Genomic DNA, 57671 nt, shown 5'->3' on the forward strand with positions numbered 1-57671 from the left:
CACCAAACCCCCGCATTTACCCCCACCACAAACCCGTGTCGGCCACCCAACCACGATCAAAAAAACAGGATCGCCGGTGCCGGATGCGTACCGTGTCTTCGTCGCTCGTTGGCAGCCGCAGGCGGGTGCGTCGCGGGCGCCGCTACCCCGCAGCAAACAGTCGGCGCGGTGAAATCCGGGTGCCGTTAGCAGCAGCCCTTGAGCCGGACCCCCAGATAATCGGCGACCTTGTCGATCGCGATCCGTTCTTGGGTCATGGCATCGCGCTCGCGCACCGTGACGGCGTTGTCCTCGAGCGAGTCGAAGTCGACCGTTACACAGAATGGAGTCCCGATCTCGTCCTGGCGCCGGTAGCGACGCCCGATGGCGCCCGCATCGTCGAAGTCGATGTTCCAGCAGGTGCGCAATTCGGCGGCGAGGTCGCGGGCCTTGGGGCTCAAATCCGCATGGCGGGACAGCGGTAGCACCGCGGCCTTGACCGGGGCCAGCCGCGGATCCAGTCGCAGTACCGTCCGCTTCTCCATCGCGCCCTTGGCATTCGGGGCCTCGTCCTCGCTGTACGCGTCGATCAAGAAGGCCATGAACGACCGGGTCAGGCCCGCTGCCGGTTCGATGACATACGGCGTATACCGAGTGTCGTTGACCTGGTCATAGAAGTTCAGATCGGTACCGGAATGGTTTGAATGCGTCGACAAGTCGAAGTCGGTGCGGTTGGCGACACCTTCCAGCTCACCCCATGGGTTGCCGAGGAAGCCGAATTTGTACTCGATGTCGACGGTGCGGTCGGAGTAGTGCGACAGCTTGTCCTTGGGGTGCTCCCACAGGCGCAGGTTCTGCGGATCGATGCCCAGGTCGACGTACCACTGCAGCCGGGTGTCGATCCAATACTGGTGCCATTCCTTGGCTGTCGACGGCTCGACGAAGAACTCCATCTCCATCTGCTCGAACTCGCGGGTGCGGAAGATGAAATTGCCGGGGGTGATCTCGTTGCGGAAGCTCTTGCCGATCTGGCCGATGCCGAACGGCGGCTTCTTGCGGGACGTCGTCATAACGTTGGCAAAGTTGATGAAGATGCCCTGTGCGGTTTCCGGCCGCAGATAGTGCAACCCCTCCTCGGTCTCGATTGGTCCGAGGTAGGTCTTGAGCATCATGTTGAATTCGCGCGGCTCCGTCCACTGGCCGGGCTCGCCGGTGTCCGGGTCGCGAATATCGGCCAGCCCGTTGGGCGGCGGATGCCCGTGTTTTGCCTCGTAGGCTTCGATCAGATGGTCGGCCCGGTAGCGCTTGTGGGTGATGAGCGACTCGACCAGCGGATCATGGAAGACATCCACATGGCCCGAGGCAACCCATACCTCGCGCGGCAAGATGATCGACGAATCGATACCCACCACGTCGTCGCGGCCGGTGACCACCGACCGCCACCATTGCCGTTTGATGTTCTCTTTGAGTTCCACCCCCAGCGGGCCGTAGTCCCACGCCGACTTTGTACCGCCGTAGATTTCACCGGACGGATAGACGAAGCCGCGCCGTTTGGCCAGGTTCACCACAGTGTCGATGACAGACGCCACGCGGTACCGCACTCCCTTCCCGAATTGGGCAACTACATGCAGCGGGCAATCACTGCGCACGAACCTCAGTCATGGTAACGATCTACCGGCGGTTCTTTGACATGCACCATCACGCATGTGACAGTGGAGGACAGCCGCAGGGGTTCGCGAGCTGTTCGCGACGAGCGGTCCCGATGCCACTACGTCTCGAGGTGGTTCAGATATGGCGACGCCCCCCGCTACGCCTGTCGCCGTCGACGACCTAGTCGGTCATCATGAGCACGGCGCCCGCAGCTCGTCGGGGCATCCTGCCCTCCCCGCACCCCCGCCACGGGAAATTCTCGACGCCGCCGGCGAGTTGCTGCGCGCGCTGGCCGCACCGGTACGCATCGCCATCGTGTTGCAATTGCGCGAATCGCAACGTTGTGTGCATGAACTCGTCGATGCGCTGGGTGTACCGCAACCACTGGTCAGTCAGCATTTGAAGATCCTCAAGGCAGCGGGAGTCGTCACCGGAGAGCGGTCGGGCCGTGAAGTGCTGTACCGGCTTGCCGACCATCACCTTGCGCATATCGTCGTCGACGCGGTCACCCACGCCAGTGAGGAGTCGCCATGACCGGACCCAGTGTCCGGTCCACCCGCCAGCGGGCGGCGATCTCGACGCTACTGGAGACGGTCGACGATTTCCGCTCGGCACAGGAATTGCACGACGAACTACGCCGCCGCGGCGAAAACATCGGTCTGACCACCGTCTATCGCACCCTGCAGTCGATGGCTGCCGCGGGCGTGGTTGACACGCTGCGCACCGACACCGGTGAGTCGGTCTACCGCCGCTGCTCGGAACATCACCACCATCATCTGGTGTGCCGCAGCTGTGGCTCCACCATCGAGGTGGCAGACCACGAAGTGGAGGCCTGGGCCGCGGAAGTGGCTGCTAGGCATGGGTTTTCCGACGTCAGCCACACCATCGAGATCTTCGGCACCTGCGCAGACTGCCGGTCCTGAAATTCGGCGCGCGCTGCCACACCGCGAAGTCCTCCTCGAACTTTTCCGCGTTGCCGTCGATCTCGGCGTCAGGGAACCGCGGCAATCAACGCGTCGCGTACCTGGACGCCGGTGTCGAGCACCAGCAGGATCAAGGTACGCAGCGCGTCGTCGCTCAGTCCGGCGCCGGGAAAGTTGTACCGCAGCATCACGTCCCCGGTTTTGGACGCTGTCTTGGCGGCCGCCTTGGCCGCACCCCTGGCCGCGGTCTTCTCCAGCACGGTGACCGCGCCGAAGTTGACGTCGCGCGCCTGCTTGGCCGCCCGATCGCGAATCTTCCTGGTCAGCGGCAGGTCCCAGGCCAATATCTGGGTGAGCGACACCAACTCGAGGCCCTCGGTGATGCTCACCACCCGCAACGAAGCGAACGTGCCGTTATGGCGGACCGTCAACGCGCCGTCGGGTTCCTGCTCGACGGAAAGGACGTCAGGCAGAATCGATGCCAGCCGCTGCTGCAGTGAGGGCACTAGGCGCTCCCGAACCGTCGATTGCGGGAAGCGTACTCCTCGCAGGCCGCCCACAAATCGCGGCGGTCATAGTCGGGCCACAACTTGTCCTGGAATATGTACTCGGCGTAAGCGGCCTGCCACAACATGAAATTGCTGGACCGCTGCTCCCCCGAGGTCCGCAGAAACAGGTCGACGTCGGGGATGTCGGGGCGCTGCATGTGACGGGAGATGGTGGACTCGCTGATCCGGTCCGGACTGAGCCGGCCGGCGGCCACCTCACGAGCGATTTCCCTTGTGGCTTCGGCGATTTCGGTGCGGCCACCGTAGTTGACACAGTAGTTGATGGTGATGACGTCGTTGTGCCTGGTCAGCTGCTCGGCTATGGCCAGTTCGTTGATGACGCTGCGCCACAGCCGGGTCCGGGAACCCACCCACCGGATCCGGACACCCATCTCGTTGAGGTTCTCCCGTCGTCGTCGCACCACGTCACGGTTGAATCCCATCAGGAAGCGGACCTCCTCGGCCGAACGCTTCCAATTCTCGGTGGAGAAGGCGTAAAGACTGAGCCACTTGATTCCCAGTTCCACCGCGCCGCAAGCGATGTCGATCACCACCGCCTCGCCCATCTTGTGGCCCTCGGTGCGACGCAGGCCACGCTGGGTAGCCCACCGGCCGTTACCGTCCATCACGATGGCGACATGATTGGGCAACCGGTCAGCCGGAATTCGGGGCGCAGCCGCCTTCGAAATGTGCTGCGGCGGCCGGCGCGGGCCGCCGTCGGGCGACGGCGGCAATGCCGGGAAGACAACCGGCCACGTCGAGGTGTCGGGGAAGGTCGGGTAGTCGTCCGGCGCGGGGGGCAGCTGCGGGAAGTCGGTGGACGTCAGCTTTTGTTCGGCCTTTCTAGCCACGTTCACCTACCTGCCCGATGGTAGGTCCGCTCCACCAGCGGCAACGTCTTGAGCTGACGTTCCAGGTGCCATTGCAGGTGCGCGGCCACCAACCCGCTGACGTAGCCGCGATGCGATTGCGGCGCCTGCTCGGCGGCCGCCCAATCGCCGTCGTGCAAGGCGGACATCAACTCCAGCACGCCCAGCGGCGGTGTCGTCGCACCGGCGGGGCGACAGTGCGCGCACACGCTGCCCCCGGCGGCGATGTGAAACGCCCGATGCGGCCCGGGTGTGGCGCAGCGAGCGCATTCGGTCAGTGCCGGCGCCCAGCCGGCGATACCCATGGCACGGAGCAGATAGGCGTCCAACAGCAGGTCGCGAGGACGACGTCCGTCCGCGACCGCCCGCAACGCGCCCACCGTGAGCCGGTGCAGGGCCGGGGCGGGCGCCCGCTCTTCACCGGCGAGGCGTTCGGCGGTTTCCAGCATCGCGCACCCGCAGGTGTACCGGCCGTAGTCGCTGACGATGTCGGTGGCGAAGGCATCGATGGCGACGACCTGGGTGACGATGTCGAGGTTACGGCCGGGGTGCAGTTGCGCGTCGATATGAGCGAACGGCTCCAGCCGGGCACCGAATTTGCTGCGGGTGCGACGTACTCCTTTGGCCACCGCACGAACCAGCCCGTGGTCGCGGGTCAGCAGGGTGACGATCCGGTCGGCTTCGCCGAGCTTGTGCTGGCGCAGCACAACAGCCCGGTCTCGATATAGCCGCATCCCCATAGTTTCGCACCCCGCCGCGACATCGCGGGTATCCGCGCCGATAGTCTCGTACCCCGTGGTTGGCGCTTCTGGGTCCGCTTCCGGGGCCGTTTCCGGGTCCGGTAACCAGCGCTTGCCCACCTTGACCGATCTTCTCTATCAGCTGGCCAACGGCTCGGTGACCTCCGTCGAGCTGGTAGGCCGATCCCTGCGCGAGATCCAGGCGAGCCAGTCCACGTTGAACGCATTCCGGGTGGTACTCACCGAGTCGGCCCTGGCCGACGCGGCCGCGGCAGACCGGCGACGGGCGGCTGGCGACACCGGACCGCTGCTGGGCATCCCGATCGCGGTCAAAGACGACGTCGACGTTGCTGGAGTGCCCACCGCCTACGGCACCCAGGGGTATGTCGCTCCCGCCACCGCGGATTCGGAGGTCGTCCGGCGGCTCAAGGCGGCCGGGGCGGTGATCGTCGGCAAGACCAACACCTGTGAGCTGGGCCAGTGGCCATTCACCAGCGGGCCCGGGTTCGGACACACCCGCAACCCGTGGGCGCGCCGGCATACACCGGGCGGATCGTCGGGCGGCAGTGCGGCCGCAGTGGCCGCGGGCCTGGTCACCGCGGCGATCGGCTCCGACGGGGCCGGCAGCATCCGGGTTCCCGCGGCGTGGACCAACTTGGTGGGCATCAAACCGCAGCGCGGCCGCATCTCCACCTGGCCGCTGCCGGAGGCGTTCAATGGCATCACGGTCAACGGTGTGCTGGCCCGCACGGTGGCCGATGCGGCGCTGGTGCTGGATGCGGCGTCGGGCAATGTCGAGGGCGATCTGCACCGGCCGCCGCCGGTGACCGCATCCGACTACGTCGGCATCGCCCCCGGTCCGCTGAAGATCGCCCTGTCGACCCGGGCTCCTTTCAACGGTTTTCGGGCAAAGTTGCATCCGGAGATCCTGGCCGCGACGCGTCAGGTGGGCGAACAGCTGCAGCTGCTCGGCCACACCGTGGTACGCGGCAACCCCGACTACAGCGTGCAGATGTCGTGGGACTTTCTTGCCCGGTCCACCGCCGGATTGTGGGAGTGGGCGCAGCGGCTGGGCGACGGCGTCACGCTGGACCCCCGCACGGTTTCCAACCTGCGCACCGGGCACATGCTTTCCCAGGCCATCCTGCGCAGCGCGCGCCGCCACGAAGCCGCCGCGCAGCGGCGAGTGGGCTCGATCTTCAACATCGTCGACGTGGTGCTGGCACCGACCACCGCGCAGCCCCCGCCGCTGGCGCACGCGTTCGACCAGATGGGCGGGCTGGCCACCGACCGCGCCATCATCGCGGCATGCCCTTACACCTGGCCGTGGAATCTGCTGGGCTGGCCGGCCATCAACGTGCCCGCGGGGTTCACCGCCGAGGGCCTGCCGATCGGTGTTCAACTCATGGGACCGGCCAACAGCGAAGGCATGCTGATCTCGCTGGCCGCCGAGCTGGAAGCCGTCAGCGGCTGGGCGGCCAAGCAGCCGACCGTCTGGTGGGACGACGGCACCGACACTCCCGCCCCGCACAGCGTCTACCCGCCACAGCATTAGCAGCGCTGACCCGTTCGCCGTTCAAAATCCCAGCCGGCCAAGCTGTTTGGGGTCGCGCTGCCAGTTCTTTGCCACCTTGACCCGCAGGTCGAGATAAACCTTGGTCCCCAGCAGTTTCTCGATCTGACCGCGGGCCGCGGTGCCCACTTGTCGCAGCCGGGCGCCGCCCTTGCCGATGACGATCCCCTTCTGGCTGTCCCGCTCGACGTACAACACAGCGTGCACGTCGATCAGGTCGTCCCGTCCGTCGCGCGGGCTGACGTCGTCGATCACCACGGCCAGCGAATGGGGCAGTTCGTCATGGACGCCCTCCAAGGCGGCCTCGCGGATGAACTCCGCCATCAGGACCTCTTCGGGCTCGTCGGTCAGCTCGCCGTCGGGGTAGTACGCCGGGCCGGGCGGCAAAGCCCCGGCCAGCACATCGATCAGCACCTCGACCTGCGCTCCGGTCACGGCCGACACCGGGACGATTTCGGTTGCGCCGGGCAGGTTTCCGATCAGCTCACCGACCGCCGAGAGTTGTACGGCCACCCGGTCTTTGGGCACCTTGTCGATCTTGGTGACGATGACAACCAGTGCTGTGCCGGGTGCCACGGAGCGAATCTGCTCGAGGATCCACCGGTCACCCGGGCCGATCGCTTCATCAGCCGGAATGCACAGTCCGATCACGTCGACCTCGGCGTAGGTGGCCCGGACCAGGTCGTTGAGTCGCTTGCCCAGCAGCGTCCGCGGCCGGTGCAGGCCCGGCGTGTCGACCAGGATCATCTGGAAGTTCTCTCGATGCACGATCCCGCGAATGGTGTGCCGAGTGGTCTGCGGCCGCATCGACGTGATCGCGACTTTGGCACCCACCAGCGCATTGGTCAGCGTCGACTTTCCGGTGTTCGGCCGGCCGACCAAACAGACGAAGCCGGAACGGAATTCAGCCGTCATAACGGGATTCCGGTGCCGTCGGTGACGATTACCACCGCCATCGGCGACAGCTCCCGTAAGGCCGCGATGCCCGGATCGTCGACGGATCCGGCGACCAGCGCGGCAGCGTCGAGACCGATCGGCTCAGCCATCGGAATCGCCTTCGTCTGGGCGGTCCGCGGAGCCGTCGGTTGCTGCAACTTCTACCGGGCTCACCAAAACGGTGCCGATCCGCATCCGGCCCCGGTGGTCGCGGCCCTCCTCAGCCTGCAGTCGCAGGCCATGGGATACGACCTCGGCGCCGGGCAGTGGGACGCGGCCCAATTCCAATGCCAGCAAACCGCCGACGGTGTCGACGTCGAGATCGCCGTCGAATTCCATGCCGTACAATTCGCCAACATCCTCGATGGGCAGCCGCGCCGACACACGAAATCGTTTGTCGCCCAGGTCTTCTACCGGCGCCGTCTCGGCCTCGTCGTACTCGTCGGCGATCTCACCGACGATTTCCTCCAGCACGTCTTCGATACTGACCAGGCCGGCGATGGCGCCGTATTCGTCGACCAGCAGCGCCATGTGGTTACGGTCGCGCTGCATTTCCCGCAGCAACGCGTCCAGCGGCTTGGAGTCCGGCACGAACACCGCCGGTCGCATGGCGTCGGCCACGGTGCTTTCCCGGTCGCTGTCGGGCGAGAAGAACGTTTGGCGCACAAGGTCTTTCAGGTAAACCACGCCGAGAATGTCGTCGACATTCTCGCCGATCACCGGAATGCGGGAATGGCCGCTGCGCACGGCCAGGTTCATCGCCTGAGCCGGTGATTTGTCCCCTTCGATCCAGATCATCTCGGTGCGCGGCACCATCACCTCGCGGGCTGGCGTGTCGCCGAGTTCGAAGACCGACTCGATCATCTTGCGCTCGTCGGCGGCAACCACGCCGCGCTGCTGAGCCAGGTCGACGACTTCGCGCAGTTCGACCTCGGAGGCGAACGGCCCGTTGCGAAAGCCCCGGCCCGGGGTGAGCGCGTTTCCCAGCAGCACCAGCAACCGGCTGATCGGCATCAACAGCCATGAAATCACCTGCAACGGAACGGCGGTGGCCAGCGCGATGGAATAGGCATGCTGGCGGCCGAGCGTGCGCGGACCCACACCGATGATGACGAAGCTGGTCACCACCATGACGGCCGCGGCCACGAACAACCCGCCGTTGATGTTCAGGTTGTGCCGGAAGAACACCACCAGCAACGCGGTGGCGGTGATCTCACACACGATCCGCAGCAGCACCACCAAATTGATGTAGCGCGGCCGTTCGACCATCACCTTGAGCAGTGCCACCGCCCCCGGCCGGGCCTCACGCACCAGCTCCTGCACCCGGGCCAGTGACACGGTGCTGAAAGCGGCATCCAGCGCCGCGAATATTCCGCCCAGTCCGATCAACAGGATCGCACCGAGCAGCTGAGCAAGACCGGTCACGACTCGTCGAAGTACCTGGACTTGTCCAACAGCCGGCGGTCTCGTTCGTGCTGGCGGTCGTGCTGGTAAGCCTCGACCTGGGCGGCCACCCACTCTTCCAGCAACCGCTCCTGCAGGGCGAACATCTCCCGCTCCTCATCCGGCTCGCCGTGGTCGTAGCCGAGCAGATGCAGCACGCCGTGGATGGTCAACAGCGCCAGCTCATGTCCGAGGCTGTGGCCCGCCGCGGCCGCCTGCTCCGCCGCGAATTCCGGGCACAGCACGATGTCGCCGAGCATCGCCGGGCCGGGCTCGGGCGCGTCGGGGCGCCCCCCGGGCTCCAGCTCGTCCATCGGAAAGCTCATCACGTCCGTCGGCCCGGGCAGATCCATCCAGCGCATGTGCAGGTCGGCCATCGCGGCGGTGTCCAGCAGTACCATCGACAACTCCGCGCCCGGGTTGACGTCCATCTTGTCGATGACAAATCGCGCGACGCTGACCAGCTCGGCTTCGGAGACGTCGATGCCCGACTCGTTGGATACTTCAATGCTCATAAGATGCTCATAAGATGCTCACGAGAGTTCTCACGCACTCATCATCGACGACCACGCGCGCCGGAGGCGCGCCGAGCCGCCCGGTTCATCCCGGAGCCGGGCTCCTCGGACCGGGCGTAGGCTTCGACGATCTCCGAGACCAGGCGGTGGCGCACCACGTCCACACTGGTCAGCTCCGCGATGTGAATGTCGTCGATGTCCTCGAGGATGTCGACCGCCGCCCGCAGGCCGGACTTGGCGCCGCCCGGCAGGTCAATCTGGGTGACATCCCCGGTGACCACGACTTTCGACCCGAACCCCAATCGGGTGAGGAACATTTTCATCTGCTCGGCGGTGGTGTTCTGCGCCTCGTCGAGGACGATGAAGGCGTCATTCAAGGTGCGGCCGCGCATGTACGCCAGCGGCGCCACCTCGATGACCCCGGCGGTCATCAGCTTCGGAATCAGCTCGGGATCCATCATGTCGTACAGCGCGTCGTACAGCGGCCGCAGGTACGGGTCGATCTTCTCGCTCAGTGTGCCGGGCAGAAAGCCAAGGCGCTCACCGGCTTCCACCGCCGGACGGGTCAAGATGATGCGGGTGACCTGCTTGGTCTGCAATGCATGCACCGCCTTGGCCATCGCCAGATAGGTCTTCCCGGTGCCGGCCGGGCCGATCCCGAACACGATGGTGTTGGCATCGATCGCGTCGACATAACGTTTCTGGTTCAGCGTCTTGGGCCGGATCGTCTTGCCGCGTCGCGACAAGATGTCAAGGGTGAGCACCTCTGCCGGCGACTCGTTGCCCGCGCCGAGCAACATGGCAACGCTGTGGCGCACCACCTCCGGCGTCAACGACTGCCCCCCGGCAACAATCGCGACCAACTCGGAAATCGCCCGTTCGGCCAGCGCGACATCGGCCGGTTCGCCGGACAGAGTCACCGAGTTGCCACGCACATGCAGGCCGGCGGCCAGGATGCGTTCCAGCGCGCGCAGGTTCTCGTCTGCCGATCCGAGTAAGCCCACGACCAAATCAGGCGGAACATCGATGCTGCTGCGAACCTGAGATGAGGCCGATAATGCGTCAGCAGCCTTGGTTTCGCGGGGCGTCACGTGGTTTCTGATGCCTACTTTCTGTGTTCTCGGGCGACGACAGCCGGTAGTCAAGTCTAGCGCCGCATGCGCTCCGCAGGCCTGCTCCGCGGGAAATGCCGCCCGGGAACCGACGCCCGCGAACCCCAGGGGGCGCCCGGGCGCTAGATCCGTTGCGCGGCGACGGGCACCTTGGTGACAACCGCCGGCACGCCACCTTTGACCGGCCACGGTAGCGCAGGGTCGTGTTCGGGAGCCCAGCCGACGGGGATCTGTATCCGGAACCGCTGATGAAGCTGGGCGAGGAACAATTGGGCCTCCAGGTAACCCATGGCCGCACCGAAGCAGCGGTGCGGGCCGGCGCCGAAGGGCAGGAAAACCAGGTTGGGCCGGGCAGCGACGATGTCCTTGTCGTAGAACCGGATCGGCTCATAAGTTTCGGCGTCGGGGCCCCACCAGCGTGGATCGCGCTGCAGCGCGTAGATCGGCAAGCCGACCAGGGTGCCGCGGCGGATCCGGTAGCCACCGATGACGTCGTCGATCATGGCGAACCGCGGCTGCAACAGCAGGCCCTGCAGGCGCTGTCCCTCGTCGAAACACGCCTTGGCCCACTCGAGCCGGTCCAGGTCGGCGTAGCTGGGCAAAGCTCCGCCGAGTTGGTCGACCTCGTCGTACAGTCGCTGCTGCGCCTGCGGATTCTGCGGAAGCAGCGCCAGTGTCCAGGCCAATGCGGCGACCACGGTTTCATACCCGCCGCCGATCAACATGATCGCTTCGGTGATCACGTCGCGCCGGCTGATGGGCGTGCCGTCCTCGTAGCGCGCGTCCAGAAGTATCTGCAGCAGGTCGTCGTAGGAGCGCGAGTCGGCCAGCCGTTCCTCTACTCGCCGCTTCACCCAGCGCCGCATCCGCAACCACGCCTGCACGGGGTTACCGTCTCCCGGCAGCATTCGCGGCGGGGCGCCGAGCAGCAGCGGCGACGACGCGCTCTGCATCAGCGTGCGGACGTCGACGTCGAGCCGATGCAACTCGGCATCGGAGAGCCCCATCGTGAACATCGCGCGCATGAACGCCGGAATCACCACGCCGTTGATCTCGTGCTGCAGATCGATCGATTCGCCGGTCTGCGCGAACCGCTCCCATCCGGTCAGGCGGTTGGCGAATTCGTCGGCGACGGTGGCGGCGACCCGGCTCAGCTGTTGGCGGCCCATCATCGGTGTCAGCGGCTTGCGCCGGCGACGAAACTCGCGGCCCTCCATCATCTGCATGGACGCGCCCAGCACCTTCCTCGCCGCACCCGCGGCGGCCCCGATCAGGCTGTACTCGCCGTCGCGGTGGCTCATGACGTGGCGCACGTGGTCGGGATGATTCAGCACCACCACGTCGTACAGCGGCAACGGCAGTCGGTAGACGTCGCCATAAGTCTTTCCCAGCTGCTGCAGGTATCCGAACGGGTCGGACTTCAGTTCCGGAACGACCCCGAGGAAGGGCCGCCCGCGCGGGCCGGGCGGGCGCGGCGCGGCTCGAGGGCCCCGAGATCCTTGAGGGCCTCGCCGCGATCGCAGCGCCTGCCGCGCACACCCGACCGGATTACGGGTCAGCCAATAGACGTCTCGTTGCGCCGCCGCTGTCATGGGATACATCTCCACAGTGTTGAGTCGCCGGCGGGTGTCGCCGGCACGGATATCGAAAGATGGGACGACTCACTCGTTTTCGAAGCAATACATCCGATACGAGCTCTCGCCGTTCTGCAGCCCGCGGCAGATCTTGGAGTTCGACGCGGCTACGGCGTCGCGGACCAGGCCGCGGAACAGAGCCGGGGTACGCCGAGTGAACATGTTCTGCGAGCGCGGCAGGCTCTTTTCCAGCCCGCGCACCACCTGCTCGCTGATGATCTCTTTGGAACGCATCCGCAGCGGCGCGTCGGCCAGCTCGGCCTCCCATTCGGCGACGTGGTCGCTGTGCCGGACGTCGGCGTAAAGCAGCTGCCCGCCCGGGCGCAACACCCGCGCGACTTCGGCGAAAAATCGGGGCACCGACGGATAACAGTGCGAGGCTTCGATATTGACGACGACATCGAAGGAATTGTCGGGGAACGGCAGGTTCTGGGCGTCCCCCTGGACGAAGTCCAGCCCTGGCAGCCGATGGGTGCTGCGGCAGACCTCGATGCCGGCCGGGTTGAGGTCCAGGCCGGTGTAGGAGGCCGGGTGCAGGGTGCGCATCAGGTAGGAGGCTCCGCCGCCGTGGCCGCAGCTCACCTCCAGCACCCGCTTTCCGGCGATATCGGCCTGGGTTGCCGTGCGGTGGTAGAGCTGAATGCAATACCGGTCCGGCTCGTCCGACTCCGACAGCGGGATGGCCATCGGCGGGTCTTCCTCGTAGCCAAGATTCAGCAACGCCACGTCGTCGGCGCCGTGGCGGGTGATGAAGGGGTAGTAGTACTTGGCGAAGACTCTCCAGGCGGGGGTCGACACCAGTCTGGTTGCAAGGCCCATGGTTCTGGTATGCCCACTAGCCGGGGGAATACACACCCGCTGGTGCCCAGTGGGGCGCCTCATCGGCGGGTCAATTCCTGGCGCGCCGCCGGTTCAAGCGGGGCGTAGCAGCGTGTTGGCCGGCAGGTCCTTGTCCAGGACCTTGTGCGCTTGGGCCACGCCGGTGACCGGCAGCAGGTCCTCGTGCAGCAGTTCGACCTGCACCAGCAGCGAGGCCTGATCCCAGTAGATCCGTTCGTAGGCGACTTTTGGTTCCCCGGAGTCCGGGTCTGCCTCGAATCCCATCACGACGACGACGGGCAGCAGCACCGCGCGGCCGGTGGGCGCCACGTTGGGCAGGAAGGTCGGCATCGCAATGTCGTGGGTGAACGACATGACCATTTCGTCGACGACGCGATCGGCGCCGACGGTACGACAGACCGGGATGATCCTGGTGTCGTCGGGCCAGTGCCCGATGAAGTACCGGCCGTAAAACTGGGCTACCCCGGCAGCGCCGACGCCGCCCATCATGGTGGGCACATGGTTGACGTAGGGATCGGCGGTCATCGTCGCCATGGTCGCGGCGAGATCCTTGGCGACGAACTCGCGCGCGACGTGTTCGTCGAAGATCGCCCCCAGCTCGCGGGTGGTATCGGTCATGGGGCACGCTCCTTTCGCACCCGAGGGTCCCACACAAGCAACGGTGGTGCGGGAAAATCGCCGGCTCGACGCCCTGTCAGCTCTGAATCTGGTGGAGTTCCCCGATCACGCCGACGTCCTCACCGCGCGCAATCGCCGTGGCGGGTGCTCGAAGTCGTCGACTTCGGGTTGCTCGACGCCGCGGTTGCGCGGCCGCAGACCACCGTGTACGGAATAGACACCTATCCCGGTCTCTCTACCAAGGCGGCGGTACTACTGCAGTTGGCTGGCCCGTAATCATGCTCTGGTGCGCGGCAATAGCCGACGGCGTGAATATTATTGGGTTGCAACAGCATTGAACTTGAGCCCAGGTTCGATGTAGACACCGCCGAGAAGCTGATATACGAGGTAGCGGAGCGCAGTGAGCTGGCCGTCGACGAAATCGCCCTAAAGCTTTGCCTTTTCGCCGCCTGCTGAGGGCGCTGGTGTGTAACGGGCTTTGTGGGTTGCTGTTTCCGCTGGGTCGGCATGCCAGTTCAATGGGTTGATGCGTTTGCTCGTTGAGCAGATTGTCGGGACTGCCGCGTAAGTGGTTGTGCGGACTAGGTTTCGGCGATCATGCGGCTGAAAGCCGCCAGCCTGGGCCGGTGGCTGCGCGCAGTCCGAGTCCAGCGAGGCGCGGCGATCGCCCATGCCAGTGCTACGCCGGCATCCCGCTTCCGGCCCGAATCGCCGACCTGGGGCCGGAATCTTCGTCAGTGACCGCCCGTCCCCGCGGTCACGCTAAACAATGTTGCCGTTGGAGCCGGGTGAGCCCGGGTTGCCGCCGGGTCCGGGGCCCCCACCGGAACCCCCGGTACCGGGAGTGGGAGTGCCGGAAACTGCATGTGCGTCACCCCCGTTGCCGCCGCCCCCACCATCGGTGAACGCTGCGGAGCTGTCGCCGCCATTGCCGCCATTGCCGGCTTTAGCAAATCCGGTCCCGGTGTTGGATGCGAAACCGCCCAAACCGCCGGCGCCACCCGTACCGCCGTCACCGCCGTTGCCGGCGTCACCGGCGGTGGCGTTACCAGGAGAAGCGGGATTCGTGACGTACGCGGAGCCGCCGTTGCCGCCGGCGCCGCCGCTGGCACCACCGGCGGTGCCGTCGACGCCGGCGGACCCGAAGGCGTCTCCGGTTCCGCGGTTCTCCGCATTGCCGCCGCTGCCGCCGTTGCCGCCGGCCCCGTTAGCGCCCCCGATGCCGCCGGCCGTGGCCACGCCGCCGGTGGCGCTCCCGCTTCCGTAGGTGATCGCGGTGCCGCCGGCCCCGCCGCCCCCGCCGTTGCCATTGACGTCGGTAGCGTTGCCGGCCACACCGCCGGTGCCGCCGACAACGTTGAGCGTAGAGCTGGCAATGCCGATTTCCACGCTGCCGCCGCCCCCGGCGTTCCCGCCGTTGAAGCCGTTACCGCCGTTGCCGCCGGTGGCGCCGACCGGGGCAAAGGTAGAGGTGCTGGCGCTGCCGATGACCAGGCTGCCCCCGTTGCCGCCGTTCCCGCCGCGGAAGGTGCCGCCGGTGCCGCCATTGCCGCCGGCGCCGGCCGTGATCGGGCCCTTTCCGTCGGTGAATGCGAAACCGCCGGTGCCGCCGTTCCCACCTTGGATGGAGCCGTTCCCGCCGTTCCCGCCCATACCGGCGGTGACGGTGCCCGTAGAGGCCGTGTTGTGGATGGCCGCGACGCCGCCGACGCCGCCACTCCCGCCGATGTTGCCGCCGTCGACGCCGTTCGCACCGGCGCTGCCGGTGGCGTTTCCGGTTCCCCAGTTCTCCGCATTGCCGCCGCTGCCGCCGTTTCCGCCGCCCCCGAGGCCGCCGGTGTTGCCGGCTCCGGGGGCGCCGCCAAAGGCGTTTCCATGTCCGTAGGTGATCCCCAAACCGCCTTGCCCGCCGCTTCCGCCGATTCCGGTGATGCCGGTGCCGACGCCACCCATCCCGCCTTGGCCGCCGGTAGCGTTTTGCGCAGAGGTAGTGCCGTCGATCTGCACCGTGCCGCCGACCCCGCCGGACCCGCCGTTGAAGCCGCTGCCGCCGTTGCCGCCGGTAGCGCCGACGGGGACGAAGGTAGAGGCGCTGGTGTCTATTTCCAGGCTGCCGCCGTTGCCGCCGTTCCCGCCGCGGAAACTGCCACCGTTGCCGCCATCGCCGCCGGTGCCGGCGGTGATGGCGCCCGTTCCCTTGGTGTAAGCAAAACCGCCATTCCCGCCGTTCCCGCTTTGGGTGCTGCCGCTTCCGCCGGCCCCGCCTTGGCCTCCGGTGGCCGTAGCCGTAGCGGCAGGGTTGCGGATAAACGCGCCGCCACCGGTGCCGCCGTCCCCGCCGGTAACACCGGTGCCGCCCTGGCCGCCGACACCGCCGGTAGCGTTTGCGGTAGAGATGGGGTTGTGGTCGGAGATGCCGCCGCTGCCGCCGTTGCCGCCGTTGCCGGTGCCGGCGCCATTGCCTCCGTCGCCGCCGTTACCGCCGGCCCCGGCCATAGCACCGGAGTTGCCGCCGACACCGCCGCCGCCGCCGTTGCCATTGCCAGCGCCATCACCGCCGTGTCCGCCGCCGCCGCCGTTGCCGTACAGGCCACCAATTCCACCATTCCCGCCGGTACCGCCGTTGCCGCTGACGGTTTGGGTGTAGCCGGCCCCGCCGAGGCCGCCGTTGCCGCCGTTGCCTGGCGTGATGGTGCCTGCGGCGCCGGTTGCGCCGGGAACGGCGCCAGCGCCACCGATACCACCAATGCCCACAAGGCCCGGGTCGCCCCCGTTACCGCCCGTGCCACCGTTGGGAGTGCCGGCGTCGCCGGCCCCGCCCATACCGCCGTCGCCGGGTGCACCGGGATTGCCGCCGGCTCCCCCGGCCCCGCCGTTGCCGGTCGCACCCGTACCGCCGAACAAGGCCGAACCGCGCCCACCGGCCCCGCCCGCGCCCCCCATTCCACCCTGGCCACCAGCGCCGCTGTCGCCGCCGTCGCCGCCGGTTACCCCGGCGCCGACAGCATTCCAGCCCGCGCCGCCGACGCCGCCGACCCCGCCGGCCCCGCCTACACCGCCCTGGCCGCCTGCCCCGCCGGCACCGAACAACAGCCCTCCGTTACCGCCGACCCCGCCGTTACCCGCGTTACCGAGCAGCAGCCCGCTGTTGCCGCCGGGAATCACCGTGGCGGCACCTTGGGCGCCGGTAGCGCCCGAACCACCGGCCCCGCCGGCGCCGCCACTGCCGAACAGCAGCGCGCCGTTGCCGCCGGCCCCACCGGTCCCGCCGTCGCCGCCGGCCATGGCGGCGGCCCCGCCATTACCTCCGGCCCCCCCGTCGCCGTGCAGCAGCCCGCCGCTGCCACCGTCACCGCCGGTGCCGGCAAATCTGGCCGCTCCACCGTCACCGCCGCTGCCATGGAGCCACCCGCCCCTGCCGCCATTGCCGCCGTTGCCGCCGTTGTCGCCGCCGACCCCGCCGGCTCCGCCGCTACCGATCAACCCGGCGGTTCCGCCGTTACCGGCGTTGCCGCTGTCACCGCCATAGCCGCCGGCTCCACCCGCGCCGTAGAGCCATCCGCCATTGCCGCCGTCGCCCCCGTGGCCGCCGGCAGCGCCGATGCCGCCGGCGCCACCACTACCGATCAACCCGGCAGCGCCGCCGTTACCGGCGATGCCGCCGGCACCTGCGTTGCCGCCGGCCCCGCCCGAGCCGTAGAGCCATCCGCCACGGCCGCCGGCACCACCGAGGCCGCCGGTGCCGCCGTTTCCGCCGGCACCGCCGGTGCCGATCAATCCGGCAGCGCCGCCGTTACCAGCGGAAGTGCCGGCTCCCGCTTGGGAATAGCCGTTGCCGCCGTTGCCGTAGAGCAGCCCACCGGCCGCACCGTCGGGATGGGCGGCCGTCCCGTCAGCGCCGTTGCCGATCATCGGGCGGCCCAGCAGTGCCTCGGTGCGGGCATTGATCGCGACAAGCGTGTCCTGCCCCAGGGTCTGCAATCGCGAGGCGTTGGCGGCCTCGACTGCCGCATACGCCCGCGCACCTGCATTCAGCGCCTGCACAAACTGGGCATGAAACGTCGCCGCCTGACTACTCAGCGCCTGATACTCGTGGCCGTAGATGCCAAACAACCTCGCGATCGCCGCGGACACCTCATCGCCGGCCGCCGCCAGCAGCTGCGTCGTCGAGCCGGCCGCCGCCGCGTTGGCCGCCTCAACCGCCTGCTCAAGCCCGGCTAAATCGGCCGCTGCCGCCGCCAAGAATCCAGGGCTCGCGATCACAAAGGACGACATCTGCGGCCTCCATTACTGACGAGGCCGAACACGACCCCCGTAGAAACTTCCGACTGTCCGAATCGTCGAGCAAAAAGCGCACGCAGGACCACGTAGCCGACTACCTAATCGCCACCCCTCGACACCCATCGCGCTACCCCACTCAGACCAGCCGAAGTGCAGTCGGCGGGGCGCGGTAATGCCGTGGGATCAGCCGAAGGGGTTTGACCGACGTCGAGGTGCGAGTAAACGGCCGCAAAAAGATCGCACACCTAAGAATGCGCAGAAATGTCGGCCGAACGACAACCGTGGATTGACACTAGAACCTACATTCGTCATGTGATGATCCGCTGCCCCTTAATAGGCCGGGGCAAGGAACTTCTGGTGATTGCCGACGCCCTCGCCGCGGACGACTGTCGCGGCGTGCTGGTGGTCGGCGATGCGGGGGTCGGCAAGACGCGGCTTGCCGAGGACGCGGCCGCGGCAGCCGAGGCATTGGGCTGGGTTGTCCACCGTGTCACTGCTAGCGTCACCGCGCAGTCAATTCCGTTGGGCGCCTTCACCAAATGGTCAAACGGGAGCCACGAGAACCCGCACAATGCCGCCCACCAGGTGGTTGCGGCAATGACCGACGCCGACGCGTCGGACCGGATTCTGATCAGCATCGATGACGCGCATCTGCTCGATAACCTGTCGGCTTTCGTCGTGTACAGCCTCCTGCAGCATCCCGGAACCAAATTGCTCGTCACGGTCCGCAGCGGCGCTCCCGCGCCCGACGCGGTAATGAAGCCGTGGAAAGAGGGGATCCTTCGCCGCGTCGACTTACCGCCACTATCCCAGTCCGAAAGCGATGAGCTACTGCGCAGCGAATTGCGCGGACAGGTTAGCGGCGATTGTGCCGAGCAGCTCTGGGATTTGACACGCGGTAACCCCGCCTACCTGACACACATCATCGGTGCGGAACGCGCCGCTGGAAATCTTGTCGAGGACGACGGGATGTGGAGTCTGCGTGCTGCTCCGATGGTGTCACCGTCCTTGCGGGACTTGGTGCAAATGCAATTCGGTGCGCTCACCGAGTCCGTGCAGGAGGTCGTCGATCTGGTCGCGGTCGCCGGTTCGATTGGCCGATCCTTGCTCAATTCGCTCTCCGACGGTGAGGCGTCCGCGGAGGCCGAGCGGCTCGGACTGATCCGCGCCGACGAATCAACGCCCGACGTCATCCGGGTCGCACACCCGCTGTATTCCGCTATCACGCTGGCACAGTGCGGTCAGCTGCGGCAGAGTCGTCTGCGCGGTCGTCTCGCCGCGGCGATGGCCAGCCCACACAACACCGCCGCGGTTGATCCCGCCCAGCTGGGCTTGCTCTGGCTGGAATCGGATCTGCCGCCCGACGCGGACATCTTGTTGGGGGCCGCGGCGGCCGCCCTGGCGCAACTCGATATCGAGTTCGCCGAGCGTTGCGCGCGCGCCGCTGTCGACGCCGGAGGCGGCGTCGGGGCGAAACTCCAGCACGCCTACTGCCTGTTTCTCCTCGGTATGGCCAACGACGCGCAGGCCGAACTGAGCCGCATTCGCCCGGATGAACTGCGCGGCAACGATTTCCTCAACGAATTCAATCTGATGGTGATGAACCTCCTGTTCGGGTTCGCTCAGCCGACGGAAGCTTTATGCCTGGTCGAGCGAGCATTGCAGGGTTCGACCGGCATCCGCGCGCATCAGCTCAATACGTTGCTCGGATTCCACTTCGGGTTCACCGCCAACCCGGTCCGCGCCATCGATGCGTTATACGCCGCCGATCCTGAGCAACTCGACAATTACGGTGCCGTCGTTTGCCTGGGGATGCGGGCATTTGCCCATGGGGAGCGCGGGCACCTCAGCCGGGTACGCCGCGAGGCGGCGAGCGCGTGGGGAATCCTGGATGACGCCCCTGACGCATTCAACGCGGCCAACCTCGCCAAGCTGCACACCCACGTGCTGGTGCTCGCCGGAGACCTCGCCGGGGCGACCGAGGTGGCCCAGCAGGCCTACCGCCGGTACGCCAGGATGGCGCCGGTAGCTCGCACGCTGTGCTCCGCCACCATCGGAATGGTGGCCCTGGCCTCCGGCGACCTCGCGGTGGCTCGCCGACGCTTGCATCCCGGCCAGCGGGAGTTGGGGCAATTCGGGCTGATCATGGGTCACACGTATCGGTACCAGGTGCACTACGCGACGGCGCTGGCGCGATCGGGAAACGTCGACGGCGCGGTGCGCGCACTCGAGCGGGCCGCCGAAGTGCGCCGCCCCCATCTCTTGTATCTCGAAGTCACCTACCTGCTGGCCCAGGCCTGGGTGGCAGCCGCGCAAGGGCAGATCGAACGCGCCCGCGACACGGCCGCGCAGGCCGCAACCTTCGCACGCCGGCGCGGCCTGTTGGCCAGCGAAGTCCTGTGTCTGCAGACCTCGGTTCAGTTCTGCGACACCACCGCCGCGGACCGACTAGCCGAGCTGGCCACCCTCGTCGAGGGGCCACGCGCGCCGATCGCGGCGCGCTACGCGAAAGCGCTGGCCGACGACGCCGCGCCCGAACTCGAAGCGGTATCCGCCGACTTCGAAGCGATGGGCGATCTCCTTGCCGCCGCGGACGCGGCCGCCCATTCGTCATCGGCCTACCGAGTGGCCAACCGAAACGGCAGCGCTTTGACTGCCGGCGCTCGCGCCGAGAGCCTGTCCAAGCGTTGTGGCGGCGCGACCAGTCCGGCGCTAGTAGGGGCCAAGATCGCTTTTCCGTTCAGCCACCGTCAACGCGAGATCGCACTTCTGGTGTCGAAGGGCCTCACCAACCGGGAGATCGCCGACGCCTTGTCACTGTCCGTTCGCACAGTCGAGGGGCATATCTACCGCGCCACCTTCAAGGCCGGAATCGCTACTCGCGCCGAATTGGCGAAGATTGTCCAGGAGTTCGATCCGTGATGTTCCGGCTCCGACACAGCGTTAGCCTCCGCCTTAAATTAATCCCGAACCGCGGCCAGCACACCATCACCCAGCGGCACCAGCGCCGGGGTGAGCCGTTCGTCCTCGGCGATCAGTCGGGCCGCCTCCCGGACCGCGGTCACCTCGGCGTCGCGCGCCGCCGGATCACCGGCCCGTCCGCCCAGCGCTGCCCGGTGCACCACGATGACCCCGCCGGATCGCAGCAACCGGACCCCCTCGACCACGTAGTCCGGTTGATCGACCGGGTCGGCGTCGATGAACACCAAGTCGTAGGCTTCGTCGGCGAGCCGGGTCAGCACCTCTTGGGCACGCCCGCCGATCAGTCTGGTGCGCGACGGTCCGATTCCGGCCTCGTGGAAAGCCTGCTTGGCGAGTCGCAGGTGCTCGGGCTCGATATCGATCGTGGTCAGCACGCCGTCATTGCTCATTCCGGACAGCAGCCACAGTCCGCTGACACCCGCTCCGGTACCCACCTCGGCGACCGCCTTGCCGCCGCTGAGCTTGGCCAGCAGGCTCAGCAGGGCGCCGACGGCGGGGGTCACCGCTCCGGCGCCGATGTCCATGGCCCGCTCACGGGCGCTGGTCAGGATCGCGTCTTCCGATATCGACCCCTCGGCGTGCGCAGACATCAGTTCGGCTCGACTGGGGGCCTGCGGGCCGCGGGCGACCGAGTTATCACCGGTGCCGTCCATGTCGGCAGCGTATGCCGGATCGGCGACGCCGTCGGGCAGGCGCGCCCGATGGCCGGACCTGAGCCCGCGCCGCGCAGCCGCTGCCGACACACCCGGGACGCACCGCGCGACCAAGGTCACCCCGCACCCGAAAAGCCCAGGAAAATCAAGGTAACGGAATGGTTTCTCAGCTAAAGCTCAGTTTGCTCATATACCGCCCACACGCCGGTACGCGACGGTATCGGTATGGAACGAGGCGGACGCTGGGCGGGGAATACCGAGTGGCAACTTCGCGTTGCCGGTAACGAGCTGCCAACTCTTGACGGCAGGGATGGCAGGGGAGTTCCGGAGGGACCCGAAATCACCACTTTGAGCACGACAATCATGTCTCACCCCCAACAGGTTCGCGACGACGAGTGGGTCGAACCGTCCGACGGGTTGCTTGGTACTGCGGTATTCGACGCGACCGGGGACAAGGCCACAATGCCGTCGTGGGACGAGTTGGTGCGTCAGCACGCCGACCGGGTGTACCGGCTGGCCTATCGCCTCTCCGGCAATCGGCACGATGCCGAGGACCTGACGCAAGAAACGTTCATCAGGGTTTTTCGGTCCGTGCAGAATTACCAGCCGGGAACCTTCGAGGGCTGGTTGCACCGCATCACTACCAACCTGTTTCTCGACATGGTCCGCCGCCGGACCCGCATCCGGATGGAGGCGTTGCCCGAGGATTACGACCGGGTGCCTGCCGACGACCCCAACCCCGAGCAGATCTATCACGACGCACGGCTGGGGCCCGATTTGCAGGCTGCCCTCGATTCGCTGCCGCCGGAGTTTCGTGCCGCAGTCGTGTTGTGCGATATCGAAGGTCTGTCCTACGAGGAGATCGGTGCCACCCTCGGTGTCAAGCTCGGCACCGTGCGGAGCCGGATCCACCGCGGACGCCAGGCGTTGCGCGACTATCTTGCCGCCCATCCCGAACACGGCGAGGCCTACGCGCGATCGGTGAGGACAGGCGGTTAAGACAAGCGCCAGGAGCCGAACCATCGGTTTGGCTGCTGCATGGTTGCCAACTGGTCCCAAATCCTCTGGTTTTGCTCGCTGATGATGGTTATCCGGCACCGGGCCGCGCTACATTCGAAATACCAGGGCGAGAAAAGACTCGATAACGCCTGGAAATGGCTCGAAAGCGCGGAAGGAGCTGGTGATGGCCGACCGGGGACATGTGTTTCGGCGCGCGTTCTCCTGGCTTCCTACCCAATTCGCTTCCCAAAGTGATGCGCCGGTCGGTGCGCCGCGCCGGTTCCGGTCCACCGAGCACCTCTCCATCGAGGCCATTGCCGCGTTTGTCGATGGTGAGCTGACAATGAACGCCCACCTGCGCGCGGCGCATCACCTGTCGCTGTGCCCGCAGTGCGCGGCCGAGGTAGACGACCACAGCCGTGCTCGCGCCGCGCTACGCGACTCGCGCCCGATCCGCATCCCCAGCACGCTGCTCGGGTTGCTGTCGGAAATCCCGCATCAGCCGTCCGACGACGCGACGCCGCTGCCGGATCCCTTCGCTCAGCGCGATATCCGTGGCCAGCGCAAGCGTCGCTAGCTTGGTTGGCTGCACCCCGAAATGAAGGCCGGCCGGCTGCTGGCTTCAGCCATCAGAAATGTCACGGATACTAGTGTGGACACCGATAACGCCGCGTCCGGCAGGGCGGGCCGTCGTGGTCCGTGTCGCCAACGCTCAGCCGAGAACCAGAAGAGGATCACGTGACCTCCGACCAAGGCAAAAACAGTGGCAGTACCGGTGTCGGGGACGGCGGACCCCGCCTGGCGCCGCGCCCCGTCTTTCGGCCACCGGTCGATTCCGCATCGCGTCAAGCGTTCGGGCGACCATCGGGGGTGCGGGGTTCGTTTGTGGCGGAGCGGGTGCGTCCGCCGAAGTACCAGGACCAGGCCGAGTTCCGGTCACACGAGCAACCGCCCGATCCGGTGCTGGAGGAAGCCTTCAGCCGGCCACCCGGCGGCGTCGACTCGCTGCAACGCCACCCCATCGACGCCGGGGCGCTGGCCGCCGAAAAGGACGGCCAACAGGACGAGCCCGACGATCCGTGGCGCGATCCCGCCGCGGCGGCCGCTCTGGGAACTCCGGCGCTGACCCCGCCGCCACCGCACAGCGCGCTGGGCCAGCGGGGCAAGCTCGGCGTGCGCGACGTGCTGTTCGGCGGCAAGGTGTCCTATCTGGCGCTGGTCGTCCTGGCCATCATCGCGCTGGTGATCGGCGTGACCGGCGGTGTGATCGGCCGCAAGACCGCCGAAGTCGTCGAGGCGTTCACGACATCGAAGGTGACGTTGTCGACCAGCGGCAACGCCGAGGAGCCGGCCGGCAGGTTCACCAAGGTGGCCGCGGCGGTCGCCGACTCGGTCGTGACCATCGAATCGAAGAGCGACCAGGAGGGCATGCAGGGTTCCGGTGTCATCATCGACGGTCGCGGCTACATCGTCACCAACAACCACGTGATCTCCGAAGCCGCGAACAACCCCAGCCAGTTCAAGACGACCGTGGTGTTCAATGACGGCAAGGAGGTGCCCGCCAGCCTGGTGGGGCGTGACCCCAAGACCGACCTGGCCGTGCTGAAGGTCGACAATGTCGACAACCTGACCGTGGCCCGGCTCGGTGATTCCGGCAAGGTGCGAGTCGGCGACGAGGTGCTGGCCGCCGGTGCGCCGCTAGGACTGCGCAGCACCGTGACGCATGGCATCATCAGCGCGCTGCACCGTCCCGTTCCGTTGTCGGGGGAGGGTTCGGACACCGATACGGTGATCGACGCCCTGCAGACCGACGCCTCGATCAACCACGGCAACTCCGGCGGTCCGCTGATCGACATGGATTCGCAGGTGATCGGCATCAACACCGCCGGCAAGTCGCTCTCGGACAGCGCCAGCGGCCTGGGCTTCGCCATTCCGGTCAACGAGATGAAGGTGGTCGCCCAAACGCTGATCAAAGACGGAAAGATCGTCCACCCGACGCTGGGTATCAGCACCCGTTCGGTGAGCAACGCGATCGCATCGGGTGCGCAGGTGGCCAACGTGAAGGCCGGTAGTCCCGCCCAGAAGGGCGGAATCCTGGAAAACGATGTGATCGTCAAAATCGGCGACCGTAAGGTGGCCGACTCCGATGAGTTCGTCGTCGCCGTGCGGCAGCTGACAATCGGGCAGGACGCGCCGGTGGAGGTGGTCCGCGAGGGTCGCCACGTCACGCTGACGGTCAAACCCGAACCCGATACCAGCTCGTGATGATCGCAAGCGCGGCGCAGCCGGGCGCAGCGGGTCATCACCGTCCGATCTGATGTTCGCCAACATCGGCTGGGGGGAGATGCTCGTACTCGTTGTGGTCGGGCTGGTGGTGCTTGGCCCCGAACGGCTCCCCGGCGCGATCCGCTGGACCGCGGGCGCGCTGCGTCAGGCGCGGGAATACCTCAGCGGTGTGACCAATCAGCTGCGCGAGGACATGGGGCCCGAATTCGACGACCTTCGCGGGCACCTCAGCGAGCTGCAGAAGCTGCGGGGCATGACGCCCCGCGCGGCGCTGACCAAACACCTGCTCGACGGCGACGATTCCCTCTTCACCGGCAACTTCGACCAGCCGGCCGCCGCGACTCCCGCGCAGCCGGCACCCCCGCCGCCCGGGACGGAACGGCCCGTTCCCGACGAGCCCGCCCGTCCTCCGTTCGATTCCGACGCGACCTGAACAGCCGCTCAGCGCCCGGTTGGGTCGAGCCCTAGCGACATGCCGGCCAGCCCGCGGCGCCGTGCCGCCAAGCTCTCGGCAATGTTGAGCAGCTCTTTACCCACCGCCGAATCGGGCGCACTCAAGACCAGCGGCACGCCCGAGTCGCCGGCGGCCACCAGCGCGGGGTCCAGCGGGATCCGGCCCAGCAGCGGCACGTCGGCGCCGACCGCACGGGTCAGCCGCTCAGCCACCTGCTGACCTCCGCCCTCACCGAACACCTGCAGCGTGGTGCCGTCCGGCAGCGTGAGCCCCGACATGTTTTCGACGACGCCGACGATCCGCTGCCGGGTCTGCAGGGCAATGCTGCCGGCCCGTTCGGCCACTTCGGCGGCGGCCAGCTGCGGCGTGGTCACCACCAGGATCTCGGCGTTGGGAATCAGCTGAGCCACCGAAATGGCGACGTCGCCCGTTCCGGGCGGCAGGTCGAGCAGCAGCACGTCCAGATCACCCCAGTACACGTCGGCCAGGAACTGCTGCAGCGCCCGGTGCAGCATCGGCCCGCGCCACACCACCGGCGTGTTGCCCTCGGTGAATTGCGCGATCGAGATGACCCGCACCTCGTGCGCGATGGGCGGCAGGATCATCGACTCCACCTGGGTGGGCCGGTCGGTGGTGCCCATCATCCGGGGAATGGAATGGCCGTGAATGTCGGCGTCGAGCACGCCGACCGACAACCCGCGGGCCGCCATCGCCACGGCCAGATTGACCGTGACGGTGGACTTGCCGACGCCGCCCTTGCCGGAAGCGACGGCATAGACCCGGGTCAAGGAGCTGGGTTGGGCGAACGGGATGACCGGTTCCCGGGCGTCACCGCGCAGCTGTTTGCGCAATTCGGTGCGCTGCTCGTCGCTCATGACATCCAGGCTCACCCGCACGGCACCGGCGCCTGGAACGTCGGACACCGCCCGGGCGACACGCTCGGTGATCTCAGTCTTCTTCGGGCAGGCGGCGGTGGTCAGGTAGATCCCGACGTCCACCTGGCCGTGCGCACCGATGTCGATGCTCTTGACCATTCCGAGTTCGGTGATGGGTCGCCGAAGTTCCGGGTCGATCACTTTGGCCAGTGCGCTGCGCACAGCGGCCGTGAGGTTGGCGGCGGGGTCTCGAGTTCCGGACATCACCGCCGAGTGTATGCGGCCCGGACGTCGATCGGCCGGCCGAGTGGTCAGCTGACCGGAGTGAGCACCGGCCCGCCGGGAACGGGCGTGGTGGGCGCCGGGGCATGCGAGGGCCCGGCCGGTTTCGGCGACGCCGAGCCGTTGGGTGCGGGGCTGGCCGGTGCCGGGGCAGCCGGTGGTGCCGGCTGGCCCGGATCGCCTGGGGGTGGCAGCTCGGCTGGCGGGGGAGCGGCGGGCGCAGCCGGCGGTGCAATCACGATGCCCCCGAACGGCATCGGCGGACCTCCGGGCGGAACTGCCTCAGGCGGGTTCTGCGAGGTAATGCAGATCAGCGTGCACCCGGGTTGCGGCGCCTGGGGCTGCGGGGTGGGTTGTTGCAGCCACGGCCACAGCGGCGGCGGCGTGTTGGCCAGCTGCGGCGGGCCGAAGTCGATCAGCGGAAGGTGGCCCATCGGGTCGTAGACGCCCAGGCCGTTGACGTTCATCGGCAGGTTGGGCCCAAGCCCCTCCGGATGCTCCAGGTGCGCGTCCCCGATGGGCGGCGGCGGCCCGGTGATCGGCGGCAGGTCGACCGGCACCACGCCGGTGGCGTACGCCGCCGCCCAGCCCAGCACGTTCTGGGCATAGGGCATCGAGTTGTTGTAGCGCAGGATGGCGGCCATGACCTGCGCGGGATCCCGCAGGTTCAGTCCGCCGCTGCACAGGTAGCGAGCGGCCGCCAGGGTGGAGTCGAACAGGTTCTGCGGATCGGGTACGCCGTCGTTGTCGCCGTCGACGGCGTAGCGCGCCCAGGTGCCGGGCAGGAACTGCATCGGGCCCATGGCACGGGCGTAGGTGACGCGGTTGCCGATCATGCTTTGGATGATGACCTCGTTACCGGGCAGCGTGCCGTCGAGGGCGGGCCCGTAGATCGGGCTGACCGCGGTGCCGCGCGAGTCGACGGCGCCGCCGTTGGCATGCATCGACTCGATCCGCCCGATCCCGGCCAGCAGGTTCCAGCTGATGCCGCACGCCGGCGCGGCAACGGCCATCTTCTGCTCGGCGTTGCGATAGGCCGTCAGCGCCATGATTGGAATGCCAAGCGCGCCAGGCGAATTCACGATCATAGGCGGCGGTGGGGCGGAGGTGGTGGCCGCGGCGACGTGGAAGCCGGTCGGCGGACGGTGGACGGCGATGACGGTCGGTCCGGACAGGTCGACGAGGCGGGACGGGGCGACCGCGGCCACCGGCGTGATGGCAGTGCGCACCGGTGGCGTCCTTCCGTGGGATACGGGTGCCGCGCCGCTGACCGCCCCGGCGAACACCAGGGGAGTGATCATGGCTATGCCGAATGCCGGTGACTTCGTGACGCGCAGTGCCCGCTGGCACATTGAATCCCACAACTGGGTGGCGCCTTCAGCAACGGCCGGGTGAACACCCCAGCGGCTCCCTATGCGCACCTCGACCGTCCTCAATTATGCGAGCCGTCGAATAACTATGCTTCTTAGCCTCGTGAACTAGATCACCATACATAACTCTTGTGACGGGAGTGGCGCAATGGGGGCGATGGTTCTCACAGCGTTTTCCTCGCTCCACGTTCCACCCCGTCAATCGCCCGCGCCGGGTCGGCGTCCGGACGGGCAGACTGCAAATCGGCCATCAGAGTACGCAGGCTCTCCAGTTCATGCCGCAGGTAGTCGCGCGTCGGGACCTCGCCGATGGCCAGCCGCAGGGCAGCCAGCTCCCGCGCCAGGTATTCGGTGTCGGCCTTGGTCTGCGCGGCGCGGCGGCGGTCCTCTTCCAGGGCGACGCGGTCACGGTTTTCCTGACGGTTCTGGGCCAGCAGGATCAGCGGCGCCGCGTAGGCGGCCTGGGTGGAAAAGGCCAGATTGAGCAGGATGAACGGGTAGGGATCCCAGCGCCAGTGAGCCGCGAACAGATTTAACGCGATCCAGGTCAGCACCATCAGCGTTTGCAGCAACAGGTAACGGCCGGTGCCGAAAAACCGTGCGATGCGTTCGGTGACTTGCCCAAGAGCCTCAGGGTCCAGCCGCGGCGTGAACCTGCGCGACGTCCGCGGTGTATACAGCCGCCGAGGTGCTGAGGGTTTGCTCACAGGTCTCCTCCGGATCGGGCGGGTCGGCCGGCGGGATCGAGCTGCTGCACGTCCACGCGCCAGTCAGGCGGCAGCAAATGATCGAGCAGGTCGTCGACCGTCACCGCGCCCAACAGGTGGTTCTGGTCGTCGACCACCGGCCCGCACACGAGGTTGTACGCGGCGAAATAACGGGTTACGGCGGCCAGCGGGGTCTCCGGTGTCAGGGTCAGCAGGTCGGTGTCGACGAGTCCCCCCACCAGGTCGGCCGGCGGTTCGCGAAGCAGTCGCTGCAGCTGCACGCAACCCAGGTAGTGGCCGGTGGGGGTGGCCGTCGGCGGGCGCGCCACAAAGACCATGGACGACAGCGCGGGGGTCAGGTCGGGGTCGCGGACCCGCGCCAGCGCCTCGGCAACCGAGGTGTCCGGGGTCAGCACCACCGGATCGGAGGTCATCAAGCCGCCCGCGGTGTCGGGCGAGTGTTTCAGCAGCCGTCGCACCGAGTTGGAGTCGTCGGGGTCCATTCGCGTCAGCAACGTCTCGGCATCGGTCGGATTCAGCACCCCGAGCAGGTCGGCGGCGTCGTCGGGATCCATCTCCTCGAGGACATCGGCAGCGCGATCGGTCCCGAGTTGGGATAAGACTTCGGCCTGATCCGATTCGGGCAGCTCCTGCAGGACGTCGGCCAGCCGTTCGTTGTCGAGCGCCCGGAACACCTCGTAGCGGCGTTTGGACGGGAGGCCGCGGATGGCGTCGGCGACGTCGACGGCGCGCCGCCCTTCGAACTGGTCCAGCAGTTGTGCCACGGCCTGACCGGGCATGGCCAGGGCAGACGGCGTCAATCCGCGTACGTATTGCCAGTCCACGACATGTACCGGCCCGCGCCGCCTCAGGCGTCGCTGGGTGCGGACGGCGACTCTGGTGACCAGCCAGTCGCGGGTTCGGGTTTGCTCGATGCCCAGGTCGGTCACCACCAGGTCGGCGCTGGCCAGCTCCGGCAGGGCGGGGTCGTTGACCTTGACGGGCGTGTCGAGTACTTGGCCGATGGCCAGGACCTCGCCCGGCCGTTGTTCGAAGTGGCGCAACGACACGTTGCCGGTGGTCAGCGTCACCGCGTCCGGCTCGATCGCGGCGACTCGCAGGATCGGTATGAAGATGCTGCGGCGGGTTGCCAGGTCGACCACCAATCCCAGTACACGGGGTTGCTGGCGGACAATGCTGATGCTGATCACGACGTCGCGAACCCGGCCGAAGGATTCGCCGAGCGGACCCAGCACCATCATCCGCGACAGCCGCGCCACATACACCCTGTTGACCGAGCCCATGACTGAGAGCGTAGGCAGCCCGACGGCGGTTGCTAACGGGTGCTAATGGGTTCTCGTGGGTTCTAGTGGGTTCTAACGGGACGGAAGGCTGAAGATCGCGACGATCAGATAGACCAGCAGCGTCGCAACGCTGATCACGATGCCGGCCACCGCCAGGCCATAGCCGTCTTCTCGGGTTTGCTTGATCTGGTTGAGCGCGATCGTGCCCATCACGATGGACACGATCGAGCCGATGCAGCAGAACACGCCCACGAACGACGACACCAGCGAGACGATCGCCATGGTGTTGGTGCCCGGCATCGCCGGGCCCGGCGCGGAGTAATAACCGCCCATGTAGTCCGGCGGCGGGTACGGCGGCGAGAAATTGCCGTCCGGGTAGGAGGGCGGCGGGTATGCGGATCCACCGTACGGCGATGCCATGGGTGCGGGATACGGGCCCGCGTAGTCTGCCGGCTGCGCGCCGTACGGCGAATATCCCGGCGGGGCATAGGTGGGCGGCGAAATCGGCGGCGGGTAGCCGGCCGCGTAGCCGGACGGATACCCCGCCGGGCCAAACGGGCCGGGCGGATAAACGGGCGGATAACCGGGCGGCGGATACGCGGACGGGTAGTCGGCGGCTGGCGACGATGTTCCCGGCGCCGCCCACGGCGCGCCGGACACGGGGGAACCGGGCTGCTCACCGGCCGCGGTAGGCGAGGTCGTGCCGTCGCCCTCGTCGGGGGAGCCGCCGGAAGCTGTCATGGTGATCAACCTAGCCGACGGGACCGGGCCGACGCCCGGGTGCGGGCGGCGCCGAGTGCTCCGCGAAATGACGGCAAACTCCTGCGTCGGGAAGGCCCTCGCCAGGAGAACTATGGGTAACAGCCGGTGCGAGCGGGCCGTTCGCGGTCGCCCTGATAATGCGCGGGCATCCCGAAGATGAAACGATGGCCAGGGCATAGCAGGGCAGAGGAGAATGAAGACCGATGACTAGCCCATTCCAACCGGGACAGGTTCCCGGTGCAACACCGCCCACTGGGCCTGCTGGTCGGCGGGTTGTGCCCGGATTGCCCACCCCGCCCAAAGGCTGGCCGGTCGGGTCCTATCCCACCTACGCCGAGGCGCAGCGCGCTGTCGACTACCTGTCGGAGCAGCAATTCCCAGTCCAGCAGGTGACCATCGTCGGCGTCGACCTGATGCAGGTGGAACGGGTGACGGGCCGGCTGACCTGGCCTAAAGTGCTCGGCGGCGGTGTGCTCAGCGGCGCTTGGCTCGGTCTGTTCATCGGCTTGGTGCTCGGCTTCTTCAGCCCCAACCCGTGGGCAGCGTTGGTCACCGGGTTGGTCGCCGGGGTCTTCTTCGGGCTGATCACCTCCGCGGTTCCGTATGCGATGGCGCGCGGCACCAGGGATTTCAGCTCCACCATGCAATTGGTGGCCGGCCGCTACGACGTACTCTGCGATCCGCAAAACGCGGAGAAGGCACGCGATCTGCTGGCGCGTTTGGCGATCTGACGCCGGTGCCGGTGGCAAAGGTGAGACGGCGGCTGGGCTCGGCCGCGCTGGCGGCGCTGACGGTCGCGTCCGCGGTCTCGGCCTGCGGGTCGCGCGGCCACGGACTGGTGCTCAGCTTCTACACCCCGGCCACCGACGGGGCAACGTTCACCGCTATTGCGCAGCGCTGCACCGAGCAGGCCGGCGGCCGATACATCGTCGAGCACGTGAGCCTGCCCCGATCACCCGACCAGCAGCGGCTACAACTGGCCCGGCGGCTGACCGGAAACGACCACACCCTGGACGTGATGGCGATGGACGTCGTTTGGACGGCCGAATTCGCCGAGGCCGGATGGACGCTGCCGCTGTCGGCGGATCCCGCCGGGCTGACCGAGGGCGACGCGGTCTCCGACACACTTCCGGGCCCGATCAGGACGGCCACCTGGAAGCACCGGCTGTACGCCGCGCCCGTGACGACCAATACCCAATTGCTTTGGTATCGGCCGGATTTGGTGCCTCAGCCGCCGGACAACTGGAACGCCATGGTGGCCGAGGCGGCCCGATTGCGCGCCGCCGGCCAGCCGAGTTGGATTGCGGCGCAGGCCAGCCAGGGCGAGGGTCTGGTGGTGTGGTTCAACACCGTGCTGACCAGCGTCGGCGGTCAGGTGCTTGACGAGGACGGCAAACGGGTCACTCTGACCGACACCCCCGCTCATCGGGCCGCCACCGTCGCCGCACTGCGGGTCCTGAAATCGGTGGCCACCGCGCCCGGAGCCGACCCGTCGATCAGCCGCGCGGAGGAGGGCACCGCCCGGCTGGCGTTCGAACAAGGGAAGGCGGCCCTGGAGGTTAACTGGCCGTACGTGTTTGCCTCCATGCTGGAGAATGCGGTCAAGGGTGGGGTGCCGTTTCTGCCGCTCAACCGCCTTCCCGAATTGGCCGGCGCCGTCAACAGCGTCGGCACCTTCGAGCCCAGCGACGAACAGTTCCGCGTCGCCTACCAAGCCAGCCAGCAGGTGCTCGGCTTCGCGCCCTATCCCGGAGTCTTGCCGGGCCGGCCGGCCAAGGTGACGATCGGCGGGCTGAACCTGGCGGTGGCGAGCACGACCCGCCATAAAGCCGAGGCATTCGAGGCGGTCCGGTGCCTGCGTAACCTGCAGAACCAGAAGTACGTCTCGATCCAGGGCGGTCTTCCCGCGGTACGCGCCTCGCTGTACTCCGACCCGCAGTTTCAGGCGAAGTATCCGATGTACGAGATCATCCGCCAGCAGCTCACCAACGCCGCCGTGCGGCCGGCGACGCCGGCCTACCAAGCGGTGTCGTTGCGGCTGGCGGCGGCGCTGAGTCCGGTCACCAAGATCGACCCGGAACGCACCGCCGACGACATCACCGCGCAGGTGCAAAAGGCCGTCGACGGCACGGGCCTGCTGCCGTGACGGCCGCTTTCGTGCGCTCGGGGAACCGCCGGGCCGAACAGCGGCTGGCGTTCATCCTGGTGGCACCGGCGGCGCTGTTGATGCTGGCGGTGACGGCCTATCCGATCGGTTACGCGGTGTGGCTCAGCCTGCAGCGCAACAACCTGGCTACCCCCAACGACACGGCGTTCATCGGATTGGCGAACTACCGAACCGTTCTGACCGACCGGTATTGGTGGACGGCGCTGACGGTGACGCTGGCGATCACGGTGGTGTCAGTGACGCTCGAGTTAGTGCTGGGCCTGGCGCTGGCGCTGGTGATGCACCGCACGCTGATCGGCAAGGGGCTGGTGCGCACCGCGGTGCTGATCCCGTACGGGATTGTCACGGTGGTCGCGTCGTACAGCTGGTACTACGCCTGGACCCCGGGCACCGGATACCTGGCCAACCTGCTGCCGCACGGTAGTGCCCCGCTGACCCACCAGGTCCCGTCGCTGGGGGTCGTGGTGATTGCCGAGGTGTGGAAGACGACGCCGTTCATGTCGCTGCTGCTGCTGGCCGGGCTGGCGCTGGTGCCCGAGGATCTGTTGAAGGCCGCACAAGTCGACGGGGCCGGCGCTTGGCGACGGTTGACCAAAGTCACCCTGCCGATCATCAAGCCGGCAATGGTGGTGGCACTGCTGTTTCGGACTCTGGATGCCTTCCGCATTTTCGACAACATCTATGTGCTGACCGCCGGCGAGAACAACACCGAGTCGGTGTCAATCCTGGGCTACGACAACCTGTTCAAAGGCTTCAACGTTGGTCTCGGCTCGGCGATCAGCGTGCTGATCTTCGGCTGCGTGGGTATCATCGCGCTGCTGTTCATCAAGCTGTTCGGCGCCCAACGACCAACAGAAGCTTCGGGGAGTGACGTGGATGGCCGCTGAGCCGTTGGGAGCGCGTCGGGCCACGTTCTGGGCAGTCATCGACTCGGTGGTCGTGGTGTATGCGTTGCTCCCGGTGCTCTGGATTTTCAGCTTGTCGCTCAAGCCGACGTCAACGGTCAAGGACGGCAAGTTGATTCCGTCATCGGTGACGCTGGACAACTATCGCGGCGTCTTCCGGGGCGAATTCTTCAGCTCGGCGCTGATCAACTCCATCGGGGTCGGGCTGATCACCACCGTGATAGCGGTGGCACTCGGTGCCATGGCGGCGTATGCTATTGCGCGACTGGACTTTCCGGGCAAGCGGGTGCTGATCGGCGTCACCCTGCTGATCACCATGTTCCCGGCGATCTCGTTGGTGACACCGCTGTTCAACATCGAGCGCGCTGTCGGCCTGTTCGACACCTGGCCGGGCTTGATCCTGCCGTACATCACTTTTGCCCTGCCGCTTGCCATTTACACGCTGTCGGCGTTCTTCCGGGAGGTACCCTGGGATCTGGAGAAAGCGGCCAAGATGGACGGCGCGACGCCTGGGCAGGCCTTCCGCAAAGTGATCGCGCCGCTGGCGGCTCCGGGGCTGGTGACCGCCGCGATCCTGGTGTTCATCTTCGCCTGGAACGACCTGCTGCTCGCGCTGTCGCTGACCGCGACCAAGGCGGCGATTACCGCGCCGGTGGCGATCGCCAACTTCACCGGCAGTTCGCAGTTCGAGGAGCCGACGGGATCGATTGCGGCCGGAGCTATGGTGATCACGGTTCCGATCATCGTCTTCGTTCTCGTCTTCCAACGACGGATTGTCGCCGGCTTGACGTCCGGGGCTGTGAAGGGATAGCGCAATGGCCGAAATCGTGCTCGAGCACGTCAGCAAGAGTTACCCCAACGGCGCGACGGCGGTAGCCGACCTCAGCCTCACCATCGCCGACGGCGAATTCCTGATTCTGGTGGGGCCGTCCGGCTGCGGCAAGACCACTACCCTGAACATGATTGCCGGACTTGAGGATATCTCGTCGGGAGAACTGCGCATCGATGGTCAACGGGTCAACGAGAAGGCGCCCAAAGACCGCGATATTGCGATGGTGTTCCAGTCGTATGCGCTCTATCCGCATATGACCGTGCGGCAGAATATCGCGTTTCCGCTGACCCTGGCCAAGATGAAGAAGGCCGACATCGCGCAGAAGGTCTCCGAGACGGCCAAAATCCTTGACCTGACCGACCTTCTGGATCGCAAGCCCTCACAGTTGTCGGGTGGGCAGCGCCAGCGGGTCGCGATGGGCAGGGCGATCGTGCGCCATCCGAAGGCCTTTCTGATGGACGAGCCGCTGTCCAACCTGGACGCCAAACTACGGGTGCAGATGCGCGGTGAGATCGCCCGGCTGCAGAAGAGGCTGGGCGCCACCACCGTCTACGTCACCCACGACCAGACCGAGGCCATGACGCTGGGCGATCGGGTGGTAGTGATGCACGGCGGTATTGCGCAGCAGATCGGCACTCCGACAGAGCTTTACGAGCATCCGGCCAATTTGTTCGTTGCGGGCTTCATTGGCTCGCCGACGATGAATTTCTTCCCCGCGACGCTGACGTCGATCGGGCTGGCCCTGCCCTTCGGTGAGGTGACGCTGGCACCGGACGTGCACGAGCTGATCGCCGCCCGCGCGAAAACCGAGAAGGTCATCGTCGGCGTGCGGCCCGAGCATATTCAGGACGCCGCACTGATCGATGCCTACCAACGCATCAAGGCACTGACCTTCCAGGTCGGTGTCGATTTGGTCGAATCGTTGGGGGCGGACAAATATGTCTACTTCACCACCTCGGCTCCGGCCGTGCACTCGGCGCAGCTGGATGAACTGGAGGCTCAGGGGGAAATGCGCGAAAACCAGTTTGCGGCAAGGGTTTCCGCGGAATCGAAGGCGGCGATCGGGCAGCCGATCGAGTTGGCTTTCGACACCACCAAGCTGGCCGTTTTCGACGCCGACTCCGGTGTCAACCTGACAGTTCCCGTCGCCCCGTGATTCCGACGGCTGGCGGCGTGGTCGAGTGTGCGTCCTCGGCGTCCAACGTGCATCCAGGGCGGCAGAATCGCGAGAATGCCGCCGTCAGTGCACGCTCGACGCCGTCAGTGCACGCTCGATCGCGTCAGAGCCAGTTCCGGTTGCGGAAACTGAGGTAAAGGACCAGGCAGACGACGACCATGCTGCTGATCACCGCCGGGTAACCCCACCTTGAGTCCAATTCGGGCATGAAGTGGAAGTTCATACCGTAGATGCCGGCGATCATGGTCGGCACCGCAATGATGCCGGCCCAGGCCGAGATCTTGCGCATGTCCATGTTCTGTTGCATACCGACACGGGCCAGCGCAGCCTGCACCAGCGAGTTGAGCATGTCGTCATAGCTGGCGATCTGCTCGGCGGCCTCGGTCTGGTGGTCGGCGACGTCGCGCAGGTAACGCCGGACTTCCTTGGAGATCACGTCCTTGTTCTCGGTCTGCATTCGCTGGAACGCCGTCGACAGCGGGCTGACGCAGCGGCGGAGTTCGAGAACCTCCCGCTTGAGCAGATAAATCGGCTCGACGTCGAGCTTGCGGCCGGGCGCGAAGGCCACTTCCTCGATGCTGTCGATATCTGTTTCGATCAGCGACGTGACCGCCAGGTAATGGTCGACCACGTAGTCGGCGATGGCGTGCATCACCGCGTAAGGTCCCAGCCGCAGATGCTCGGGGCCGGCGTCCATCCGCTTGCGCACCTCCGACAATCCGCCGTGTTCGCCATGCCGGACCGTGATCACGAAGTCGTTGCCGACGAAGATCATGATCTCGCCGGTTTCGACGATCTCGCGGGCGAGCACCACCGAGTCGTGCGGCACGTAGTTGACGGTCTTGAGGACCAGAACGAGCGTGTCGTCGTAGCGCTCCAGCTTGGGCCGTTGATGGGCGTGCACGGCGTCCTCGACTGCCAGCGGGTGCAGCCCGAAAACGTCGGCCACGTCCTGCATTTGCTGTTGGTCGGGCTCGTGCAGCCCGACCCACACGAACGCCTGCTCACCCGACTGGTCCCGCTCCCGCACCTCGCGCGATGCGTCGCTGTAGGCGTACTTGCCTGGCATCCGCCGGCCGTCGACGTAGACACCGCAATCAACCAACGCCTGCGCCGTCGCAGTGCGTGTGGGATGGACGTGCTGCGGCCGCGATCGAGCGACCGTCCGCAGCGATTCGGGCAGCGCGTCAAATCCTTGAAACATCCTCAGTCTCCGATCGCAGCGCAGGTCTGACCGGGCGGTGGTCCATGCTACGCCGTTTTGCCACGTCAACGTGGCAGCAGCGGTGTCGGCGCGGGTCCGCAGATTTCCGGTGGGGCCGGTGCGCTAGTTTCGACCCGACACATCACCCCCCTGTGAAACCCTGTTACGCAGATTTCTCCACAAGGAGCGAACCGACGTGAGCGCAAGTCCCCTCAAGGTCGCCGTCACCGGTGCTGCCGGCCAGATCGGCTACAGCCTGTTGTTCCGCCTGGCCAGCGGCTCGCTGCTGGGTTCCGACCGCCCGATCGAGCTACGGCTGCTCGAGATCGAGCCGGCGCTCAAGGCGCTCGAGGGTGTGGTGATGGAACTCGACGACTGTGCGTTCCCGCTGCTGGCCGGCGTCGAAATCGGCGCGGACGCCAACAAGATCTTCGACGGCGTGAACCTGGCCCTGCTCGTCGGTGCCCGCCCGCGCACCAAGGGCATGGAGCGCGGCGACCTGCTCGAGGCCAACGGCGCCATCTTCACCGCGCAGGGCAAGGCTCTCAACGACGTCGCCGCCGCCGACGTCCGGATCGGCGTGACCGGCAACCCGGCCAACACCAACGCCCTGATCGCGATGAGCAATGCCCCCGACATTCCGCGCGAGCGCTTCACCGCGCTGACCCGTCTGGACCACAACCGGGCGATCTCGCAGCTCGCTAAGAGGACCGGCGCGAAAGTCGCCGACATCAAGAAGATGACGATCTGGGGTAACCACTCGGCCACCCAGTACCCCGACGTGTTCCACGCCGAAATCGGCGGCAAGAACGCGGCCGAGGTGGTGGGAGACCAGGCCTGGATCGAGAACGACTTCATCCCGACCGTCGCCAAGCGCGGCGCGGCGGTCATCGAAGCGCGCGGGGCGTCCTCGGCCGCCTCGGCCGCCTCGGCCACCATCGACGCTGCCCGGGACTGGCTGCTGGGCAGCCCCGAGGGCGACTGGGTGTCGATGGCGGTCTTCTCTGACGGTTCCTACGGCGTGCCGGAGGGCCTGATCTCGTCGTTCCCGGTGACCACCAAGGACGGCGACTGGACGATCGTCCCAGGGCTGGAGATCGACGACTTCTCCCGCGTCAAGATCGACGCGTCCACCGCCGAGCTGGCCGACGAACGCAGCGCGGTCACCGGGCTCGGCCTGATCTGAGCCGTGCCGCAGTCGGGAGCAGTCGCGGGCACAGTACCCTGATGCGGTGCCAAGAATCGTGCCGCCACAGATCGTCATCGGAACCGACGAGATCTTCGAGGCCCACGTAGCGGGGAAGCTTTCCGTAGCGCTGAAGGCGCCGCTGGACACCCAGCGGGCTCTGTCGATCGCCTATACCCCGGGCGTGGCGCAGGTCAGCCGCGCGATCGCCGCCAACCAGACGCTGGCCGCGCGCTACACCTGGGCGAACCGGCTGGTGGCCGTGGTCAGCGACGGCAGCGCGGTACTCGGCCTCGGTGACATCGGACCCGCGGCCTCGCTGCCGGTGATGGAGGGCAAGTGCGCCCTGTTCCAGGCATATGGCGGCCTGAACGCGATCCCGCTCGTGCTGGGCACCAAGGATCCCGACGAGATCGTCGAGACCCTGGTGCGGCTGCGGCCGACGTTCGGCGCCGTCAACCTCGAGGACATCTCCGCGCCCCGCTGCTTCGAAATCGAGCGACGGCTCATCGAGGCGCTGGACTGTCCGGTGATGCACGACGACCAACACGGCACGGCGATCGTTGTGCTGGCCGCGCTGATGGGTGCCACCAAGTTGCTGGGCCGCGATATGTCCTCGCTGCGGGTGGTAGTGTCGGGCGCCGGGGCCGCGGGTGTGGCGTGCACGAATCTCCTTCTGGCCATGGGTGTTTCGGATATCACGGTGCTCGACTCGCGTGGCATCCTGCACACCGGGCGTGACGACATGAATAGCGTCAAGGTCGATCTGGCGCAACGTACCAATCCCGACGGTGTCGCCGGCGGCCTGGCCGAGGCGATCGTGGGCGCCGACGTGTTCCTCGGGGTGTCGGCGGGCGTGGTCCCCGAGGAGTTGATCGCCACCATGGCGCCGGGCGGGATCGTCTTCGCGCTGTCCAACCCGGACCCGGAAATACACCCGCAGGTGGCGGCCAAGTACGCGGCGGTGGTGGCCACCGGTCGCAGCGACTTCTGCAACCAGATCAACAACGTGCTGGCTTTCCCCGGCGTGTTCCGCGGCGCGCTGGACGCCGGGGCGCGCCAGATCACCGAAAAGATGATGGTGGCCGCGGCCGAGGCGATCTACTCCGTCGTCAGCGACGATCTTGCCCTCGACCGGATCGTTCCCAGCCCACTGGACCTGCGCGTCGGGGATGCGGTGGCCAAGGCGGTGGCTCTCGCCGTGGAGCCCTCAGACATCGCGGGGTGAGGATCGGCAGGCTAGCCCCGCTGCTGCTCGCGGCCGTGTTCGTGATGGCCGGCTGCGCGGCCGACACCGGCGAAAGCCACCCCGAGCTGGTGGTCGGAGCCAGGCCCGGCTCCGAATCGCTGCTGCTGGCCGACATCTACGTGGCCGCGTTGCGGTCGTATGGTTTCGCCGCGCGAGGGGAAGCGGCCGGTGACCCGATGGCGAAACTGGATTCCGGGGCGTTCGCCATCGTGCCGGCGTTCACCGGCCAGACGTTGCGGACCCTGCAACCTGACGCCTCGGCGCTCGCCGACAAGGCCGTGTACCAGGCGATGGTCGCCGCGCTGCCCGAGGGCGTCGCAGCCGGGGACTACACCACCGCGGCCGAGGACAAACCCGCAGTGATGGTGACGCCGGCGACCTCGACCGCCTGGGGCGGCAGCGAGCTGGACCTGTTGCCACGCCACTGTGACGGGCTGATCGTCGGGATGGTCACCGGAGTCGACACGCCTTTACAGGTGGGGTCCTGCCGGCTGCCCGCGCCGCGTGAATTCCCCGACTACCCAGCGATGTTGACGGCGTTATACGCCGGACAGCTGACCGCGGCCTGGACCACCACCGCCAACCCCGCCAATCCCGCCGATCTGGTGGTGCTGAATGACGGGAAGGATGCGCTGATCCGGGCCGAGAACGTGGTGCCGCTGTATCGCCGCAACGTGCTGACTGATCGGCAACGGCTGGCCATCAACGAGGTAGCCGGTGTGCTGGACACCGCCGCCCTGACCGACATGCGCCGCCAGGTGGCGGGCGGCGCCGAACCGCAGGCGGTGGCCGCCGGCTGGCTCGCCGAACACCCACTGGGCCGTTGAACATCGAGTCTGCGGCCGGGGCATCGAGCCTGCGGCCATAGACGCCATGAGCGACCAAGTGGCGCGGTGAGCGCAGGCTCGATGTCACACCTCCGCAGGGTCAGCGATGCGGCGCCGGAATCAACCTGCCGAAAAGCGGCATGAACAGCCGCTGATACCCCGAACCGGTCACCCGCACCACCAGGTCCAACACCTTGGCGTCCGCGCCGACCAGCACGCGCGCCCGGTTCTTGCGCACCGCTTCCAGGATGATCTTGGCGGCCCGTTCCGGGCTGGTATGCGCTGCGCGCTTGTCAAACATCCGGGCCAATTCGGCGGCATCTAGTCCCTCGGCGGCGGTGGCGTTGCGCGCGATCGCGGTCTTGATCCCGCCCGGGTGCACCGTGGTCACCCCGACCGGATGGCCGGCCAGGATCATCTCCTGGCGCAGCGCCTCGGTGAAGCCGCGGACGGCGAACTTCGCCGCGTTGTAGGCCGCCTGCCCTGGACACGAAAACAACCCGAACACGCTGGAGATGTTGACGACGTGGCCGTCCCCGGAGGCGATCAGGTACGGCAGGAACGCCTTGGTGCCGTTCAGGACGCCGCCGAAATCGACGTCCATCACCCGGTCGATGTCCTTGAATTCGCAGACCTCGATGTCGCCGGTATGGCCGATACCGGCGTTGTTGTAGATCTGGTTCACCTTGCCGAAGTGCTCGTTGACCGCGTCGGCATAGGCCAGAACGGCCTCACGTTCGGTCACGTCGAGCCGATCGGCCTTGACCGGGGCGCCGATCGCCTTGAGCATTTCCTCGGTCTCCGCCAGTCCCTCGATATTGACATCGCTGATCGCCAGGCCGGCGCCGGAGCGACCCAGCTCGAGGGCCAACGCCCGCCCGATACCCGATCCCGCGCCGGTCACCACGGCGACTTTTCCGGCGAACCCCTGCATTGAGCACCCTCCCTCTGTCGGCTCGCATCGAGGTTAACCGGTACCGCAGGTCCCCGTTAGCGGCGGGGGTTCAGCCGGAGAGGCCGGGGAGGCTGCGCGGCGCGCATCGTCGTCGAGCTAGGCGAGCTAGGCGCGATTACCCAAACGCCGTGTCGAGGATCTCCTGCTGCTCGACGGCGTGCACCTTCGACGAGCCCGACGACGGGGCCGACATGGCCCGGCGCGAAATCCGCTTGAGTCCGGTCAGCTTGTCGGGCAACAACTCTGGTAGCTCCAGGCCAAACCGCGGCCAGGCACCCTGATTGGCCGGCTCCTCCTGCACCCAGAAATACTCGGTGGCATTGGGGTAGCGGTCCAGCGTCTCGTCGAGACGGCGTTTGGGCAGCGGGGCCAGCTGCTCGATGCGCACGATCGCGATGTCGTCGCGGTTGTCCTTGGCCTTGCGTGCGGCCAGCTCGTAATAGATCTTGCCGCTGGTCAGCAGGATCCTTCGGACCTTGCTGCGGTCGCCGATGCCGTCTTCGTAGGTGGGTTCCTCCAACACCGAACGGAACTTGATCTCGGTGAAGTCCTTGATGTCGCTGACCGCGGCCTTGTTGCGCAGCATCGACTTCGGCGTGAACACGATCAGCGGGCGCATGATCCCGTCCAGTGCGTGCCGGCGCAACAGGTGGAAGTAGTTGGACGGGGTCGACGGCACCGCGATCGTCATCGACCCCTCCGCCCACAGCTGCAGGAAGCGCTCGATGCGGCCGGAGGTGTGGTCGGGCCCCTGCCCCTCGTGTCCGTGCGGCAGCAGCAGCACCACATTGGACAACTGGCCCCACTTGGCCTCGCCGGAGCTGATGAACTCGTCGATGATCGACTGTGCGCCGTTGACGAAGTCGCCGAACTGCGCCTCCCACAGCACCAGGGCATCGGGGTTGCCCACGGTGTAGCCGTATTCGAAGCCGACGGCGGCGTACTCCGACAACGGCGAGTCGTAGACCAGGAACTTGCCGCCGGTGGGGGTGCCGTCCTTGTTGGTGGCCAGCAGCTGCAGCGGCCAGAACTCCTTGCCGGTATTGCGGTCGATGCTCACCGAATGCCGTTGGGAGAACGTGCCGCGGCGGGTGTCCTGCCCGGACAGCCGCACCAGCTTGCCCTCGGCCACCAGCGACCCCAGCGCCAGCAGCTCGGCGAACGCCCAGTCGATCTTGCCTTCGTAGGCCATTTCCCGGCGCTTTTCCAGCACCGGTTGTACGCGCGGGTGCGGGGTGAACCCGTCAGGGAAGGCCAGGAACGCGTCGCCGATGCGGGCCAGCAGCGCCTTGTCCACCGCGGTGGCCAGGCCGCGCGGCACCTGCTGTTCGGACTCCACCGACATGCTCGGGTGCACGGCGTGTTTCTCCAGCTCGCGGACCTCGTTGAAGACCCGCTCCAGCTGGCCCTGGTAGTCGCGCAGCGCGTCCTCGGCTTCCTTGAGCGAGATGTCGCCGCGGCCTATCAGGGCTTCGGTGTAGCTCTTGCGGGCCCCGCGCTTGGTGTCGACGACGTCGTACATGTAGGGGTTGGTCATCGACGGGTCGTCGCCCTCGTTGTGCCCGCGGCGCCGGTAGCACAGCATGTCGATGACGACGTCCTTGTGGAATTCTTGCCGGAAGTCGACGGCCAGCCGCGCGACCCACTCGCACGCCTCCGGGTCGTCGCCGTTGACGTGGAAGATTGGCGCGCCGATCATCTTGGCGACGTCGGTGCAGTACTCGCTGGACCGCGAATACTCCGGCGCGGTGGTGAAGCCGATCTGGTTGTTGACGATGATGTGGATGGTGCCGCCCACCCGGTAGCCGGGCAGGTTCGTCAGGTTCAACGTCTCGGCCACCACACCCTGGCCGGCGAAGGCGGCATCCCCGTGCAGCATCATCGGCACCACCGAGAACCGCTGTTCGCCGTCGGAATCCAACAGATCCTGCTTGGCCCGGACCAGGCCCTCGAGCACCGGGTCGACGGCCTCCAGGTGCGACGGGTTGGCGGTCAGCGACACCTGAATGTCATTGTCGCCGAACATCTGCAGGTACACGCCGGTGGCGCCGAGGTGGTACTTGACGTCGCCGGAGCCGTGGGCCTGCGACGGGTTCAGGTTGCCCTCGAACTCGGTGAAGATCTGCGAGTACGGCTTGCCGACGATGTTGGCCAGCACGTTGAGCCGGCCGCGGTGCGGCATCCCGATGACCACCTCGTCGAGACCGTGCTCGGCGCACTGGTCGATCGCCGCGTCCATCATCGGGATCACGCTTTCGGCGCCCTCCAGCGAGAACCGTTTCTGCCCGACGTACTTGGTCTGCAGGAACGTCTCGAACGCCTCGGCGGCGTTGAGCTTGCTCAGGATGTATTTCTGTTGGGCCACAGTCGGTTTGACGTGTTTGGCCTCGACCCGTTGCTGCAGCCACTGCTGTTGTTCGGGCTCGAGGATGTGGGTGTACTCCACTCCGACGTGGCGGCAGTAGGCGTCGCGCAGTATCGAGAGCACGTCGCGCAGCTTCATGTAGGGCGATCCGCCGAAACAGCCGTCGACCTTGAACAGCCGGTCGAGGTCCCACAGCGTGAGCCCGTGGGAGCACACGTCGAGGTCGGGGTGGCTGCGGAACCGGGTTTTGTCCAGCCGCAGCGGATCGATGTCGGCCATCAGGTGGCCGCGGTTGCGGTAGGCGGCAATGAGTTCGATGACCCGCGGGTTCTTGTCGACGACCGAATCCGGGTTGTCGGGGCGCCAGCGCACCGGCACATAGGGAATTTCGAGCTCGCGGAAGATCTCGTCCCAGAAGTCGTCGGCGAGCAGCATCTGGTGGATGGTGCGCAGGAAGTCGCCGGATTCCGCACCCTGGATGATGCGGTGGTCGTAGGTCGACGTCAGCGTGATCAGTTTGCCGATGCCCAGTTCGGCGATGCGTTCCTGGCTGGCCCCCTGAAACTCGGCCGGGTATTCCATGGCGCCGACGCCGATGATGGCGCCCTGCCCGGCCATCAGCCGCGGCACCGAGTGCACGGTGCCGATGGTGCCGGGGTTGGTCAGCGACATCGTCACGCCGGCAAAGTCTTCGGCGGTCAGCTTGCCGTCCCGGGCGCGGCGCACGATGTCTTCATAGGCGGTGACGAACTGGGCGAATCGCATGGTCTCGCACCGCTTGATGCCGGCCACCACCAGTGAGCGTTTGCCGTCCTTGCCCTGCAGGTCGATCGCCAGACCCAGGTTGGTGTGGGCCGGGGTGACGACATTCGGCTTGCCGTCGACCTCCGCGTAATGCCGGTTCATGTTGGGGAATTGCTTGACCGCCTGGACCAGCGCATAGCCCAGCAGGTGGGTGAACGAGATCTTGCCGCCCCGGTTTCGCTTGAGCTGGTTGTTGATGACGATTCGGTTGTCGATCAGCAGTTTGGCCGGAACGGCACGGACACTGGTCGCCGTCGGCACGTCCAGCGACGCCGACATGTTCTTGACGACGGCCGCGGCGGCCCCCCGCAGCACCTGCAGTTCGTCGCCCTCGGCCGGCGGCGGAGCGGCGGGCTTGGCGGGCGCCGCGGCGGGTAAGCCGTTGCCCGCGGCGGCGGCTTCGGTCGGCTTTGCCGCGGGCCGGACGGGCTCTGCCGCGGGCCGGACGGACTCGGCCGGCGGGGCGGTCGCAACGTGCTGGTTGTCAGCGGGGGCCGCGGCGCTCTGAGCCGGCTCGGGGTTGTAGTCGACCAGGAATTCGTGCCAGCTCGGATCGACCGAGGAGGGGTCGTCGCGGAACTTGCGGTACATCTCCTCGACCAGCCATTCGTTTTGCCCGAACGGTGAACTTATGTTGGCCACGGCCGCTGCTCGCCTCGATTCTCTGTTCTTGACGTCCTACCAGCGCCATGGCGCGACGCCTGCGATTTCTTGCCCGCCCCGGCTGATGGGGCACCTCATACCCTTGGCGGTTAGGCACGCTTCCGCCTCATCAAGGCTAACGCTTTGCTGGCGATTCGCCAGAGACACCCGGGCCGGCCCGCCCGCTAGCTGGCGTCTCGAACCGTCGGCAGTACGTACAGAGTGACCGGCCAGCGGGCCGGCGGCGCGCCGAACGCCGAGCGCGCATTGCGGACCAGCTTCTTGCCCACCAGCCGGTTGCCGATGGCGCCGATGACGGCGCCAATGCCGACCGGCAACAGCTTGCCGAACATCAGCGCCCCGCGCTTGAGCGCGAACCTCTTGGCGAAATACTTGAACATTCGGGTGTTGAACTTCGACACCGCCGGAAGTGGTAGTGCCGCAACGCTTTCCGATACCCAGCCGCCGCTGGTGCGTCCGGAACCCATCAGCTCGGCCACCGCACTCTTGCTGTTGTCGCCGACCAGCACCGCCAACACCAGGGCGCGACGCCGTTCCCGATGGTCGAGCGGAATGCCGTAGACCGAGGCCAGCGCCAGCACCAGGAGCGCGGTGGCCTCGAGGAACACCGCGGTCTCGCCCGCGGCCGCCAGCAGCGCGGCCAGGGTGCCGATTCCGGGCAAGGTGGCGACCATACCTATTGCCGCCCCACTGGCCGTCACGGCGGCCACGAAGCGCTTCTCGATCTTGGAGACAATCTCGGCCGGACCGGCAGCCGGGTGCGCTCGGCGCAGCCGGGCCACGTAGGCCTCCGCCGCCGGGGCCTGGAGATGTGAGCTGCGTTCGATGACCTGTGCCAACGCCCGCGAGGACGCTTTGGGCCGGCCGGTGCCGGCCGGCTGCTCGTCGGGGTCGGACCTCTTGGTTCGTCGAGCGCTCATGTTGCCTCTCCTGAGAACGGCGTACCTTCAGGCTAGCGCCCGTCGCGCGAATTGCGGACCGAGCGGAGTCACACCTACAAGGTATTCAGGTGCATGGCAGTCGATGGGGCTCCGGAATAATGCACGTGGATTCGGTAGCCGAAACGAGGTGGGTAGATGACCACGGCCACGAGCCGGATGCCCGCAGGCAGCTACTCGGGAAGCCCGTGGAACGCGCTGTGGTCGATGATGATCGGTTTTTTCATGATCATGCTCGATTCGACCATCGTCGCCATCGCCAACCCGACCATCATGGCGGTGCTGCATGTCGGTTATGCCACCGTGGTCTGGGTGACCAGCGCCTACCTGCTGGGGTATGCGGTGGTGTTGCTGGTGGCCGGCCGACTCGGCGATCGGTTCGGGCCCAAGAACCTGTACTTGACCGGGCTGGCGGTGTTCACCGCCGCATCGCTGTGGTGCGGCCTGTCGGGCAGCGCCGGCGCGCTGATCACCGCTCGAGTGGTGCAGGGTGTGGGCGCCGGGCTGCTTACCCCGCAGACGTTGTCGATCATCACCCGGACCTTTCCCGCTGCCCGCCGCGGTGTCGCGATGAGCATGTGGGGAGCGACTGCCGGCGTCGCCAGCCTCATCGGGCCGCTGGCCGGAGGAGCGCTGGTCGGCGGGCTGGGATGGGAGTGGATCTTCTTCGTCAACATCCCGATCGGCCTGCTCGGCCTGGCGCTGGCGGCCTGGCTGGTCCCGGTCCTGCCGGTGCGCGCACAACGGTTCGACCTGATCGGTGTGGCGTTGTCGGGAATCGGGATGTTCTTGCTTGTTTTCGGGCTGCAGCAGGGGCAATCCGCCGGGTGGCAACCGTGGATCTGGGCGGTGCTTGTCGCCGGTGTGGGATTCATGTCGGCGTTCGTCTACTGGCAATCGCTCAACCGGCGCGCGCCGTTGATCCCGCTGGAGATCTTCCGGGACCGTGACTTCAGCCTGTGCACGGTCGGGGTGGCCATCACCGCGTTCGCGACCACGGCGATGATGCTGCCGCTGATCTTCTATGCGCAGTCGGTGTGCGGGCTGTCGCCCATTCGCGCTGCGCTGCTGATCGCGCCGGTGGCGATCAGCAGCGGTGTGCTCGCCCCGTTCGTCGGCCGTATCGTCGACACGTCCCACCCACTGCCGGTGGTCGGGTTCGGCTTTTCGGCACTGGCGATCGCGATGACGTGGCTGTCCATCGAGATGCAACCGGATACCCCCGTCTGGCGGCTGGTGTTGCCGTTTTGCTTGATAGGCATTGGGATGGCGTTCGTCTGGTCGCCGTTGGCCGCCACCGCCACCCGCAATCTGCGGCCCGACCAGGCCGGCGCGAGCTCCGGCGTCTACAACGCCACCCGGCAGCTCGGGGCGGTGCTGGGCAGCGCCAGCATGGCGGCGTTCATGACGTCGCGGATCAGCGCCGAGATGCCGCCCCTGCCTGACGGGGCGCCCGGATTCGGTGGCGACGGTGGCGGTCTGCAGTTGCCCGAGTTCGTGCGTGCGCCGTTCTCGGCCGCCATGTCCCAGTCGATGCTGCTGCCCGCGTTCATCGCCTTGTTCGGGATCGTGGCCGCGCTGTTCCTGGTCGGCGGCATGGGTGCGACGGCTTTTCGCCGGCTGCTGTCGGAAGAGGACCACGGCCAGCGTGACTACGAGGACGAGGAGGAGGACTTCGATGACGACGATTACGTCGAGTACATCCTGCGTCGCGAACCCGATCGGTGGCACCGGCCGGATGGCGAAATCCCCTGGGCCTACGGGCAATCACGAGGCGAACCGGTTGACGTCCCAATTGACGTCGTCCGCAACGGCTCCCACATCGACTCGTCGCCACCGACGTCCACGCCGTCGCTGCTTCGGTCAGGCCAGGCGGAGTACCGCACGCACTACCTCGACGATCCGCACGGGCCCGCCCGCTAGCTAGCCTTTCTCCGGTGGGATCAGCCGGCCGTATCATTTCGGTTCGGCGCTGTGCACTGCATTATGCGATCGGCGGCTCGGCCAGCGGTGTGTAATCAGGGCCGAGCGATCCATTATTTCGCCTGAAAATGGAACCGCGGGAACCGGCTGGGCGACCGTGGTGGCGACCCATAATAGAATTCAATTCTGTGAAAAAGTGCCTCCACACTGCACGAAGGCGCAACGTACGAACATTTCATCCCGGCATCGATTCGGCCAATATCGAGCAGCTTGAACAGCAATGCTAAGCATCCCGCAAAGGCATGATTTCGAGAATTAGAAGGTTACCTACCGATATCGGTTCGAGAAAGATCCCGCAGCTGTCAGCGAAATATCACCGGCCGGAGTCATACGTTAGGCCGATGCCAAATTCAATTCGATTCGAATTACGAAAACTCTGGCAACCATCGCTTGTCGCCGTCCTGTCGATGCTTCTGGTGGCCGTCTGCGTTGTCGGAGTCACTCCGGTGGCCCGGGCCGCCGGGGTGACGGCGAAGCTGGCGGTGACATCGCAATGGAGTACCGGCTTTGTCGCCAACTACACGATTTCCAACTCGGGTGCGACTGCGCTGTCCGACTGGAAGGTCGAGTTCGACCTGCCGGCAGGCGAATCCATCACCAATGCGTGGAGCGCCAAACTCGCCCAGTCCGGCACGCATTACACGCTGACCCCCGAAGACTGGACGCGAACGATCGCACCCAGCAGCTCGGTCACCGTCGGGTTCCAGGCCGCCCAGACCGGGACGTACTCACCGCCGGCGAACTGCCTGGTCAACGGACAGCCGTGCAGTGGTGCCGGGGCGACCACCACCACGTCCACGCCACCTTCGACAACGACCACGACGACCACGACGACCACCCCGACCACCCCGACCACCCCGACCACCCCGACTACCCCGACCACAACCTCCACCAGTCCGGCCACCACTACCGTGCCGACCGGGACTGCCGGCGCCTACACCGCCGCGTTCGCCAAGACCAGCGACTGGGGCAACGGTTTCAACGGCAACTTCACGATCACCAACCCCGGCCCGACGCCACTGAGCGACTGGAAGCTCGAGTTCGACATGCCGGCCGGCCAGACCGTGACCAGCGCCTGGAATGCCAAGCTTGCCGCGCAGGGGACCCACTACGTGCTCACGCCGGAGGATTGGACGCGCACGGTGGCCGCCAACGGGGGCACGGCAAGCCTCGGCATGCAGGGCGCATACGCGGGTAGCTTCACCGCGCCGACGAACTGCACGCTCAACGGCCAGGCCTGCACGGGCAGTGGTGTCACGCCACCCTCGACAACGAGCACGACGACGCCGACCACCACGGCCCCGACCACCACCACCCCGCCCGTCACCCCCAGCGGGGCAACCCCGGCGCGATTCGCCCCCTATGTCGATATGACGCTCTACCCGCAGTTCGATTATGCGTCGGCCACTCGCGCGGGCGGACTCAGGCACGTGACGCTGGGCTTCATCGTCAGCGGCGCACCATGCACGGCATCATGGGGCACCTACTACGGGCTCAAGGACCAGTGGGTCACCTCGGCGATCGGAGCGCTGACCGCTGGCGGCGCCGACGCGATCGTCTCTTTCGGCGGAGTCGCTAACCAGGAGCTGGCGTTGACCTGTACCAGCGTCGATGCGCTTGTTGCGCAATACAAGTCGGTGATCGACGCCTATGGGATCCGCGATCTGGACTTCGACATCGAGGGTGCGGCCCAGAATGACGTCGCATCACTGACCCGCCGGTCGCAGGCGATCGCCAAGTTGCAGGCGGACGGCAAGGCCGCCGGTAACCCGGTGCGCGTCTCGTTCACCCTTCCGGTGCTGCCGACCGGTCTGACCGCCGACGGGTTGCGGGTGGTGCAGAACGCCATTGCCAATGGTGTGGATATCGGCCAGGTGAACGTGATGGCGATGGACTATTACGACCCGGCCTTCGATTACAACGGCAAGATGGGCGACCTCGCGATTCAGGCGGCTCAGCGCGTCCACGATCAGCTGGCTCCGCTCTATCCGTCGAAGCCTGACGCCCAGGTCTGGGCGATGGTGGGGGTGACACCGATGATCGGAGTCAACGATGACCTCAGGGAGGTGTTCACGGTTGCCGACGCCGACAAGCTGACGGCTTTTGCCCGGCAGAAGGGTCTGGGCCGGCTTGCCATGTGGTCGGCCAACCGTGATTCACAATGCCCGTCCGGAACTCCGCAACCGTCGAACACGTGCAGCGGTGTGACCCAAACCGCCTGGGCATTCTCGAGTTCTTTCAAGCAGTTCGGCGGGTGATCTACGCCGGTTGATTGGGCGGGCCGCCCGCGTTGCTATGGGGGTGGCCTCGAGGTCAATGCCAGGAAGGCTCCCAAGTCGATCAATCCTGCCGGTGTGGTCGGCAGATATTGGGTCAGTAGCTCGGAGCGCACGACGACCGCCGCGTACTGTGCTCGGCTGATGGCCACATTGAGCCGATTCCTGTTGAGCAGGAACGATATTCCGCGGGGGACGTCGTCTGCCGAGGAGGCCGTCATCGAGATCAGGACGACGGGCGCCTGCCCGCCCTGGAACTTGTCGACGGTGCCGACCCGGATTCCGTCCAGACCGGCGGTAATCAATCGCTGTCGCAGCAACCCCACCTGGGCGTTGTAGGGCGCCAGCACCAGCAGGTCGGAAGCCGCCAATGGCCGGGTACCGCGCTCGTCGGTCCACGACCGTCCGAGCAGCGTCCGGATCTCGGCCAGTATCGCCTCGGCCTCTTCCAGGCTTTCGGTCGAATTACCTTGGTGTGCAACGGAAAGCACATGCACGCCGGGCTGGTAGCCGGCGATGCGGCGGGCGGCGGTGCACTCGGCGTGAGACTGCAATCTGCCCTCGTAGGACAGCAACGAAACGGCGGCACAGACCGCCGGATGCATTCGATATGAGCGGTCCAGAAAATAGCCTCGCTCGTCGGGCAGCGTGCGCTGCCCGTCGACCAGCCAATCCAGCGCCGAGGCGTCGACTGGTTCGGGATGAGTGCCCTGGCTGACCTGCGGAAGCTGTTGCGGGTCGCCGAGCAGCAACATGTTCGTCGCCGCCGGCGCCACCGCGATGGTGTTGGCCAGACTGAACTGGCCGGCCTCGTCGATCACCAGTAGATCCAGGCCGCTCCGGGGCACGCGTTGATCGTTGGCGAAATCCCAGGCGGTGCCGCCGATCACGCATCCCGCATGGTCAGCGATGAATGCCGGGTACTGCTTCTCGTCGATCTGCTGCCAGCGCGAAGCACTGCGGTCATACTTTTTCTTGGCGACGCATTCGGGATCCAAGTCGGCGTCGATCACACAGTCCAACAGGTTCTCCACTGCGGCGTGCGATTGCGCGACGACGCCGATGCGCCAGGAATGCTCGACGACCAATCGCTTGATCACCCGTGCGGCGGTGTGCGTCTTGCCGGTCCCCGGCGGTCCATGTACCGCGACGTATGAGGCGTCCAGTCCCAGCACCGCCGCCGTGATGTCGGCGACAATGTCGGTTCCGCGCGGTAGCCGGGTACGTGGCGGATGCCGCAGCAGCACGTCGACCAGCGCGGTGCGGGGCAGCCGGGGCAGCCCGGCGGCGACCGCGGATGCCGTGGCCTCGATGGACTTGCGCAGCACCGTTGTCGGTACCGGTGGCCCGGGAGTCAGCGCGAACGGCAGTTGCTCAAACGTGTTGCCGTCGCGGCCGGTTCGCTCCAGGATGACCACCTCGGTGGGTAGGCCGGAGTCGTCGACCCCGACAACCTCGGCGTGGCCGGCGGCCCGACGGTCGGGGTCGTCGCTCATGGCGGGCGGAGCCGGCGGGTCGTAGAGGGCGAACACGCTGCGCTTGAGGTCGCCGCGCGCCAGCTCGCCGGTCAGCCGCACCCGCCGTTGCGGTTTGCGCGCTCGCACCGGTGTATGCCAGGCGACCACCACCGACTTCTTGTCGGCAACGAAAACGTCTGTGCTGTCCGACCATTCGTCGACGGGATAGTTCAGCCGGTCGAAGTGCGCCCACCAGAACGGCTTGTCCTCGCGGCGGTGGTAGCCGCGGGCCGCCGACAGCAAGGCGACAACGTTCTGTTCCGGTGTGCGGTTGAGTGCTGCGTCGTCACCGACGAAGGTCGCCAGTGCTGCGGCCAACTCATCGTGGTCTTCGACCTTGCCGCTGTCGGGAACCGGTTGGACCCCGATCGGTGTGACCCCTGCTTCCCAAGCGCGCATCAGTAACCAATCGCGCAGTTCGCGGGTGGAGCGGCAGTCGTAGTGGTTGTAGTCCTCGATCTCCTTGAGCACCGCCGCGGCCTCATCCGTGCGGCCTTCGGCGCGTAATTCGCAGTAGCGCGCGTAGCAGGTGATCGAGTCGGCGGCCGTCGTGACCTCACCGGCACGCAACCGGGCGCCCATGTAGAGCGGCTCCAGCGCCTTGAGGCTGAACGAGTCCGTGCCGGCGCGAAGGCTTTTGCGCACCAACGGGTAAAGGTCGACGAGGACACCGTTGCGCAACAGCTCGTCGACGTCGTCCTCACCGACGCCGTAGCGCCCGGCAAGCCGCAGCAGTGCGGTCCTCTCGTACGGCGCGTAATGGTAGATGTGCATGTTGGGATGGCGACGGCGACGTTTGGCCACCATCGCCAGAAAATCCTTGAGGGCCTGACGTTCCTGGGCCCGGTCATGCGCCCAGAGCGGCCGGAAATTTCCCGCGGGTCCGGCTTCCAATACGCCGAACAGGTATTCCAGCCCCCACTCACGGCCGTCGGCCGTCCACAGCGGATCGCCTTCGAAGTCGAAGAACAGGTCGCCGGCGTCGGGTTCCGGCAATAGCGCCAGCGGCTGCGGGTCGACGATCTCGTACTGCGGTGTCCCGGTATCACGTTGCCGCACTTGCAGTTTAGCTTGTGCAGTCAGCTTGTCGAGGGCGCTGGGCACCAGCCCCGGCACCGGTTGTGTGAGTTCGGCGAGTTCTCGGATTGTGCTGATGCCGGCGTCGATCAGCTTGTCCCGCTGGGCGACCCGCATCCCGGCGACCAGCAGCAAGTCGTCGGTTGCGCGAAGCTGTTCGGTGCACAGCGGACAACGAAAACATGCGCGCACGCCGGGATCGTCCCAGCGCACCGCGGTGCTCGAGGCGTGATGCTCGTCGAGCAGCCGCTGCAAGACGGCGCGTTGGGACCGGTAAACCGGGATCAGGTCGCCAATCCGGTACCGCACGACGGTGCCGTCGCCAAGTTCCAACTCTGCCTCCGGCGCTATCGGCACCCCGGCGCCGGTTAGTGCGTCGGCGTAGGCCGCCAGCTGCAGCAGTGCGGTGACTTGCGGCGAGCGCGCCAGCTTGGCGTCGGCGACCCGATAGCGCTCACCGTCGCGGATCAGGAAGTCGGCGAACCCGACGAAGCGGCCGTCGAACAGCGCAGCCTGATAGACCACCCGGGCGCGGTTGCCGATGGCGTGCCGGGTCGCCGCGGCGGCCGCCGTCAGCCCGGCGAGCGTGTATGCCGGGCGCCCGATGACGGCGACGTCATCACCGAACTCGTCGCGCAGCCGGGCGAGCCGGCGTCGTTCGTGTTCGTTTCCGAGTACGGCGGCTCTGGCCAGCAATTCGTCCTCGACTGGCACAGCCGGGCCGCGGCCGAGCTTGGCGTCGAAATTTCTGAGCAGCGAGTACTCACAGCGCGCGGCGGCGGCGAGATCTGATGCGCTGTAGACCAGAGTGCCGTCACTGAGGAACACAACCGCAACGGTAGGTCAGGGGTCCGACATCGACGACGAACAGGCGTAACGCCTGGTTGGGTCGTCCACCACGTGACCTGACCGGCCGGCGAGATGCGCTGAGGCTACGGGCCCGCGGGCGCTACCTCCGGAGCCGCGGAAGGCATCGGCGGAACCGCTCGGCCGCCTGAGGCCCCGCGCTGAAGCATAGGCACGCCATGGCGGGGGCGGGCCAGGTGCTACCGCTCGGTGCGAAAAGCCGGCGGTTTGACCGAAAATGTGGCGGTCAGCGCCGCCGCTTATTCGGTTATGCGCCTGGTGTGTTGCCGAGGACTTCGACGCCGCTGCCGTTCCAGCGGAATTTCACCAAGCTGTTCAAGCCGGTAATTCCCCCGGAGTACGTCAACGCGACCGTGTCTCCCGTGCACTGCGACTCGTCCACCCCGGTGAACCCGTAGGCGTCGGGGACCCCCTGCTTGATGAACTGGCCCAGGTGGAACATCACCGCGCGAGTAGTGGGATTGGTGTCGTTCGTGTTGGCCTTGATGATCACCGCGGACAGCTGCGCGCACTGGTTATAGTTGCCGGCCAGCGGTTCCGGATTCCAGGGCTGCTGACTACGTGGATCGCGAGGCAGCTCGGACACGACCCGGACAATTGCGGGCGAGGCGAGGTTGACCGCACACGGGTCGGCCGGGGCCGCACTACCGGTGGGTGGGGCAGCCGTCGCCGGCGACGGGTTCGTCGGGCTCGACGCGCTGGAGGCAGCGACGGGAGGTGTGGTTGCCTGCGGCGTCTTCGCGACCGTGGAATCCCCCGAACCACAGCCCGTCAAGGCTGCGGCGACCAGTGCCGTCGCAGACACGCCTATCAGTGGCGCGGCACGTCGGGGGAGCGACCACACACCGGGCACCGTAGCGCTATCGGGCTGCGGATTGTGTCAGGCGTGGCCGTGCCATCGAGAACTGGCGTCGGCTGACCCGCTGCGCCCTTCGACGCCGGGCTCGCGATCACCAGCGTCGTTTGCCGAGGGTAACGCCACGGCGAAATTTCGACGCAAATCTCGCCCTGGCGTTCCGCTCGCGGTACGCCGCCCTGGCGTAGGTCGGCTGACCCGCTGCGCCCTTCGACGCCGGGCTCAGCGGGCCACCACTAAACTCCGTGTGAAATGGCCATCTCGGACCCCTCGCCCCCGGCGGGCCCCACGACATTCGGCGACCTGCAGATCCATCCCTCGGTTCTGCGGGCGATCGCGGCTGTCGGCTACGAGTCGCCGACGGCCATCCAGGCCGCGACCATCCCGGCGCTGATGGCCGGTTCCGACGTGGTGGGGCTGGCGCAGACCGGAACCGGCAAGACCGCAGCGTTCGCGATTCCGATCCTGTCCAAAATCGACGTCACCAGCACGGCGACCCAGGCGCTGATTCTGGCGCCTACCCGGGAGCTGGCGCTGCAGGTCGCCGAGGCGTTCAGCCGCTACGGGGCGCATCTACCCAAGCTCAACGTGCTGCCGATCTACGGCGGGTCGTCCTATGCCGTGCAGCTGGCCGGGCTGAGGCGCGGCGCGCAAATCATTGTCGGCACGCCCGGTCGGGTCATCGACCACCTGGAGCGCGGGACGCTGGACCTGTCCCGGGTGGACTACCTGGTGCTCGACGAGGCCGACGAGATGCTGGCCATGGGTTTCGCCGACGACGTCGAGCGCATCTTGTCCGACACCCCGGAATACAAACAGGTGGCCCTGTTTTCGGCGACCATGCCCCCGACGATCCGCAAGATCACCACCAGGTATCTGCATGATCCGCTGGAAGTCACCTCCAAGGCGAAAACAGCCACCGCCGAGAACATTTCACAGCGCTATATCCAGGTAGCCGGCCCGCGCAAGATGGACGCCCTCACCCGAGTCCTTGAGGTCGAGCCCTTCGAGGCGATGATCGTGTTCGTCCGCACCAAGCAGGCGACCGAAGAGGTCGCCGAAAAGCTAAGGGCCCGAGGCTTTTCCGCAGCGGCCATCAACGGCGACATTCCGCAGCAGCAGCGGGAGCGGACCATCACGGCGCTGCGTGAAGGCGGCCCCAAAGGCATCGACATCCTGGTCGCCACCGACGTGGCGGCCCGCGGGCTCGATGTCGAACGCATATCGCATGTGCTCAACTACGACATTCCGCACGACACCGAGTCCTACGTGCACCGCATCGGGCGCACCGGAAGGGCCGGCCGTTCCGGAGCCGCGCTGTTGTTCGTCTCCCCGCGCGAACGCCACCTGCTCAAGGCGATCGAAAAAGCCACCCGGCAAACGATGACCGAGGCCGAGTTGCCCACCGTCGAGGACGTCAACGCCCAGCGGGTGGCTAACTTCTCCGATTCGATCACCGACGCGCTGGCAAGACCGGGAGTCGATCTGTTCCGCAAGCTGGTCGAGGACTACGAACGCGAGCACGATGTACCGATGGCCGACATCGCCGCAGCCTTGGCGTTGCAGTCGCGAGACGGCGAGGCATTCCTGCTGGCACCCGAACCACCACCCGAGCGGCGCAGCGAGACCAAGAAACCCGTAACTGACCAGCGTACCGAAAGGCGAAGAAACGGCCCGGCGCTGAGCACGTACCGCATCTCAGTCGGCAAGCGCCACAAGATCGGTCCGGGCGCGATCGTCGGTGCGATTGCCAACGAAGGAGGGCTGCACCGCAGCGATTTCGGCCACATCAGCATCGGGGCGGACTTCTCGCTGGTGGAGCTGCCCGCCAAGCTGCCGCGCGCGACCCTCAAAAAGCTCGAGCACACCCGGATCTCGGGCGTGTTGATCGACCTGCGGCCGGAACGGCCGGCCGACAAGGCGCGCCGCTCCGACAGTGGCAAGCCACGCCGGAAACGGGTCGGATGACCCTGTCCAAAGCCGAGGACGACCAAGGCGGACTCGAGCAGATCTCACACGTGGACCGCGTCGCGTCGCTGACCGGAATCCGGGCAGTCGCGGCCCTTTTGGTGGTAGGCACCCACGCGGCCTACACCACCGGCAAGTACACCCACGGCTATTGGGGCCTGGTGTCGTCCCGGATGGAGATCGGTGTCCCGATCTTCTTCGTGCTGTCCGGTTACCTGTTGTTTCGTCCGTGGGTGCGCTCCGCCGCCACCGACGGCCCACCACCTTCGCTGAGCCGTTATGCCTGGCATCGGGTCCGCCGGATCATGCCGGCCTACGTCGTCGTCGTGCTGATCGCCTACGTGATCTACCACTTCCGCACCGCCGGGCCCAACCCCGGGCACAGCTGGATGGGGCTGGTGCGCAACCTGACGTTGACCCAGATCTACACCGATGGCTATCTCGGTTCCTATCTGCATCAGGGGCTGACCCAGATGTGGAGCCTGGCGGTGGAGGCAGCCTTCTACGTGGCCCTGCCATTCCTGGCCTACGTGCTCCTGGTGCTGGTCAGCCGGCGGCGCTGGCAGCCCAAGTTGATGGTCGGGGCGCTGGCGGGAATGGCAACCATCACACCGGTGTGGTTGGTCCTGATACACACCGTTGGCTGGTTTCCCGACGGCGCTCGCCTCTGGTTGCCCAGTTACCTGGCCTGGTTTCTCGGCGGCATGATGCTGACCGTCTTGCAGGCGATGGGCGTGCGATGCTACGCGTTTGCCGCACTCCCGCTGGCCGTCGTCTGCTATTTCATCGCCTCCACGCCGATCGCCGGCGCGCCCACGACATCGCCGTCGGCGGTGACCGAAGCAGTGGTCAAGGCGTGCTTCTACACCGTGATCGCAACGCTGGCGGTGGCACCGCTGGCCCTCGGCGATCAGGGCTGGTACTCGCGGCTGCTGGCCAGCCGACCGATGGTGTGGCTTGGTGAGATCTCCTACGAGATCTTCCTGGTCCACCTGGTGACCATGGAATTCGCGATGGTTCACGTGGTCCGCTACCGGGTATACACCGGATCGATGCTGAACCTCTTCATCGCGACGATGGTGGTGACAATTCCCGTGGCATGGCTGCTGCACCGCTTTACCCGGGTCAATACATAGGGTGCGAGCACCGTTCGGCCGGTCAGCATTTTAGGGTAGCCTGCGCTAAATCGATGTGAATGTGACGAAGGAACGTAAACGACCCATGACCGAGCACAAGGCATCACGGGGCTGGCAGGGTGCGGTGTTGAAGCTCATGCGGGCCGGGGACTACCGGCTGACCGTCACCGGCTGGCGCGAGATCAACCCGCACTATCTCCGGTTGAGCTTCGACGACGGCGGGATGCTGGGTGAGCATGCCGTGCATCCGACCATGTGGATCCGGATGTGGTTCTCCAACGGCGACAAGTCGCACCAACGCGGCTACACGTTGGTGGACCCCGATCCAGTTAGGGGCGTATTCGACGTAGAGTTCGCCCTGCACGAGGGCATCGCGTCGGATTG

The 57671-nt window shown here is 66.8% G+C and carries 44 protein-coding genes and 4 pseudogenes (1 of these 48 running past the window's edge); 23 read left to right on the forward strand and 25 right to left on the reverse strand.

Annotated elements, in window-relative coordinates; translation table 11 throughout:
- Positions 1-185: 185 nt before the first annotated feature.
- Positions 186-1580 carry a glycine--tRNA ligase gene (locus AWC07_RS14425; RefSeq protein WP_139829704.1) on the reverse strand — a complete coding sequence of 465 codons (1395 nt, stop codon included), beginning with the start codon at positions 1578-1580 and terminating at the stop codon, positions 186-188.
- A gap of 190 nt (positions 1581-1770) precedes the next feature.
- On the opposite strand from AWC07_RS14425, the gene AWC07_RS14430 reads away from it, so the two are divergent.
- On the forward strand, positions 1771-2163 hold the full coding sequence (locus AWC07_RS14430; RefSeq protein ID WP_084293673.1) for an ArsR/SmtB family transcription factor: 393 nt from the start codon (positions 1771-1773) through the stop codon (positions 2161-2163).
- Complete coding sequence (locus tag AWC07_RS14435; protein WP_036417297.1) at positions 2160-2552, forward strand: Fur family transcriptional regulator; 393 nt, start codon at positions 2160-2162, stop codon at positions 2550-2552. The genes AWC07_RS14430 and AWC07_RS14435 overlap by 4 nt, the downstream gene beginning before the upstream one ends.
- Before the next feature lie 68 nt (positions 2553-2620).
- On the opposite strand, the gene AWC07_RS14440 is transcribed toward AWC07_RS14435, so the two are convergent.
- The 3 genes from AWC07_RS14440 to recO are packed head-to-tail and all read right to left on the reverse strand — an operon-like array spanning position 2621 to position 4703.
- On the reverse strand, positions 2621-3058 hold the full coding sequence (locus AWC07_RS14440) for a hypothetical protein (protein ID WP_036417299.1): 438 nt from the start codon (positions 3056-3058) through the stop codon (positions 2621-2623).
- Entirely contained in the window at positions 3058-3951 is an 894-nt protein-coding gene (locus AWC07_RS14445; RefSeq protein ID WP_036417315.1) for a decaprenyl diphosphate synthase, read from the reverse strand. Before AWC07_RS14445 ends, AWC07_RS14440 begins: the two co-directional genes overlap by 1 nt.
- 2 nt (positions 3952-3953) lie before the next feature.
- Positions 3954-4703, reverse strand: coding sequence for a DNA repair protein RecO (gene recO / locus AWC07_RS14450; protein ID WP_051508161.1), 750 nt, complete (start codon positions 4701-4703; stop codon positions 3954-3956).
- Positions 4704-4764: 61 nt separating this feature from the next.
- Between recO and AWC07_RS14455 the strand changes: the two genes are divergently transcribed.
- Positions 4765-6264: an amidase gene (locus AWC07_RS14455; RefSeq protein ID WP_036417301.1), complete on the forward strand. Its 1500-nt coding sequence runs from the start codon at positions 4765-4767 to the stop codon at positions 6262-6264.
- 21 nt (positions 6265-6285) lie between these two features.
- Here AWC07_RS14455 and era read toward each other — a convergent pair whose 3' ends face one another.
- From era to AWC07_RS14495, 8 genes and pseudogenes are all read right to left on the reverse strand, one after another.
- On the reverse strand, positions 6286-7197 hold the full coding sequence (era, locus tag AWC07_RS14460) for a GTPase Era (protein WP_036417304.1): 912 nt from the start codon (positions 7195-7197) through the stop codon (positions 6286-6288).
- Positions 7194-7304, reverse strand: a pseudogene (locus AWC07_RS14465) (cytidine deaminase); the annotation flags it as partial. The gene era and the pseudogene AWC07_RS14465, both read right to left, overlap by 4 nt.
- 16 nt (positions 7305-7320) lie before the next feature.
- Positions 7321-8643, reverse strand: coding sequence for a hemolysin family protein (locus AWC07_RS14470; protein WP_036417306.1), 1323 nt, complete (start codon positions 8641-8643; stop codon positions 7321-7323).
- Positions 8640-9176, reverse strand: coding sequence for an rRNA maturation RNase YbeY (ybeY, locus tag AWC07_RS14475; RefSeq protein ID WP_036417308.1), 537 nt, complete (start codon positions 9174-9176; stop codon positions 8640-8642). The genes AWC07_RS14470 and ybeY overlap by 4 nt, the downstream gene beginning before the upstream one ends.
- A 41-nt stretch (positions 9177-9217) precedes the next feature.
- Complete coding sequence (locus AWC07_RS14480) at positions 9218-10267, reverse strand: PhoH family protein (protein WP_036417310.1); 1050 nt, start codon at positions 10265-10267, stop codon at positions 9218-9220.
- A 143-nt stretch (positions 10268-10410) separates the two neighbouring features.
- Positions 10411-11889, reverse strand: a complete 1479-nt coding sequence (locus AWC07_RS14485) for a cytochrome P450 (protein WP_085105118.1) — start codon at positions 11887-11889, stop codon at positions 10411-10413.
- Positions 11890-11949: 60 nt separating this feature from the next.
- Complete coding sequence (locus AWC07_RS14490) at positions 11950-12804, reverse strand: phthiotriol/phenolphthiotriol dimycocerosates methyltransferase (RefSeq protein WP_139829705.1); 855 nt, start codon at positions 12802-12804, stop codon at positions 11950-11952.
- 30 nt (positions 12805-12834) lie between these two features.
- Positions 12835-13380: a nuclear transport factor 2 family protein gene (locus tag AWC07_RS14495; RefSeq protein ID WP_051507737.1), complete on the reverse strand. Its 546-nt coding sequence runs from the start codon at positions 13378-13380 to the stop codon at positions 12835-12837.
- An 88-nt stretch (positions 13381-13468) separates the two neighbouring features.
- Between AWC07_RS14495 and AWC07_RS29550 the strand changes: the two are divergent.
- Positions 13469-13836, forward strand: a pseudogene (locus AWC07_RS29550) (type II toxin-antitoxin system death-on-curing family toxin).
- A 306-nt stretch (positions 13837-14142) separates the two neighbouring features.
- Here the strand turns inward: AWC07_RS29550 and AWC07_RS14505 are convergent.
- Positions 14143-17655, reverse strand: coding sequence for a PE family protein (locus AWC07_RS14505; RefSeq protein WP_085105120.1), 3513 nt, complete (start codon positions 17653-17655; stop codon positions 14143-14145).
- Positions 17656-17976: 321 nt separating this feature from the next.
- Here AWC07_RS14505 and AWC07_RS14510 point away from each other — a divergent pair, with 321 nt between their 5' ends.
- Positions 17977-20583 carry a LuxR C-terminal-related transcriptional regulator gene (locus AWC07_RS14510; protein WP_036418115.1) on the forward strand — a complete coding sequence of 869 codons (2607 nt, stop codon included), beginning with the start codon at positions 17977-17979 and terminating at the stop codon, positions 20581-20583.
- A 38-nt stretch (positions 20584-20621) separates the two neighbouring features.
- On the opposite strand, the gene AWC07_RS14515 is transcribed toward AWC07_RS14510, so the two are convergent.
- On the reverse strand, positions 20622-21296 hold the full coding sequence (locus AWC07_RS14515; RefSeq protein WP_036418161.1) for an O-methyltransferase: 675 nt from the start codon (positions 21294-21296) through the stop codon (positions 20622-20624).
- Between the two features lie 225 nt (positions 21297-21521).
- Here AWC07_RS14515 and sigE point away from each other — a divergent pair, with 225 nt between their 5' ends.
- The 4 genes from sigE (at position 21522) to tatB (ending at position 25014) form a co-directional block, all read left to right on the forward strand.
- On the forward strand, positions 21522-22295 hold the full coding sequence (sigE, locus tag AWC07_RS14520; RefSeq protein WP_036418117.1) for an RNA polymerase sigma factor SigE: 774 nt from the start codon (positions 21522-21524) through the stop codon (positions 22293-22295).
- Positions 22296-22479: 184 nt separating this feature from the next.
- Positions 22480-22872: an anti-sigma E factor RseA gene (gene rseA / locus AWC07_RS14525; RefSeq protein ID WP_036418119.1), complete on the forward strand. Its 393-nt coding sequence runs from the start codon at positions 22480-22482 to the stop codon at positions 22870-22872.
- A 161-nt stretch (positions 22873-23033) separates the two neighbouring features.
- Positions 23034-24560: a serine protease HtrA gene (gene htrA, locus AWC07_RS14530; RefSeq protein WP_036418121.1), complete on the forward strand. Its 1527-nt coding sequence runs from the start codon at positions 23034-23036 to the stop codon at positions 24558-24560.
- Positions 24561-24612: 52 nt separating this feature from the next.
- Positions 24613-25014 (forward strand): Sec-independent protein translocase protein TatB, encoded by a 402-nt coding sequence (gene tatB / locus AWC07_RS14535; RefSeq protein ID WP_036418123.1) that lies wholly within the window; start codon positions 24613-24615, stop codon positions 25012-25014.
- 8 nt (positions 25015-25022) lie between these two features.
- Here tatB and AWC07_RS14540 read toward each other — a convergent pair whose 3' ends face one another.
- The 5 genes from AWC07_RS14540 to AWC07_RS14560 all read right to left on the reverse strand — a co-directional run bounded on the left by AWC07_RS14540 (position 25023) and on the right by AWC07_RS14560 (position 30314).
- Complete coding sequence (locus AWC07_RS14540) at positions 25023-26174, reverse strand: Mrp/NBP35 family ATP-binding protein (RefSeq protein WP_036418125.1); 1152 nt, start codon at positions 26172-26174, stop codon at positions 25023-25025.
- 47 nt (positions 26175-26221) lie between these two features.
- Positions 26222-27613: a lytic transglycosylase domain-containing protein gene (locus AWC07_RS14545; protein WP_036418127.1), complete on the reverse strand. Its 1392-nt coding sequence runs from the start codon at positions 27611-27613 to the stop codon at positions 26222-26224.
- A 113-nt stretch (positions 27614-27726) separates the two neighbouring features.
- Positions 27727-28269, reverse strand: coding sequence for a DUF1003 domain-containing protein (locus AWC07_RS14550; RefSeq protein ID WP_036418129.1), 543 nt, complete (start codon positions 28267-28269; stop codon positions 27727-27729).
- Complete coding sequence (locus tag AWC07_RS14555) at positions 28266-29573, reverse strand: magnesium transporter MgtE N-terminal domain-containing protein (RefSeq protein ID WP_036418131.1); 1308 nt, start codon at positions 29571-29573, stop codon at positions 28266-28268. The genes AWC07_RS14550 and AWC07_RS14555 overlap by 4 nt, the downstream gene beginning before the upstream one ends.
- A gap of 72 nt (positions 29574-29645) precedes the next feature.
- Entirely contained in the window at positions 29646-30314 is a 669-nt protein-coding gene (locus AWC07_RS14560) for a DUF4190 domain-containing protein (RefSeq protein WP_036418133.1), read from the reverse strand.
- A gap of 224 nt (positions 30315-30538) precedes the next feature.
- On the opposite strand from AWC07_RS14560, the gene AWC07_RS14565 reads away from it, so the two are divergent.
- The 5 genes from AWC07_RS14565 to AWC07_RS14585 are packed head-to-tail and all read left to right on the forward strand — an operon-like array spanning position 30539 to position 35395.
- Positions 30539-31066, forward strand: a complete 528-nt coding sequence (locus AWC07_RS14565; RefSeq protein ID WP_036418135.1) for a general stress protein — start codon at positions 30539-30541, stop codon at positions 31064-31066.
- Between the two features lie 20 nt (positions 31067-31086).
- On the forward strand, positions 31087-32481 hold the full coding sequence (locus tag AWC07_RS14570; RefSeq protein ID WP_425271248.1) for an extracellular solute-binding protein: 1395 nt from the start codon (positions 31087-31089) through the stop codon (positions 32479-32481).
- Positions 32478-33389 (forward strand): carbohydrate ABC transporter permease, encoded by a 912-nt coding sequence (locus AWC07_RS14575; RefSeq protein ID WP_139829707.1) that lies wholly within the window; start codon positions 32478-32480, stop codon positions 33387-33389. The genes AWC07_RS14570 and AWC07_RS14575 overlap by 4 nt, the downstream gene beginning before the upstream one ends.
- 4 nt (positions 33390-33393) lie before the next feature.
- Positions 33394-34218, forward strand: coding sequence for a carbohydrate ABC transporter permease (locus AWC07_RS14580; protein ID WP_139829709.1), 825 nt, complete (start codon positions 33394-33396; stop codon positions 34216-34218).
- A 4-nt stretch (positions 34219-34222) separates the two neighbouring features.
- A complete protein-coding gene (locus tag AWC07_RS14585; RefSeq protein ID WP_036418141.1) occupies positions 34223-35395 on the forward strand; it encodes an ABC transporter ATP-binding protein in 1173 nt (390 codons plus the stop codon).
- Between the two features lie 124 nt (positions 35396-35519).
- Here AWC07_RS14585 and corA read toward each other — a convergent pair whose 3' ends face one another.
- Complete coding sequence (gene corA / locus AWC07_RS14590) at positions 35520-36620, reverse strand: magnesium/cobalt transporter CorA (RefSeq protein ID WP_036418143.1); 1101 nt, start codon at positions 36618-36620, stop codon at positions 35520-35522.
- A 196-nt stretch (positions 36621-36816) separates the two neighbouring features.
- Between corA and AWC07_RS14595 the strand changes: the two genes are divergently transcribed.
- From AWC07_RS14595 to AWC07_RS14605, 3 genes are read left to right on the forward strand one after another with little or no spacing between them, the layout of a single operon-like run.
- Positions 36817-37806 (forward strand): malate dehydrogenase, encoded by a 990-nt coding sequence (locus AWC07_RS14595; RefSeq protein ID WP_036418146.1) that lies wholly within the window; start codon positions 36817-36819, stop codon positions 37804-37806.
- 46 nt (positions 37807-37852) lie between these two features.
- Positions 37853-39034 (forward strand): NAD(P)-dependent malic enzyme, encoded by a 1182-nt coding sequence (locus AWC07_RS14600; RefSeq protein WP_051508217.1) that lies wholly within the window; start codon positions 37853-37855, stop codon positions 39032-39034.
- Entirely contained in the window at positions 39031-39882 is an 852-nt protein-coding gene (locus tag AWC07_RS14605) for a glycine betaine ABC transporter substrate-binding protein (protein ID WP_036418148.1), read from the forward strand. The genes AWC07_RS14600 and AWC07_RS14605 overlap by 4 nt, the downstream gene beginning before the upstream one ends.
- A 100-nt stretch (positions 39883-39982) precedes the next feature.
- Here AWC07_RS14605 and AWC07_RS14610 read toward each other — a convergent pair whose 3' ends face one another.
- The 3 genes from AWC07_RS14610 to AWC07_RS14620 form a co-directional block, all read right to left on the reverse strand.
- Positions 39983-40816, reverse strand: coding sequence for an SDR family NAD(P)-dependent oxidoreductase (locus AWC07_RS14610; protein WP_036418150.1), 834 nt, complete (start codon positions 40814-40816; stop codon positions 39983-39985).
- A gap of 136 nt (positions 40817-40952) precedes the next feature.
- On the reverse strand, positions 40953-44648 hold the full coding sequence (locus tag AWC07_RS14615) for a multifunctional oxoglutarate decarboxylase/oxoglutarate dehydrogenase thiamine pyrophosphate-binding subunit/dihydrolipoyllysine-residue succinyltransferase subunit (protein WP_036418157.1): 3696 nt from the start codon (positions 44646-44648) through the stop codon (positions 40953-40955).
- Positions 44649-44833: 185 nt separating this feature from the next.
- Positions 44834-45589 (reverse strand): hypothetical protein, encoded by a 756-nt coding sequence (locus AWC07_RS14620; RefSeq protein WP_036418158.1) that lies wholly within the window; start codon positions 45587-45589, stop codon positions 44834-44836.
- 156 nt (positions 45590-45745) lie between these two features.
- On the opposite strand from AWC07_RS14620, the gene AWC07_RS14625 reads away from it, so the two are divergent.
- The 3 genes and pseudogenes from AWC07_RS14625 to AWC07_RS26940 form a co-directional block, all read left to right on the forward strand.
- Positions 45746-47530 carry an MFS transporter gene (locus AWC07_RS14625; RefSeq protein ID WP_084293722.1) on the forward strand — a complete coding sequence of 595 codons (1785 nt, stop codon included), beginning with the start codon at positions 45746-45748 and terminating at the stop codon, positions 47528-47530.
- Between the two features lie 401 nt (positions 47531-47931).
- A pseudogene (locus AWC07_RS29830) lies at positions 47932-48360 on the forward strand (cellulose-binding domain-containing protein); the annotation flags it as partial.
- Positions 48361-48540: 180 nt separating this feature from the next.
- Positions 48541-49848, forward strand: a pseudogene (locus AWC07_RS26940) (cellulose binding domain-containing protein); the annotation flags it as partial.
- Between the two features lie 35 nt (positions 49849-49883).
- Here the strand turns inward: AWC07_RS26940 and AWC07_RS14635 are convergent.
- Positions 49884-53288: a TM0106 family RecB-like putative nuclease gene (locus AWC07_RS14635; protein WP_085105121.1), complete on the reverse strand. Its 3405-nt coding sequence runs from the start codon at positions 53286-53288 to the stop codon at positions 49884-49886.
- Positions 53289-53574: 286 nt separating this feature from the next.
- On the reverse strand, positions 53575-54180 hold the full coding sequence (locus AWC07_RS14640) for an LppP/LprE family lipoprotein (protein ID WP_036414352.1): 606 nt from the start codon (positions 54178-54180) through the stop codon (positions 53575-53577).
- A 255-nt stretch (positions 54181-54435) separates the two neighbouring features.
- On the opposite strand from AWC07_RS14640, the gene AWC07_RS14645 reads away from it, so the two are divergent.
- From AWC07_RS14645 to AWC07_RS14655, 3 genes are all read left to right on the forward strand, one after another.
- Positions 54436-56151 (forward strand): DEAD/DEAH box helicase, encoded by a 1716-nt coding sequence (locus AWC07_RS14645; protein WP_085105122.1) that lies wholly within the window; start codon positions 54436-54438, stop codon positions 56149-56151.
- Positions 56148-57287, forward strand: a complete 1140-nt coding sequence (locus AWC07_RS14650; protein WP_036419375.1) for an acyltransferase family protein — start codon at positions 56148-56150, stop codon at positions 57285-57287. The genes AWC07_RS14645 and AWC07_RS14650 overlap by 4 nt, the downstream gene beginning before the upstream one ends.
- Before the next feature lie 85 nt (positions 57288-57372).
- Positions 57373-57671, forward strand: the start of a protein-coding gene (locus AWC07_RS14655) for a siderophore-interacting protein (RefSeq protein WP_085105123.1). 418 nt of this gene lie beyond the right edge of the window; 299 of the gene's 717 nt are visible here — the first part of the coding sequence; it begins with the start codon at positions 57373-57375; its stop codon lies beyond the right edge, outside the window.

Source organism: Mycobacterium gastri, from assembly GCF_002102175.1.
Lineage (GTDB): Bacteria > Actinomycetota > Actinomycetes > Mycobacteriales > Mycobacteriaceae > Mycobacterium > Mycobacterium gastri.

Bases quoted from the DNA above. Each gene is read 5' to 3' on its own strand.
- rseA (WP_036418119.1), top strand. From the start codon at position 22,480: ATGGCCGACCGGGGACATGTGTTTCGGCGCGCGTTCTCCTGGCTTCCT.
- AWC07_RS14585 (WP_036418141.1), top strand. From the start codon at position 34,223: ATGGCCGAAATCGTGCTCGAGCACGTCAGCAAGAGTTACCCCAACGGC.
- AWC07_RS14650 (WP_036419375.1), top strand. From the start codon at position 56,148: ATGACCCTGTCCAAAGCCGAGGACGACCAAGGCGGACTCGAGCAGATC.
- ybeY (WP_036417308.1), bottom strand. From the start codon at position 9,176: ATGAGCATTGAAGTATCCAACGAGTCGGGCATCGACGTCTCCGAAGCC.
- AWC07_RS14555 (WP_036418131.1), bottom strand. From the start codon at position 29,573: ATGGGCTCGGTCAACAGGGTGTATGTGGCGCGGCTGTCGCGGATGATG.
- tatB (WP_036418123.1), top strand. From the start codon at position 24,613: ATGTTCGCCAACATCGGCTGGGGGGAGATGCTCGTACTCGTTGTGGTC.
- AWC07_RS14610 (WP_036418150.1), bottom strand. From the start codon at position 40,816: ATGCAGGGGTTCGCCGGAAAAGTCGCCGTGGTGACCGGCGCGGGATCG.
- AWC07_RS14645 (WP_085105122.1), top strand. From the start codon at position 54,436: ATGGCCATCTCGGACCCCTCGCCCCCGGCGGGCCCCACGACATTCGGC.
- AWC07_RS14625 (WP_084293722.1), top strand. From the start codon at position 45,746: ATGACCACGGCCACGAGCCGGATGCCCGCAGGCAGCTACTCGGGAAGC.
- AWC07_RS14495 (WP_051507737.1), bottom strand. From the start codon at position 13,380: ATGACCGATACCACCCGCGAGCTGGGGGCGATCTTCGACGAACACGTC.
- AWC07_RS14490 (WP_139829705.1), bottom strand. From the start codon at position 12,804: ATGAGGCGCCCCACTGGGCACCAGCGGGTGTGTATTCCCCCGGCTAGT.
- recO (WP_051508161.1), bottom strand. From the start codon at position 4,703: ATGCGGCTATATCGAGACCGGGCTGTTGTGCTGCGCCAGCACAAGCTC.
- AWC07_RS14560 (WP_036418133.1), bottom strand. From the start codon at position 30,314: ATGACAGCTTCCGGCGGCTCCCCCGACGAGGGCGACGGCACGACCTCG.
- AWC07_RS14620 (WP_036418158.1), bottom strand. From the start codon at position 45,589: ATGAGCGCTCGACGAACCAAGAGGTCCGACCCCGACGAGCAGCCGGCC.
- sigE (WP_036418117.1), top strand. From the start codon at position 21,522: ATGGAACGAGGCGGACGCTGGGCGGGGAATACCGAGTGGCAACTTCGC.
- AWC07_RS14540 (WP_036418125.1), bottom strand. From the start codon at position 26,174: ATGTCCGGAACTCGAGACCCCGCCGCCAACCTCACGGCCGCTGTGCGC.
- AWC07_RS14430 (WP_084293673.1), top strand. From the start codon at position 1,771: ATGGCGACGCCCCCCGCTACGCCTGTCGCCGTCGACGACCTAGTCGGT.
- AWC07_RS14510 (WP_036418115.1), top strand. From the start codon at position 17,977: ATGATCCGCTGCCCCTTAATAGGCCGGGGCAAGGAACTTCTGGTGATT.
- AWC07_RS14485 (WP_085105118.1), bottom strand. From the start codon at position 11,889: ATGTATCCCATGACAGCGGCGGCGCAACGAGACGTCTATTGGCTGACC.
- corA (WP_036418143.1), bottom strand. From the start codon at position 36,620: ATGTTTCAAGGATTTGACGCGCTGCCCGAATCGCTGCGGACGGTCGCT.
- AWC07_RS14565 (WP_036418135.1), top strand. From the start codon at position 30,539: ATGACTAGCCCATTCCAACCGGGACAGGTTCCCGGTGCAACACCGCCC.
- AWC07_RS14435 (WP_036417297.1), top strand. From the start codon at position 2,160: ATGACCGGACCCAGTGTCCGGTCCACCCGCCAGCGGGCGGCGATCTCG.
- AWC07_RS14515 (WP_036418161.1), bottom strand. From the start codon at position 21,296: ATGGACGGCACCGGTGATAACTCGGTCGCCCGCGGCCCGCAGGCCCCC.
- AWC07_RS14505 (WP_085105120.1), bottom strand. From the start codon at position 17,655: ATGTCGTCCTTTGTGATCGCGAGCCCTGGATTCTTGGCGGCGGCAGCG.
- era (WP_036417304.1), bottom strand. From the start codon at position 7,197: ATGACGGCTGAATTCCGTTCCGGCTTCGTCTGTTTGGTCGGCCGGCCG.